Below are 42302 nucleotides of genomic sequence, written 5' to 3' on the forward strand. Positions count from 1 at the left end.
AGCGTTCAGTATATTTATTTCTCACCCGAGTGCCTCGAAGGTTGGAGTAAAGTGTCCAACTTTCGGGGGGCAGTTCACTACGCGGGTGCCTCATTTGCTCGTGCCTCGCAGATTCGTTACCACGCGCTACAAGAATATGCCTTTTCTTTTCGGTAAACGCTCTCCTCTACCTTGTTCCGCTAGCCAATTATCAAAAAGCCGATTAGCCTGCTAACTCAACCAGTAAGGGATTGAGATGCAAGAGACGACAACGCGGCAGCGAGTGGCGGGCGGGCTGGTGCTGCTGGGGCTTTTAGCGCAGATAGTCGGCTTTACCGGCGTGCTACCAACAACGCAGGCGGTGAGCTATTTGCTGTGGGCGGCGGTAGCACTGCTGTGGCGTGGTATTCCAAAGCGCTCGCGTATTCAGGCGGGTGTGTTGTTTGTGCTCGGCGTGCTAATGCTGGTAGTGGCGCGGGTGGTATATGGCGCTGAGGTGAATTGGCCAGCCATGCTGCAGGGCAACGTGTTTGTGGCCACAATGCTAGTGGGCGTTAGCTTTATTTCATTGATCGGCACCCAGGGCAACAAGCGAGCGCCGGGTAAGCGGGTTACCGGTGCTGATGGTGTGTTGCGTACTTGGTTAGGGGTGCATTTTCTCGGCACCATTTTGAATCTTTCGACGATATTGATGGTGGGCGACCGCTTGGCTAGGCGCGCACCATTAACCGCACCCCAGCTTTTAGCGCTTAATCGTGGTTTGAGTAGTGCCGCGCTTTGGTCTCCCTTCTTTGCTTCCATGGCGGTGGTCATTGCCTTGGCGCCCGAGGTGCAGTATGGCCAGGTCGCTCTGGTCGGGTTTCCACTGGCGATGCTCTCGGGGGTGTTGACCACTCTGGAGCTGCGGCGTCGGTTTGATTTATCCGAGGTGGACGGCTTTTCGCTTTCACCGCGCAGCTTGTTAATGCCTACCAGTATGGCGGCGCTAGTGATGCTGTTTCATTTCTGGCTCACACCAACGCTGACGATTGTTAGCATCATTACCTTTCTAATTCCAGGGGTGGCACTACTTAGCAACCTGCGTGAAGGCCCGCGCTACATGTTGCGGCGCATTCGTCAGCATACCGTTACACGGCTGCCCAGTATGCGTGGGGAAATATCGCTGTTTTTAGCCGCAGGGTTATTAACACTAGGGCTTTCTACCCTGGTCGCGGCAGCGGCAGGAGACGAGTGGACGCTGTTTGCCCGCTTTGGCATGTGGCAGGCCATGGTGAGCTTTGCAGCCATTACCCTGAGTGCGCTCGTAGGGCTGCACCCGATTATTGGTGTTTCCGTACTGGCGTCTATTTTAAACCTTCAAGGCGGCGAGCAGACGCTGTTTGCCTTTGTGGCGGTTAGCGCCTGGGCGGTAGGTACAAGCGTGGGGCCGCTTTCCGGTATCAACCTTTCACTGCAGGGGCGCTACGGGGTCAGTGGCTACCGGATGATGAAAGATAATTTACCATACGCAGCTATGATGAGCCTGCTCACGCTGGGAGCGATCGCAGGCCTGAGCATATGGGTTAATTAAATGTTGAGTGCGTTAGCAACTCAGGTCTCGACGATTTTACTGGGGAAGCGGTAAAAGTAACGATGGCCACACTGGTGGCATGGCTCTAGTCGCGAAACGCTTTCCAGCATCACTTGCGCATCGCAGTGCACGCAGGCCATTAAGCCAGGGGCGGCCATTTCGCCTTCGCAGTAGTCGGCACGCGCGGCTTCTAAGTCGTCTTCAAAGCGCTCGCGGTCAACCACGCTGCGGTCTGCAATGGAAAGCAGTGACTCCATCACTCGCCGGGAGAGCCCGTCAATATCGATTCCCAACCAGCTTGCTACCTGTTTACCGGTATCGGCCATGTAGTAGCGCATATCTTTTAGGTCACGCTCTACCCAGGCACGCAGCAACGCAAGCTCGTCTTTGGTGTACTCTTCAAGCTCCGCTTCGAACTCAACGGCTTCGTCTAAATCCTTTTGTAGGTTTTCCCAGGTAAGTTCGTTGGCCCCGTCCTGCATGCGTTCTAGCAGGCGTTCGTAGCCTTCGCGCAAACGGTGATCGTTATGTTGTTCCATGGTCCCTCTCCTTTTGTCGACCCAGGGTGCGGCCTATCATCGGCTAACCGTTCAAGGATACACCTGCATAGGATACAATCGACGCTACTTATCTGACAGTGGTCATCTATTATTCACTTTGCGCCCTTTTTGGGCGAATTACCCCAAGGCATTGAAAACACCGATGGACGCACATTACAGCCCCCGTGAGATCGAACGTGATGCCCAGCAGTACTGGGACAAACACCAGTGCTTTAAAGCAGTAGAAGACGCCAACCGCGAAAAGTTCTACTGCCTATCCATGTTCCCCTACCCCAGCGGCAAGCTGCACATGGGTCACGTGCGTAACTACACTATCGGCGACGTTGTGTCCCGTTTCCAGCGTATGCAGGGTAAAAATGTTATGCAGCCCATGGGTTGGGATGCATTCGGTATGCCTGCGGAAAATGCCGCTATTCAAAACCAGGTGCCACCTGCCAAGTGGACCTATCAAAATATCGACTACATGCGCAACCAGTTGAAGGCACTTGGTTTTGCCTATGACTGGAGCCGTGAATTCGCTACCTGTGATACCAGCTATTACCGCTGGGAGCAGTGGTTCTTCACCAAGCTGGTAGAAAAAGGCCTGGTGTACAAAAAGATGTCCACGGTTAACTGGGATCCGGTTGATCAAACGGTACTAGCGAATGAGCAGGTTATCGATGGTTGCGGCTGGCGTTCTGGCGCGCCTGTCGAGCGTAAAGAGATCCCGCTGTGGTTTTTGAAAATCACTGATTACGCCGATGAGTTGCTGGCGGATCTTGAAAATGTCGAGTGGCCCGAGCAGGTCAAAACCATGCAGCGCAACTGGATTGGTAAATCCCGTGGCGTTGAGATGACCTTTGAAATTCAGGCAGCGGATGGCAGTGCCTGCGACCCACTGGCTGTGTATACCACTCGCCCTGATACGCTATTCGGCGTGACCTACGTGGCCGTAGCTGCCGGGCACCCGCTGGCCAAGCAAGCCGCTGCGCAGAACAGCGAGCTGGCAGCGTTCTGTGAAGAGTGTGGCAAAGGTGGTACCTCAGAAGCCGAAATGGCCACCAAAGAGAAGCTGGGCATGCCCACTGGGCATAAAGCCATTCATCCGCTAACTGGCGATGAAGTACCGGTGTTTGTGGCCAACTTCGTACTGATGGAGTTCGGTACCGGCGCGGTGATGGCAGTACCTGCCCATGACCAGCGCGACTGGGAATTTGCGACGAAGTATGGCGTAGAGCTAAAGCCTGTCGTCGCTGATGAAAACGGCAATGCGCCGGATATTTCTGAAGGCGCTTTTGTAGAGCACGGCACGCTGATCAACTCAGGCGAATTTGATGGCTTGGAGTTCCAGGCAGCGTTTGATGCCATTGCCGCCAAGCTTACCGAACTTGGCCGTGGCAACGTCAAAACCAATTACCGCTTACGTGATTGGGGTATCGCCCGCCAGCGTTACTGGGGCGCGCCAATTCCGGTTAAGTACGGCCCTGAAGGCCAAACGGTTCCTCTCTCTGATGATGAACTGCCGGTGGCGCTACCTATGGAAGTCACCGTGGACGCCTCTGGCTCGCCACTGAAGAAAATGCCTGAGTTCTCTGAGTTGGGCGATGGCTGGGTGCGTGAAACCGACACCTTCGACACCTTTATGGAGTCTTCCTGGTACTTCGCTCGCTTCTGCTGTGCAGATAACCACGAAGCCATGCTCGATGAACGTGCCAACTATTGGCTGCCGGTTGATCTCTACATCGGCGGTATTGAGCACGCTATCCTGCACCTGCTCTACGCCCGTTTCTTCCACAAGCTGCTGCGTGATTTTGGCATGGTGGATTCCGACGAACCGTTCCAGCAGTTGCTTACCCAAGGTATGGTGATTGCAGAAACCTTCTACCGCTTTAAAGAGAACGGTGGCAAAGAGTGGTTTAACCCCGCCGATGTGGAAGTAAAGCGCGATGAGAAAGGTCGCCCGCTTAGCGCCATTCTAATGAGCGACGGTCAGCCGGTTGAGATGGGTGGCATCGAGAAGATGTCCAAGTCGAAAAACAACGGCGTTGACCCACAGTCGATGATCGATAAATTTGGTGCCGACACCGTGCGCCTGTTTATGATGTTTGCCGCACCGCCAGAGCAGTCATTGGAGTGGTCAGATTCCGGCGTTGAGGGCGCGCACCGCTTCCTGAAACGGATCTGGCGTCAGGTGACTGAGCATCTTGATGCAGGCACACCGGGTAAGTTAGCCATCGATGCACTAAATGATGAGCAAAAGGCGCTACGCCGTAAAACCCACGAAACCATCAAGAAAGCCAGCGATGATATCGGCCGCCGCACTACCTTTAATACCGCTATCGCCGCGGTAATGGAGCTCTCTAACGCGGTTAGCAAGTTTGACGATACTACTGAGCTTGGCTTAGCAATTACGCGTGAAGCGTTGGAAGCGTGTGTACTGCTATTGGCCCCCATTACTCCACACCTGTGCCATAGCCTGTGGCAGCAGTTAGGCCATGATCAGCCCGCTATTGAAGCACAGTGGCCAAAGGTAGATGAAGCTGCCCTCACCCGGGACAGCATTGAGCTAGTGGTCCAGGTTAACGGCAAGCTGCGTGCCCGCCTGGAAGCCCCAGCCAACGCCGACAAAGCCGCCATCGAGACGCTGGCAATGGAAAGTGAAAACGTCCAACGCCATTTAGAGGGCAAAACGGTACGCAAAGTGATCGTGGTGCCCGGCAAGCTGGTTAACATTGTGGTGAGCGGATGAAGCCAAACCAATACGTTACACGCCGTCGTTTCCTCGCTACCAGCATCGCCGCTTCTGCGGCGGTGCTGCTCAGCGGCTGTGGGTTTCGCCTTCGCGGCACTGAAGCAATGCCACAGCTGCCCACGCTTTCCATTGAAGGCAACGACAATAGCGCCCTCGCCCAGCAACTGCGTACTCGCTTAAAGCAACTGGGCACCGAGGTGGTCAGCGGTGCGACCTGGCGGGTCACGCTGGGGACACCTTCACTACAAGAGCGCCACATTGGCAGCGGCGGCCGTGCCAGCCGCGAGCATGAGCTAACCCTCAGCACAACGCTTTCGGTACAGCAGCGGGAAACCAATGCCTATGCCCTTAATAATGCGACGCTCAGCACTAGTACACAGATTCGCGTAAGTGATGATGACCTTCTCAACCGTGAAGCACTGTTCCAAGAGGCGGAGCAGACGCTAACACGGCAGCTTGCGCAGCGTATTATTGAGCGTCTGACCAACCTTGAGGCGATGCAGTGAAGGTATTTGCCGACCAGCTACCCGCCGCATTAGCCAAGAAGCTGCCGAAGGCGGTGATTGTTGCCGGTGATGAACCTCTGCAGCACCGTGATGCCTGCGATGCCGTGCGCCTAGCCGCCCGGCAAGCAGGCGTTGAAGAACGGGAAGTATTGGACGTTGAACCCAACTTCGCCTGGGGCCGGCTGCTGGAAACCGCTAGCAACCTGTCCCTGTTTGCCACCAATAAACTGCTAGAACTACGTTTAGGCAACCACAAGCTAGGCCAGGAAGGCAGTAAAGCACTCGCACAGTACGCTGAAATGATGGACGGTAGTGACGACCTTCTGTTAGTCAGCATGGGTAAGCTGGATGCCAAGCAGCAAAAAAGTGCCTGGTTTAAAGCGCTGGATAAGCATGGCTTGTTTGTGCCGGTATGGCCTGTGGATGTATCACGCTTAGGGTATTGGCTGCGCGACCGGGCAGCACTGCATGGGTTGCAGATTGACCTGGATGCGGCACGCCTGCTTGGCGAACGTACTGAAGGGAACCTGCTGGCCGCCGATCAGGAGCTGCAGAAGCTTGCGCTTATCCACCCTTCCAACACACGCCTTAACGTCGAAAGCATTGCCCAGGGCGTTGAAGATAGTACACGCTTTGATGTGTTTAACTTGGCAGATGCTTGTTTAAAAGGTGAACCCAGCCGCGCTTCGCGCATTGTCAACGGCCTCAAAAGTGAAGGTGTTGAAGCGCCTATAGTGTTATGGGCACTAGGCCGCGAATTACGCACCCTGCTCTCGTTACACCAGCATCTAGACCAGGGCCAGAGCTTCGAGCACGCCTGCAAAACTCAAAAGCCAATGATTTTTGATAAGCGGCGTCCTGCCTATCAAAAAGCTACTAGCCGCTTATCTATGAAGCGGTTACACAAGCTGCTGTTAATGGCGCAGCGGTTAGACCTTGCCGTTAAAGGCGCCTCCCACGTGCCTCTTTGGCCCGGCATTCACGACCTTGCAATTACCATGGCAGGTGCCAAAGGTATTCTTGCAGAAACACCCTGGACCTATCGCATTAGTGCAAATAATTAGCACTTTGCTTTTTCGCCTTAAATCCCGCGTATTTTATTTCTATACTATTGATTCAAGCGATAAAATCGCTTTCTCCCCGACTAGTCTAAGGATCAAGACAATGAAAACGTTGCGTGCTTACCTATCTACTCTGTTAATTGCCGCCCTAGTTATCACCAGCCTGCCCGTAGCAGCTGCGCCGATTGCGCCGCAATCTATGGACCTAGTGACCACTCAGTCTGCTTTGGCAGGTGACCGTGCAGGTGCTGACCGTGAACGTATTAATAACGTTTTGGCACGCGCTGATGTACAGGAACAGCTGCTCAAGCAGGGTGTTGATCTGAACGAAGTTGAAGCTCGCGTTGCAGCACTGAGCGATGCTGAAGCGCAGCAAATGGCTGACCAGTTAGAGCAGTTGCCTGCAGGCGCGGGTGTGATCGGCGTGCTGTTTGCGGTATTTGTCATTCTGCTGATTACCGACATCCTCGGCTTGACCGACGTTTATCCGTTTACCCGTTAAGATGTCTAGCATGCAGAGACTATTTAAAAACGCCCGCTTCGCGGGCGTTTTACTACTTGCCTTGTTACTTTCAGCCTGTGCCCGCAGCCCTGTGTTACTGGAAACCACTAAGGCCAGCTTGACACCTCAAACAGAATTGAGCCAAGTACCGTTTTATGCGCAGACCGAGTATCAGTGTGGCCCGGCAACGCTGGCTATGGTGCTAAATCACCAGGGTGTCGATACCAGTGTTGAGCAACTGATTCCGCAGGTTTTTTTACCCGGCAGAGACGGTAGCGTACAGCCTGAAATGTTAGCCACCGTGCGCCGCTATAAGCAGCTTGCGATCCCCATTCGCGGCACCATGGATGCACTTCTAAGCCATCTGGAAGCAGGTGACCCTGTCGTGGTGATGCAAAACCTCGCGCTGCCCGCCTTTCCCATGTGGCACTATGCGGTAGCTATTGGCTTTGACTTGCCTAATGAAACACTCATTCTGCGCAGCGGTGAAATTGAGCGGCATACGATGTCTTTTAGCCGATTTGATGCCACCTGGGCGCGCACCGGGCGCTGGGGCTTTGTAGTTAGTGAGCCAGGCACCCTGCCCGATGGTGTAACAGCGCGGAACGCTTTGGAAGCCATTAGCGCCTATGAAGAAATACACGGGCCGCAGGCAGCACTCTCAAGCTGGCAAATACTGGTAGAACGCCACCCATCAAATGCCATGGCACAGTTTGCACTTGGCAATGCACTTTATGCAGAGGGAGAAGCTGACGGTGCTAAGCAGGCGTTTAAGCAAGCCACTGTACTTGAACCCAGCATGGGAGCTGCCTGGCTTAACTTAGCCATCATGCAACTGCAGCAACAGAACAGTGACGAGGCCCGAGAGGCGCTCATCCAAGCCGCCGCGTTAGAAGGCGAGTGGCAACTCCGTGCGCAGCAGTTGCTGGATGAAATCTAGAAGGTGTGTGTCAGTATGGGAGCGGAAGCATAAAGCTCCCATACTGAATCACGCTAAAAAACTCGGTTTAAACCATTTTGCGCTGCCACCCGATACGCTTCTGCCATGGTGGGATAATTGAAAGTGGTGTTAACGAAATACTTTAGTGTATTCGCCTCCCCTTCCTGCTGCATTATTGCTTGGCCGATATGCAAGATCTCCGAAGCCTGGTCGCCAAAGCAGTGAATACCAAGAATCTCCAGCGTATCCTGATGGAAAAGAATTTTAAGCATGCCCACCGTATCGCCAGTAATTTGCGCTCGGGCGGTATCTTTGAAGAAGGCTTTGCCCACTTCATAAGGGATTTTCGCTTCGGTTAGCTCGCGCTCGTTAGGTCCAAAGGAGCTGATTTCCGGAATGGTATAAATACCGGTGGGCACATCACTGACAAAGCGATACTCTTTTTCTAACAGCTCGTTACAAGAGTTTAGCCCCTGATCGTAAGCAGCGCTGGCAAGGCTTGGCCAACCAATCACATCCCCGGCCGCGTATATCGTTGGTATGGCGGTACGGTAGTGCTCATCCACACTCAACTGGCCACGGCTATTCGCTTCAAGGCCGATATTTTCCAGCCCTAGGCTGTCAGTGTTGCCCGTGCGACCATTGGCCCATAAGAAGGCATCGGCACGGATTTTCTTACCCGACTGTAAATGTACCACCACGCCCGATTCATCACCTTCGACACTTGCGTACTCTTCATTGTGGCGAATCAGCACGCCATGCTTGCGCAAATGGTACGACAGCGCATCACTAATCTCGTCATCCAGGAAAGAAAGCAGACTATCCCGGTTGTTAATGAGGTCAACTTTAACGCCCAATCCCGAGAAAATTGATGCATATTCGCAGCCAATAACCCCAGCGCCAAAAATCACCAGCGTACGGGGAGTATGAGAGAGGCTTAAAATCGTGTCTGAGCAGTAAATGCGCGGATGGCGGAAATTAATATCCGCCGGACGATAGGGTCTTGAGCCAGTAGCGATAACAATTTTTTTGGCTACAAGCTCTTCCATCCCTTCCTGGCGGTCGCGAACCAATACCGTATGATCATCTTTGAAGCGCGCTACGCCATGGAACAGGTCGATACGGTTGCGCGCGTAAAACGTGGTACGCATTTCAACCTGCTTGTCGATTGTACTGCGTGAACGCTCCATAACTTTTGGAAACGAAAACCAGCGTGGCTCACCGATATCGCGAAACATACGGTTAGTGTTAAACGCCATGATCTGCTTCACCTGATGGCGTAACGCCTTGGAGGGAATCGTACCCCAGTGCGTACAGTTGCCCCCTACCTGTGCCTGCTTTTCAACAATCGCTACGCGCATGCCGTGTTTAGCAGCATTTATGGCAGCGCTTTCCCCTGCTGGGCCGGTACCGATAACAACAATATCGTAATTATGAACCGCCATACGCTTTCAATCTCCTTGTACCTTTTACATCAAGATATTTCATCGACGCATACATAAACGCCCGCTGAATAAGCGAGCGTTTGGCGTAGCGGACGTCATGATGAAGCATTAACGGCGCGTGGCATCGTAACCTAGATCAGCACCACGGCTTTCATCACTACGGCGACGCTCACTGCCGCGCTTGCGATTCTCTTCCTCGCACACTTCATCTTTGCCACCGCAAATATCGCAACCCTCTTTAAGCCCCAATTGGTTTAAGCCACCACAGGAGCCTGCAATGGGCTTACGGCCCATCAACACACCCACTGCCATGGCCGTCATCACTAGCGCCATAAAGCCAAATACCAGTAGCCAAATTGCCATGCTAATCTCCCCACATTGCGTTAACTGCTCACCTGCCGACAACGGTCATGCCGGTAAGTGCCCTAGATTTGACGCCCATTGTACCCCAGCCATTCCAAAATGATCAGACAACGCGGTGTTTTTCAGTCATTCACATACAAACGGGGCTGACCTAATGGCCAGCCCCGTAAGCAGTTCAGGTAACCGAAATATTAACCGCCGAAATCGTCCAGCAGGATATTTTCCGGTTCAACGCCCATATCAAGCAGTAGCTTAATAACAGAGGCGTTCATCATGGGCGGCCCACACATGTAGTACTCACAATCTTCAGGTGCAGGGTGATCCTTCAGATAGTTTTCGTACAGAACATTGTGGATAAAGCCGGTCGGGCCTTCCCAGTTATCTTCTGGCTGCGGGTCAGAAAGGGCTAAGTGCCACTTAAAGTTCGGGAACTCTTCTGCCAGCTGGTCGTACTCTTCGTTATAGAAGGTTTCACGCCAGGAGCGCGCACCGTACCAGAAAGTAATTTTACGATCTGACTTCAAGCGTTTGAGCTGATCGAAAATGTGGCTACGCATAGGTGCCATACCCGCACCACCACCGACAAAAATCATTTCCGCATCAGTGTCTTTGGCAAAGAACTCACCAAATGGCCCCATAACGGTCACTTTGTCGCCCGGCTTCAAATTGAAGACGTAGGTCGACATAAGGCCCGGCGGGTGGCTTGTACCCGGAGGCGGCGTCGCGATACGAATGTTGAACTTGAGGAGGCCTTTTTCATCCGGGTAGTTCGCCATTGAGTAAGCGCGGATAACTTCCTCGTTATTCTTATGGGAAATTTTGAACATATCAAACTTTTCCCAATCGCCACGGTACTCTTCTTCAATATCAAAGTCAGAGAACTTGATATCGTAGGGCGGAGCTACCAGCTGTACATAGCCACCAGCACGGAAGGCAACTTCTTCACCTTCGGGCAGTTTCAAGTTCAGCTCTTTGATAAAGGTAGCAACGTTGGGGTTTGCAGTAACGACTGTTTCCCACTTCTTAACGCCAAATACCTCTTCTGGTACTTCTACTTTCATGTCCTGCTTAACAGGTACCTGACAAGAGAGGCGCCAGCCATCTTTCTTTTCACGCATGGTGAAGTGCGATTCTTCGGTAGGCAGGATAGAACCGCCACCCTCTTCTACCCGGCACTTACACTGGGCACAAGAGCCGCCACCGCCGCAAGCGGAAGAAAGAAAAATACCGTTGGCAGCTAGCGTGTTTAAAAGCTTGCCACCAGCCTGAGTCGTCAAGGTGTGCTCGGGGTCGCCGTTGACTTCGATAGTCACGTCCCCGCTACTCACTAGCTTGCTACGCGCTGCCAGGATGATCCCCGTTAAACTAATAACGATGATCGTGAACATGACAACACCGAGCAAGATGACAGATGTATCAACCATGTCGGTTTCCTATTGCTGAGGGGTTTCTGTATCTCGGCAGCCTAAGCTGCCGAGAAAACCGGCTCCGATTAAAGCTGAATGCCTGAGAATGACATAAAGCCCAAAGACATTAAGCCAACGGTAATGAACGTGATACCAAGACCCTGCAGGCCGCCAGGTACGTCACTGTACTTCAGCTTCTCACGGATACCAGCCAGGGCAGTAATTGCCAGCGCCCAGCCCACACCGGAGCCAAATCCATAAATCACAGATTCACCGAAGTTGTAGTTACGCTCAACCATGAACAGTACGCCACCCAAGATGGCGCAGTTTACAGTGATCAGCGGCAGGAACACGCCCAGTGCGTTGTACAGCGCGGGTACGTATTTATCCAGGAACATCTCAAGGATCTGTACCAGTGCTGCAATAACACCGATGTAGCTCAGCAGGCCAAGGAACGAGAGGTCGATATTTTCGGCCCCACTAATTCCAGTCCAGGTCAGCGCGCCTTCAGCAAGAAGGAGGTTGAACACCAGATTGTTAACGGGTACTGCGATTGTCAGTACCACGATAACGGCAATGCCTAGACCAAAGGCAGCGGAAACTTTCTTAGAGACTGCAAGGAAAGTACACATCCCCAAGAAGAATGCCAGGGCCAAGTTCTCAACAAAGACCGAAGCAACGAAAAGGCTTAGATAGTGTTCCATGTTACACAGCCTCCTTCGGCTTGGTGTTGTGCTTCATCTTGAACTCGTTGTCTTCTACCTGCTCGGGGTTGAACGAGCGGATAGCCCAGATCAACAAACCGATGATAAAGAAGGCAGAAGGTGGTAGCAGCAGCAAACCGTTCGGCACGTACCAACCACCATTTTGCACAGTCGGCAAGACAGTGAAGCCAAACACACTACCGGCACCTAACAGCTCACGGAAGAAGCCTACGACCATTAGTACGAAGCCGTAACCAAGCCCGTTACCGATACCGTCAAGGAACGATATGCCCGGTGAGTTGGACATGGCGAAACCTTCAGCACGGCCCATTACAATACAGTTAGTGATGATCAGACCAACAAAGACCGACAGCTGCTTAGACATTTCATAAGCGTAGGCTTTGAGAATCTGGTCAACCACGATAACCAGCGATGCAATGATCGTCATCTGAACAATGATACGGATCGAAGAGGGAATATGGTTCCGGATCAACGATACGAACAGGTTCGAAAATGCCGTAACAAAGACTACCGCCAGCGTCATAACGAGCGAAACGCTCATGCTGGTGGTAACCGCCAGTGCAGAACAAATGCCCAATATTTGCAACGCAATTGGGTTGTTCTTAAAGATCGGCGCCGTTAAAGCGCCTTTAGCATTTATATCTGCCATGATCAGGCTCCTTCCGCTTCGAGTTCGACGTCAGCTTCCTGGGCGTCTTCCTGGTCAACGCCGCTGCGGAATCTGGCGAGGTACTCACCGAAGCCTTCTGGGCTCAGCCAGAACTGCAGCATATTGTTGACGCCGTTAGCCGTCAGGGTAGCTCCGGAAAGACCATCGACTTCATGTACGCCGCTACCGCTACCTTTAACAACACGGATAGCAGGGTTCAGGTCGCCCTCTTCATCGAAGATTTCTTTGCCTTCCCACTGGGACTGCCAACGCGGATTATTTACCTCGGCACCCAAGCCAGGCGTTTCACTGTGGTCGTAGTAGGTAATACTAACGATAGTGTTACCGTCACCCTCAACCGACAGGAAGCCCATCATGCGGCCCCAAAGACCTTGACCACGGATAGGTAAAACAATCTGCTCGGGGTCTTCAGGATCGCCAACTAAGTAAACAGCAGCGTAGTTTTCAACCCTGGAAAGCCCTGCGATGTCACGGGGGCCAGATAGCGTACGACCTGTAGCAGGGTCACGCGCTGCTTCAAAACCATCAAACGTGTCAGCATCAAACTGGTCGGTGTAATCACCGGTTTCCAGCTCTACTACGCGAGCCGTAATCTGCTCGCGGAATGCTTGCTCTATATCCATACCTGGCTCGTATAGACGCGCCACGTTAAGGATATTGGTTTTACGGTCCAGTTCCTGATTTAGCTGCTGCATGGGGCGTAGCGCTACTGCCGCCGTCGAAACGATGACAGAGCACACAATGCACAGCGAAAACGCTACGATCAGGATTTTTTTGATCGAATTGTTACCTTGTGCCATTAGGCAGTCTCCTCGGCCGGTACGCCAGTACGCTTGATGCGGCGCTTAATATTGGCCTGGACGAAGAAGTGGTCAATCAGCGGTGCAAACAAGTTGGCGAACAGAATGGCCAGCATGATGCCTTCGGGGAATGCCGGGTTAACCACGCGGATCAACACTGTCATTACACCGATCAGCGCACCGAACACCAGACGCCCTTGGTTAGTCATGGAAGCAGACACTGGGTCTGTCGCCATAAACACCATACCAAACGCGAAACCACCGATCACCAAATGCCAGTACCACGGCATCTCGAACATCGGGTTGGTGTCAGAGCCGATTAGATTGAACAGTGTGCTGGTCACCACCATACCCAGGAATACACCCAGCATGATGCGCCACGAGGCTATACGGGTCCACAGTAGTACTGCACCACCGATAAAGATAGCCAACGTTGACACTTCACCCACCGAGCCTGGAACAAAGCCTAAGAAGGCATCCCACCAGGTGAAGGTGTTGGTCAATGCTGCCATGCCGTCTTGGAAGGCCAGGGAAAGCGCAGTGGCTCCTGTGTAACCATCGGCAGCTACCCATACCGCATCACCGGAGATTTGCGCCGGATAAGCAAAGTAGAGGAAGGCACGACCGGTTAGCGCGGGGTTCAGGAAGTTCTTGCCTGTACCACCGAAGATCTCTTTACCGATCACCACACCGAAGGTGATACCCAGGGCGACCTGCCATAGCGGGATAGTCGCCGGCAGGATCAGCGCAAACAGCACAGAAGTTACGAAGAAGCCTTCGTTTACTTCGTGGCCACGCTTAATTGCGAATAGTACTTCCCAGAAACCACCTACCGCGAACGTAACGAGGTAGATCGGTAAGAAGTACGTAGCACCAAGTACGAAGTTGGCCCACAGGCTACCCGGATCATGCCCAGACGCCAAGGTCATCATGATTGCTTCGCGCCAGCCCGCCATAGACGCATAACCCGCGTCTATGGCTGTGTTAGCTTGCCAACCTGCGCTCCACATACCAAAGAACATCGCCGGGAAAGTACACATCCAGACGGTGATCATAATGCGCTTAAGGTCGATACCATCGCGCACGTGAGCGGTCGTTTTAGCTACGCTGGGCGGTGAGTAGAAAACCGTATCTATCGCTTCATAAAGCGGATAGAACTTTTCATACTTACCGCCTTTGTGGAAGTGCGGCTCGAGACTATCGAGCGTTTGTCGAATACCCATCATCAGGCCTCTTTCTCGATCATGGTGAGATTGTCACGCAGGATGGGGCCGTACTCGTATTTGCCGGGGCAAACATACGTGCAAAGCGCCAAGTCCTCTTCGTCTAACTCAAGACACCCAAGTTGCATGGCAACCTCAATGTCGCCCACGATCAGCGAACGCAGCAGCTGTGTTGGCATTACATCCAAAGGCATAATGGTCTCATACGCGCCCACCGGCACCATGGCACGCTCGGAGCCATTGGTGGAGGTCGTTGGGGCATAATTGCTTAAGCCTTTAAACTTTGACAAATAAATGCCAAGTACAGAGTGACGGTTCGCACCAGGAGACAGCCATCCCATAAAGGTGCGCTTGTTGCCTTCTTCCAGCATGCTCACCTGATTATGGAAACGCCCCAGATAAGTCAGTTTGCCCTCAGTAGCAAAGCCTGAGAACACAGAACCTGAAATCACACGGGTGTCATCCGGCTTGACAACCTCACCCGCAAAGAGTTCATCGGTGCTAGCGCCCACACGGGTGCGTAGCAAACGAGGATTCTCAGCACGTGGGCCGCCTACCGCGACTACGCGACTCATATCGAGCCGACCTTCCACAAACAACTTACCGAACGCGATAACGTCCTGATAGCCGATGTGCCACACTTTCTTATGCAGTGCGACAGGTGAAAGGTAGTGAATATGCGTACCTACCAGGCCAGCAGGGTGCGGGCCTGCAAAGCTTTCGACCTTAACACCACTTACATCACCGCCAGGGATGGAAGCGTTAGCGCCCGTACACAGAAAAACGTTGCCCTCGGTCAGGCGGGTTAGCACCTTGAGGCCGTCTTCAAATGCTTGAGCATTCTCATTAATGATTAAGGCGGGATCGGCACTCAGTGGATGAGTATCCACTGCAGTGACAAAGATATCGACAGGCGTGCTGTCAATTGCTGGCGTACGTGAGAAAGGACGGGTGCGCAATGCAGTCCAGAGTCCTGACTCAACCAGCTGGTCAACAACTGCCTGACGATCTAACTGTCCTAAAGCTCCACGATCATGGGAAGCAAATGTCACTGCTTCTTCATTTTCATCGACTTTAATAACAACAGACAGCAGACGTCGTTTTTCGCCACGGTTAATTGCCACTACTTCACCGCCGGCGGGCGCCGTAAAGCGCACCCCCTCAATTTTCTTGTCGGTGAAAAGCAATTGGCCTAGTTTGACCTTATCCCCTTCCTGAACTTCCATCGTTGGCTTCATGCCAACGTAGTCGGTGCCCAGGATTGCCACGTGGCGCACACGCCGCGCATCTTCAATACGCTGCTCGGGCGCTCCCGTGATGGGGAGATCCAGGCCTTTTTTGACTTCGATCATAGTCTCGCCCAGTTGATGGATCGGATATACGAAGGTAAGGGGTTCGAATGCTTATTTTCTGCTCAGTGAATTCTTGTTTTCTGTTCAGATTGTTACCAGTCCGGCTCAAGCAAGCTTGAACCACCCCGAAAAATCTTCCGTATTATAAAGATAAGCGCGGCCAATGACCACATCCCTGAAGGGCTCCAAAGGTGCTATATGCTTTTAGACCATTTGTTTTTGGTACAAAAAAACGCCACCCGAAGGTGGCGTTGATGACAGGTCTCATTTAGCGAGCTGAAAAAACGTACTCTAGCGTCGGCTCGATATAAACCACTCTCAGTTTACTTGGTGCGGCAGTTTCAAAAACTGCACATTCGACATCTGCTGAAGAATGCGAATTACCTGGCAGCTATAACCAAACTCGTTGTCATACCAAACGTACACAACAGCATGATTACCGTTAGCAATCGTCGCTTTTGCATCTACGATGCCCGCATGACGGTTACCAACGAAATCAGAGGACACCACCTCTGCCGAGTCCACAAAATCGATCTGTTTCTGGTAAGCAGAATCAATCGACATACGACGCAGGTAGTCATTTAACGCGACGGCGTCGGTACCTTTCTCCAGCGTCAGGTTCAATATCGCCATAGAAACATTAGGTATAGGAACGCGGATAGCATTACCCGTCAACTTGCCTTCAAGCTCAGGCAGAGCTTTAGAAGCCGCTTTGGCAGCGCCCGTTTCAGTCAACACCATGTTCAGCGCAGCGCTACGGCCACGGCGATCGCCCTTATGGTAGTTGTCGATCAGGTTCTGGTCATTGGTGTAAGCATGAACTGTTTCAACATGCCCAGTCACTACACCGTACTCATCGTTCAGCACTTTAAGTACTGGCACAATGGCGTTGGTCGTACACGATGCAGCCGAAACAATGCGGTCGTCATCGCCAATGGCATCATTATTGATACCGTATACAATATTTTTAATATCACCTTTACCCGGTGCAGTTAGCAGCGCTTTAGCTGCACCCTTACACTCCAGGTGCTGACCAAGGCCAGCTTCATCACGCCAAATACCTGTATTATCAACCACTACGGCGTTATTGATACCATAAGCGGTGTAGTCGATCTCACTAGGTGAATCGGCATAGATCACCTGAACCACGTTGCCATTGACGATGAGCGCACTCGCCTCAGCATCTACCGAGATAGTGCCATCGAAAGGCCCGTGAACAGAGTCGCGGCGCAGTAGGCTGGCACGCTTTTCAAGATCTTTAGCCACATCACCACGGCCACGCACAACGATTGCGCGCAAACGTAACAAATTACCGCCGCCAGCCTTCTCAACCAGCACGCGCGCTAACAAACGGCCTATACGCCCAAAGCCATATAGCACAACATCCTGTGGCTCGCCCGTGCTTGCACCTGGCTTATAGCCATCAACAATCTCAGCAAGCTCCTTGCGCAGGAATGCATCAAGATCGCCATTTCCCTGATGTTTAAAGCTAACAGCAAGCTTACCTACATCTACGTGAGCGGGGCCTAGATTCAGCTCGCTCATCGCCTTAACAATGGGGAACGTATCTTCGACCGACAGCTCAGTACCTTCAACTTTACGTACAAAGCGATGGTCTTTAAGAATACGGATAACCGACCGTTTGATCAGCGAACGTCCGAACATGGTGGCAACAACGTTGTTCTGACGGTAGAGCTGACCGACAAGCGGAATCATCTGCTCAGCCAGGGCTTCGTTGCTTTGCCAATCCTGAAAAACGTTTTCGAGAGCTTGCTGACTCACGTGCGGCCTCATTGGGTAGTGAAAACAGGGTCATAGATAGAATTCAACGTGCATTATCCGGGGCTTAGGGAGTCATCGCAATGAAAGGATAGTCGCACAACATGTAGGGGTATTACAGAAACCGGTGTTTGACTACAAGCAACAAATAGTATGTAGAAGCAAATTGTGCCTTCCACAAAGCCACCTAATCACTCTTATTCTCCCAGGCCTCTAACTAAAAGTACTGATCGTGTATGATCCAAATTCCGTTTACAGCGCAAACCGATACCGTAACTATGCCTTCTTTCTCTCTGCTCGAACCACCCCAGCCTCAAGGGACTCGCGACACGCTCTTTCTAACAGCGCCGCCGGGCAGTGCGACTGCCCTAGCTCTCGCTCAAGTAGCGTCCACCGCCCCCCTGCTGGTAATTACACCAAATACGGCCAGTGCGCAGCGCCTGGAACAAGACCTGTCGTTTTACAGCAGCGTTCCTGTGCTCCCCTTCCCTGACTGGGAAACACTGCCGTATGACAGCTTTTCGCCCCACCAGGACATCATCTCTGCTCGCCTGCGTACCCTGCGCCAACTGCAAGACGGGGTCCGCGGAATTGTTTTGGTACCTATTAATACATTGATGCAGCGCCTTCCACCGGTTGAGTATATCGCCGGCCGAGTGATGACCCTGCAAACAGGTGCCAAGCTCAATCGTGAGACGTTCAGAGAGTCGCTCTCCCGTGCAGGCTACCGTGCGGTTGAGACGGTGTATGAGCCCGGCGAATACGCTATGCGCGGCGCGATTATTGATCTTTTTGCCATGGGCATGGATGAGCCTATTCGGATCGACCTATTCGACGACGAAATAGACACACTGCGCCACTTTGATCCCGGCAACCAGCGCTCTACCGATAAAGTAGATGTCATCGAGCTACTGCCTGCCCATGAATACTCGCTAAGCCGCAGTGCAATTGCCTGCTTTAGAGAGCAGTTTGAAACCCTGTTTGACGTTGATCCCCGCCAGTGCCCCTTCTACAACGATGCCCTAAAGGCAATTCCTTCGCCTGGCCTAGAGCACTATCTACCGCTTTTCTTCGATGAAACCGCGTCTCTTTTTGAACACCTAACCGACGATACCCGTATCGCTTTACTGCCTGGGGTATTCCAAGCTGCGGAGCAGCACTGGCAAGCCATCGAGTCACGCTACGTTAATCTAGGGGTTGATCCCACACGCCCGTTAATTCCCCCTCATCGCGCCTTCTTTCCTGTCAGCGAGGTGTTTTCAGCGATCAAGGCTCGCCCGCGCTTAGAGTTAACGCACGACGAGGAACACCGCCACGCACTAACCCCCGACGCACAGGAACTACCAACGCTGGCGATTAATGCGCGGGCCAAGCAACCACTCAGCGCGTTATCAGCTTTTCTAGACACCCAAACCGATACCCGCACTCTTTTTACAGCAGAATCCAGAGGGCGCCGAGAAGCGCTTGAAGAAATTCTCGCACCTCTCAGCTTGAAGCTTCCCCACGTTGATAGCTTTCACGCGTTTCTCGACAGCCCACACCACTTAGCCATTACCGAAAGCCAGGTAAGCAGTGGCTTATGGCTAACCCAACCCAATGTAGCGGTCATTAGTGAAACCGAATTATTTGGCGATGTGGTTCGCCAGAGCCGCCGCCGAGAAAAAGCAACCGATGACAATGAACTGGCAGTTCGGCATTTATCAGAGCTAAAGGCTGGTGCACCGGTAGTGCATCAAGCCCATGGCGTTGGCCGATACTTAGGGCTCGAAACCTTAGAGGCAGGAGGACAGGCCAATGAGTTTCTGGCGCTATCCTACGCTGATGGCGCAAAGCTCTACGTACCAGTCGACAGCCTGCACCTGATCTCACGCTACAGCGGCGCCGACGATGAAATGGCGCCACTCAATAAGCTGGGTTCAGACCAGTGGGAGAAAGCACGGCGTAAAGCCGCTGAGAAAATTCGTGATACCGCCGCCGAGCTATTAGATGTATATGCCCGGCGCGAAGCCCAACAAGGCGTGGTCTACGATGCTCCCGGCGAAGATTACACACGCTTTGCGGCGAGTTTCCCGTTTGAGGAAACACCCGACCAGCAAGCGGCGATCGAAGCGGTTATTAGCGATATGACCTCTCCTCAACCCATGGATCGCGTTGTATGCGGCGACGTAGGGTTTGGTAAAACCGAAGTCGCTATGCGAGCAGCGTTTCTCGCCGTCCAGTCTGGTCGCCAAGTGGTTGTATTGGTTCCAACCACCCTACTGGCTCGCCAACACTTTGAGAATTTCCGTGATCGCTTTGCCGACACCGCTGTCAATATCAGCTTAATTTCGCGCTTTACCGCTGGTAAAGAGATGACCCAAACGCTGGAGAGCATCAAAGAGGGCCGCACCGATATTGTCATCGGCACTCATAAGCTGCTTTCAAAAAGCGTTGAACTCCCAAAGATAGGGCTTCTAATCATTGATGAAGAGCACCGTTTTGGTGTCGCTCAAAAAGAGAAGCTAAAAACGCTGCGTGCTGAAATCGATATTCTGACACTAACAGCAACACCAATCCCCCGTACTTTGAATATGGCGATGAGCGGCATCCGGGATCTTTCAATCATTGCGACCCCGCCCGCCCGCCGCCTATCCGTCAAAACGTTTGTTCAGCAGCACAACAGTAGCATTATTAAAGAAGCGCTTTTGCGTGAGATTTTACGCGGCGGCCAAGTTTACTTCTTGCACAACGAAGTCAAAACCATTGAAAACACTGCCGAACAAATCCGCGAGCTAATACCTGAAGCCAGGGTTGCAGTAGCCCACGGTCAATTGCCCGAACGCAGTCTTGAAAGGGTAATGTCAGACTTCTACCATCGGCGCTTCAATGTCTTGGTGTGCTCAACCATTATCGAAACCGGCATTGATGTGCCCACCGCCAATACCATTTTGATTGAGCGCGCAGATAAATTTGGCCTGGCGCAGCTACACCAATTACGTGGGCGCGTAGGACGAAGCCACCACCAAGCCTATGCCTACCTGTTAACACCACCCCCCAAGGCCATGACCCGCGATGCCGTTAAACGGCTGGAGGCTATTAGTGCATCTGACGACTTAGGCGCTGGCTTCACTCTGGCCAGCCACGATATGGAAATCCGCGGCGCTGGCGAGCTACTTGGCGACGAACAGAGCGGCCAGATGGAAACCATTGGCTATACGCTCTACATGGAAATGCTCGACCGTGCAGTGAAAGCGATTCGTGCAGGCAAAACACCCAACATTGATGCACCCTTCAATAACGGCGTAGAAATTAGCCTTAACTTACCAGCACTGATACCTGCTGATTACATCCATGACGTGCAGCAGCGACTGGTCATGTATAAGCGCATTGCAAACACTCAGAGCGAAGCTGAGCTTAAAGAGCTTCAGGTTGAGCTGATTGACCGCTTTGGCCTACTTCCGGCTCCGCTGAAAAATTTAATTCGCCAAACCAAGTTGCGCCAACGCGCCGAAGCTCTTGGCGTTGCGCGAATCGAGGCCGGTGACAACAAAGGTCGCATACTGTTTAACAGCACCACCCAAGTAGACCCCTTTACCCTGGTGACACTGATTCAAAAGTCACCACAGCACTATCGTTTAGACGGCTCAGACACTTTACGGTTTGAATTTACAATGGAAACAATCGAACAGCGTTTTGAAAAGGTTGAAACTCTGTTAACTACACTGAATCAAAAAGTAGCGGCGGCGTGAACCTTGGGGCAAACTTGTACTTAAGCAGCACAAATCAAGCATTGCGCCTGGCTATTTTAAGGCGCAGCCGCACTCTGCTACCCATGTTGCCTTAACCCTACTGCCGACACGATTAGGAAAAACCATGAACACTCGCCATTTTCTCAACCTTTGGGGGCCAACCAGCTTAGCAGTCCTGCTGGCAGCCAGTCTTTCCAGCCCAGTTTATGCAGACCCTTCCAACACCCAGGAGCAGGCCAGCAACGAACAGACCATGCTTGATGAAGTTGCCGTGGCTAGCGCAGAGCAAGCAGCACATCGTGAGCTCCCCCGCGGCCATTTTAACTTACCTGAAACAGGCGACATCATTGGTGAGTACTACACGATAACGGTGGAGGATCCTGAGGAAACACTGATTGATATCGCTCGTCGCCACAATATCGGCTTCGAAGAAATTCGCATGGCTAACCCAGATGTAAGTTTATGGGTACCCGGCGAAGGCACGGAAGTAGTGATTCCTGCTCAATACATCCTACCACCTGCCCCTCGCGAGGGCGTGGTCATCAACCTTTCTGAATTGCGTCTTTACTATTATCCAGCCAACAACCCAGGCATTGTTGAAACCTATCCGGTTAGCGTTGGCCGCGATGGTTTTGCTACCCCCGTGGGCATTACGCGCACGACGATTAAAGTTAAAGACCCCGCTTGGGCACCGCCAGCCTCTATGCGCCGTGAAGCAGCAGCGCGCGGAGAACCCGCTCCGGCAATCGTCCCCCCCGGCCCAAACAACCCTCTTGGTCGTCACGCCATCCTACTGGCGATGCCTAGCTACCTGATTCACGGTACAAATCGTCCAGATGGCGTGGGTATGCGCGCCAGCCGCGGCTGCATTCGCATGTACCCAGAAGATATCGAATCCCTCTATGACCGACTGCCAAGCGGCACGCAAGTAAACCTTATGGATGCGCCATTTAAAGCAGGCTGGGGAGCTGACGGCACACTGTTTGTTCAGTCTTACCCTCAACTGGAAGAGAACACCGAAGGCGCTACACCACTCCACGACGCCTTAGCGCGCCTGAGTGACCTAGTGGAAGATCAGGTTACTGTGGATGAGGAACAAATCAAACGTGCGATTGAAGAGCCCAATGGCCGCTTTATAGCGCTATATGGACCCCAAGCCCAAGAAACAGCACCGATAGAAGCACCGGTTCAGCTTGAAGGCTTACTTGAAGAAGTAGAGATAAGCACCGCCGTGCATCTGGAGGGAGAGGCATAACACTCCTCTCGACAAACACAAATCGGTAGCCACAAATCGATAGCCACAAAAAAACCCCGCCGAAGCGGGGTTTTTTACATCCACAGCAACCTCTGAGCCTAAAAACTGCTCAGTGGCCCAAGCAGAATTACTTCTGCATAGAACGCTGGAACATACGGTTCATTTCTTCACGGTTCTGCTCAGACATCTGCAGGGCAGCTTGCGCGTCGCGCTGAGCTTGGTTAGCAGTGTTCAGAGCTTGTGAAGCCATGCTGCGAGCTTCTGCAGCGTCAGCTTGTGCAGATTCAGCAGTCATGCGAACTTCTTCCAGAGCACTGGTAGAAGCACAACCAGCCAGGATTGCCAGAGAAGCGGCAGCGGCAGTCATCTTCAGAGCAGTTTTAAGAGTCATAGTGTTCTCCTTGAGTCTTCCTTGGGTACAACGTTTAGGGTATGACAAACAGTAAGGCTAAAGTGTTAGCTTAAATTTGTCTACCTGCGATGCAGGTTCTTTACAGCGACTTGTACCATGGAGAACCTCCAGGGCACGCAAGTCAAACGCTGTTTTATAATAGACAACAGCATATGTCTATAGCCGCGTGCTTAAAACCTCGAACTTCCTTCAACAACATAAGCCTAGCGGATCACCACTCGAGTGCCAACACTTACTAATGCTGCTACACGCTCGATCTCTTCATTGGTTACAGCCACGCACCCTTGGGTCCAGTGGTAGTTACCATGAATGTCAGGGTCCCCCCTGCCAATGCCATGAATACCAATCGCACCACCGAGCGCCGTGGTCTGTGGTGGATAGCCATGGCGCCGATAGTAATCAAAGTAAGCTTCATAATCAGCTTGAGAATAAATGCCTTTCTCAAGCGCCATGCGAGCATGAGGTGGCGTAGGATAATCTATACCGATGAAAATATGCCACTGGCTTTGGTAATTAAATCGATTAATCCGAAACTCACCCAACGGCGTGACGTTATCACCACGTACACGCTGTGTTTTGGCACCAGCTCTGCCCAATGAAATTGGCGCTATACGGTCGATTAACGTATTGCCACGAAAAACACTCAGCGAGGCCTCTTTGTCATCCACCAGCACCCACAGCTCATTGCTATGGCGCGGGATATGGGCGCGTGAAAGGAGTGTCTCAACGAGATCTGTTGGCTGGTAATCATTTACAGGGCTGATAGTCGTTGCGTTGGCCACCACTGGCCAACCTAGAGCTAACGCCAAAAAGCGGCGGCGGTTCAAAGGCATATTGTCGCTCTCAATTCAGGCCAGTTATCGGGCCAAATAAGGCATTTATGAGAGCTTTTATACCTTATTCTCGCTACACCTGTCAGCGATTTCTCCACACAAAAACCGTTTTTTCAGACTCAACCATTCAGGCAAACTTTATTTCAACGAGATCAGACATCCTCAAACTCATGTAGACTACTTACCAACTTACGTACTTCTGCATCGTGCCCTTCGGCCAGCGAGGTAAAAAACGCTTCCTCAGGCTCAATTTTAGCCCGCGACGCACGATGCTGATAAAGTGCCTGTAATTTTCGGTGGGACGCTTCAGCGGTTGCCATTATTTCATCAATTGAGCGTGCGATATGACGCTCAGCAAGCGCTTCTAATTGCGGCGGCTCGGGAAAACCACCCGATTCATCAAACCATGTTTCTAACACCTCACGATGACTACTGCCATCATTCAAGAGTGCCTCAAGGCCTGACTTCATTGTTAATTCGCTGGAAGCTAAATAGGTCAACACCATAGCAAGACGCTGATTATCGGCCTGCTCTGCGGCGCTGCTGTACTGGCCCGCCATGCGCCCATGGTAGCCCGCAGCCCACTCGATTAGATCCTTGACTTGGTTGTAGCGCATCCTTGTTCTCCTCCCGTGTCATTTCATCATCGAAGAATTGAAGCTATCGATTTTGAACACTTCCCCCTAGAGTTTAATGGCTTTGAATAGTTCCGCTGAATAGTTCCTCTGAATAGCTCCGTTACCTAATCACCACTCTTGACTGGTTTCACGAAGAGCCGCTATTTCCTGCTTAGCCGCCGCCAAGTGGGTCAGCAACTGCTCAGTCAATGGGGCCTGGCTACCTATTGCGATCATTGAGGGGTTAACCATACGGCGCTTGGCAGCCCCCTCACTGCTATGTAGCCGCTCAAGCTGAGCGACTAACCAGTACAGCCAACTCTCCGGCTGATGCATTAGATCACGCAAGCGCTGAAGCTCGGCAACGGCCGGGCCATCACTGGCAAGCAATTGCTGCCAGTAATGCGACTCAAGCCGTGCATGCTCGGAAACTTCTTTGAGCATAGAGTTTAACGCCAACTCAAAGAGCGCCAAGGCGCTCTCTTCTATAGCCATCTGCCGCGCAGGAGTATGCTCATCACCCCCTAGCGGCAAGCCGACCAGCAACTCAGCTTGATAAAGCAACTGGTTAGTACGGGCACGTGGACTCACTTACGCTTATCCTCCACATGCCATTTACCGGCATCAAAGGTTGCTTTCCAGCCAGTAGCTTTGCCATCTTCGTCGGTCATCACATACTGCTCTTTGTTCTTACGCGAGTAACGAATTTGCGCGGGACGTCCATCTGGGTCTTCACTAGGCGCATCGAGAATAAAGTGATACTTCTCAGGCAGCTCTTTGGCGTGCGATTTTAATTCTTTTACCAATGGCGGGCGCGTTTCCCGGTTTTTAGGAAACTTACTGGCTGCCAAGAACAAACCACTGGCGCCATCGCGTAGCACGTAATGGTCATCCACCTTCTGGCAGGCAAGTTCCGGCATGGGGATAGGATCCATTTTAGGCGGTGCTACTTCACCACTTTTCAATAGTTTCCGAGTATTTTTACACTCGCTATTGGTGCAGCCAAAGTATTTTCCAAAACGACCAGACTTGAGTTGCATCTCCGAGCCACACTTGTCGCACTCAATGACCGGCCCATCGTAGCCTTTGATCTTGAACTTACCGAATTCAATATCGTACCCATCGCAATCGGGGCTATTACCACAAATATGCAGTTTGCGGGTTTCATCAATCAGGTAGTTATCCATCGCAGTGCCACACTTTGAACAACGGCGTTTGGCCCGCAATGCATCGGTTTCAGCCTCTTCGCCCGCATCTTCGGCGACCGCTTCTTCACCAGGAATTAGATCAATAGTGGTTTTGCAGCGCTCTTTAGGGGGCAAGTTGTAGCCACTACAGCCAAGAAACACCCCAGTAGATGCCGTACGAATCTGCATTTTTCGACCGCAGCTGGGGCAGTCGATATCAGTGGGCACCGGCTGGTTAGGACGCATACCGTCTTCACTTTCAGCCTTGCTTAGCTCGACACGAAACTCTTCGTAAAAAGCATCCAACAGCGCTTGCCAGTTGCGCTCGCCTTCGGCCACTTCATCCAGGCTATCTTCCATGCGCGCTGTGAAAGAGTAGTCCATAAGATCAGGAAAGGACTCTTTTAGACGCTCAGTAACGATGTCTCCCAACTTTTCAGCATAAAAGCGGCGATTTTCTAACTTCACATAACCACGGTCCTGGATCGTGGAGATAATTGACGCGTAGGTAGATGGTCGGCCAATACCTTGTTTTTCTAACTCTTTTACCAAACTTGCCTCCGTGTAGCGCGGAGCAGGCTTGGTAAAGTGTTGCTGTGGATCAAGTTTTTCCAACCCCATCGGTGTGCCTTTTGGCAGGTCGGGTAGGCTTTGATCTTCGTTTTTTCCGGATGGCTTCATCACTCGAGTGTAACCATCAAACTTCAGCACGCGCCCTTTGGCACGCAGGTCGTAACCATCCACTTCGACACTTAACGTGCTGGACAGGTACTCAGCAGGTGTCATTTGGCAAGCCACAAACTGACGCCAAATAAGTTCGTAAAGCCGTTCAGCGTCACGCTCCATACCCGACAGATCAGTCGCTTTACGCTCAACGCTGGATGGCCGGATCGCCTCATGGGCCTCCTGGGCACTCTCCTTACTGCTAAAACGGTTCGGCGCCTCTGGTAAGTAGCGCGCACCATATTCGTCACCAATAAACGACCGCACGCTCTCCACTGCATCTTTTGAAAGATTCGTGGAGTCAGTACGCATGTAGGTGATATAGCCCGCTTCATAGAGACGCTGGGCCATGGTCATGGTCTTCTTAACGGAAAAGCCTAACCGACCGCTCGCTGCCTGCTGAAGCGTCGAGGTAATGAACGGTGCCGTTGGCTTCGAACTGGTTGGCTTGTCTTCCCGCGAGGTGATTTCAAGCTTAGCCTTGCGCAGCGCTGCGATACGATCAAGGGTGTCTTTTTCTGACGTTGGACGGAATGCTTTGCCATCCTGTCGCGCCAGCGCAAAGCGAACCAGTTCGCCATCTGGGGAAACCAAATCGGCGTGCACATCCCAGAACTCTTCAGGGATAAACGCACGAATTTCTCGTTCGCGCTCAACAATTAGGCGAACAGCCACCGACTGAACACGCCCAGCAGAAAGCCCGCGGGCAACTTTAGCCCACAGCAACGGCGAAAGCATAAAGCCCACTACACGGTCTAAAAAGCGCCTAGCCTGCTGTGCTTCGACACGGGGAATATTGAGCGTCCCTGGGTCTTTGAAAGCATCTTGAATTGCATTTTTAGTGATTTCATTAAAAACCACGCGCTTATAGCGGCTATTATCTCCACCAATGGTTTCGCGTAGGTGCCAAGCGATGGCTTCTCCTTCGCGGTCCAAATCCGTTGCGAGATAAACAGCATCGGCCTTCTCTGCCAGCTTTTTAAGCTCAGCAACAACCTTCTCTTTCCCTGGCAATACTTCGTAGCGAGCTTTCCACCCATTGTCTGGGTCAATACCCATGCGGCGTATCAACTGGTCCTGGGCTTTGCGCTGTTTGTACTCCGCTTTCTCTTCCACAGACATTTTACGCGTTGCCGCGGCCTGGCGCGCGCGCTCCTGGGGATCGGAGGCTGCCTTACCTGAGCCGCTGGTCGGCAGGTCACGTATGTGACCCACGCTCGACTTCACGATGAAATCGTTGCCGAGGTACTTATTTATCGTCTTCGCTTTCGCTGGCGATTCGACGATGACCAGTGACTTGCCCATAGTGCTCCACTTTCCTATTGCTTAGGCTTGTCTAGCCCATGCTCTGAATACGGTGTCACAACAATCTTAGATTTGCGACCGCGTGAAAAATGCGCCTACCCTACCCCAGCACTTCGTTAAGCGCTAGTAGCAACCCAGCAGCAGGGAGCCATATTAATTATGAGAGAAGCCGCAGCGCACCCGGCTCTTTTTCATCTCAAAGTAGCTAGACACTAGACTGCCTCTACGCGGACGGCAACCTAAATGCACTTTAAACAAACAAAGCGCCCCTGCTTGAAAGCAGGGGCGCATGAACCGCCAAACCCTTGTTTTAACGCTTACGCGGTGTATTACGGCGCCCAGCAGGACCAGGCTTCGGCTTCTCTGCCTCCGTTTGCTCAGCACTCGCAACCGGCTGCGCTTTATCAGCTGGATCAGCTGGATCAGCTGGATCAGCTGGATCAGCTGGATCAGCTGGTTTTTCAGTTACTTTTTTAGGAGCTGTTTCTTTAGGAGCCTCTTTGGTGGCTGCCTCAGCAGTCTTTTCTACTGCTGGAGGGGGCACAGCAGGTTTAGGCTCAGCCGGGCGCGCTTGATCAAATAGCGCCTTCACTTGGCTAAAACGCTCTGCAACATGCTCTGAAAGCTCACCACTGGCCGCCAACACATGCTCCATATGCTCCACGTGACTATCAATATCCTTATTGCTCTGCCCTTTAAGCAGTACTGGTAAGGTATTGAGCGCCTGCTCCCGATCCATTTTCAAAATAAAGAACTGCTCACGAACCAAATGCTTGAACTCACTCAGTGTGGCACCTGGCTCAAGCTCGGCACGGGAAGCACGCAACCGCTTAAAGTTACGCTCATCCGTCGCCGTTGCACCACCTAGTACGTAAATAATCGCACGTATCAGAGCCTCATGAATGCCCCCATGGGCGATTTTTTCACGTAGCTCGTTCTTACGGTTCTCAATAAAGCGCCTGTGCTCGGGCTCTGCACCAGGGCGACGACGGTGCACATGGGCATCTCCGTGCAGGCCGACCGCCGCTTGCAGCAGGGGTTGACCATAGATATCCATGAAGAGCCTTTCAGTCGTTCTATCGCGAAGATCACGCCATGCATTGAGACCTGCGCTGATTTGATCAGAGCACATGGTTTCAAGGGACTTAAACAAATTATCCTGGCCAACCTGATGGCGGTTTTGGCGAACATTTTCCGCCATTACAGGCAGTGGGACCGTTAATGGATTGCGGTCAGAAAGCAGCTTATAGCCTAAACGAATGGGGTGCATGCGCCGGATCCAGCGAGCAGCTTCAGGCGTCATTGCCGCCTGAATCCAGGGCTGTACAAAGAGGCGATAAAAACCAAGGTTTATCTCTGAAATACGCGCAACGGTTGCAAAGCGGCGGTCATCTTCAGGCTTATGCATTATGTCGCGGTCTAACTCTTCAAAGTTCCGCGATGTAAACTCGAGTAAATAATCTCGCTCAATCAGCTCGGCATCATCGCGCTCACTGGCATGGGATACTGTTGTTTCATAAAGCCCCGGTGGCATTACATCGATGTAGTCCATGTTAGCCGTAAATTCCGAGTGTTCTTTACGCGAAACACTACCAGAAACGAAAATCCCAAGATGCCCCGTTGTGTCATGGAGGCAATACACAATGGTTTGACCATTGGCGATAATATCTTCTTCACCTTCGTACAAGTCACGAATCCAACCAAGTGCTTGCGGCGGCGGAGTAATATCATCACCACGTGAACAAAAGACCACAACAGGAGAGCGCACGTTACGCAGGTCGATACGGCGCCCATCCCGGGTAACTAACTGCGCGGTGGAAAGGCGGTTACCCACAAAAAGGTTGTCCACGATGTACTGAATTTCTTCACCACCGAGCACAACATGGCCGCCCCACCAGCGCTCAAACTCTAAATACCGTTTCGTTTCAGTGTCGATATTGGCATACAAGTGATGCTGTTTTTTCCAGTAGGTGTTAGCAGGATTAAGGCGCTCAAAGTTTTGCACCAACCAAGCACCGTCAAATAGGCCGTCACCAATATCGCTGGTTAGCGCAGTAATCCAGCTTCCACCTGTCATACCTCCGGTGTAGCGCATTGGCGCCTTGCCATGCTCGCCGGCCCAATAAGAGAGCGGTGCGCCGGCAATAAGAATGGGACCAAATACGTCTGGCTCTAAAGCAGCGGCCATCATAATCTGCCAACCTGCTTGGCAGTTGCCCACCACCATAGGCTTTTCGGCCGTTTCAGGATGCAGGGCAATCACATGGCGCAAAAAGGCAATTTCTGCTTCGACGACATCTTCAACCGTTTGGCCTTGCTCAGGAAAAGGTAAAAAGCCAATAAAATAACAGGGATGACCAGCCTTTAAGGCCACGCCCAACTCGCTATCCGGCTTAAAGCCTCCAATACCTGGGCCGTGCCCCGCCCGGGGGTCCACCACCACAAAAGGGCGCTTTTTAGGGTCAACGTTCGTATTGGCAGGAGGCAGAACACGTAGCAACTCGTAGTTCGTCGGATGAGGCAAGGTCCGCCCATCGACTAATACCTCTGTATCAAAACCAAGCACATTCGGCTTGGTTTGCTCCATATGTTCAAGATACTGGTTACCACGCTCACGCATCACATCCCAGTAGAGGATGTTGCGCTCAAGACTGTCGCGCCAGTAAGCCATGGCGGCACGTCCAAACCCGAAAGGGTCCACGATACCGGCTATGGCTTCTCCACCAGGTAGCACGGCGGAATCGCCGGGGGACCCCGACCAAGCATTTTCAAGTAGTTGGCTAGGCAGTAATGGATTAGCGAGAAAGTTCATAGATCCTCCCATTAGATTGATGCGGGCATCAATCTCGAAGCAGTGATGCTGCAATGCAATATAGTTTAGGCTACTCTTTGCCCAACGTCGATGCTTGCATAATTTAATCACCCACTAGAGCGTTAAAGACGTCCTTACAGATCAGTGATAACATCCTCGCTCTGGCGCTAATTCGATTTGACGCTATGTTTTCGAAGCCACTATCCTTGTTGTAGTATTTTCAGTACCTTTGCCACAGAATTTACTGTGACTGCACTTACTGCAAACAGTACTTACCGTAACAGCACTTACCGTGGCAGCACCTACTATCCGGCAATGCTAGCGCAGCACTCACTACTACCGGAGGAGGTTATCGAGAGGTTGTTATGTCATCTCCTTCGTTACTAAACCGCCTAACCTTTCGCCAGCTCCAGGTGTTTCAGGAAGTGCACCGCCAACGCTCTTACTCTCGTGCAGCTGAGCAGCTGGGCCTAACGCAACCAGCCGTTAGCGCTCAAATCCGCCAGCTTGAGCAAGCCCTGGGCCAACCACTTTTCAAGTATGCCGGTAAAACGTTGCATGTATTGCCAGCAGCAGACACGATGGCACTCTCTACCCGGGAGATTATTGGGCAGCTTTCGCGGTTGCAGATGAATCTCTCAGACATAAACGGCAAAATTAGCGGCGAACTGAATATTGCGGCTGTCTCATCCGCCCAATATGTTGTGCCCTATTTGCTAGCCCGTTTTCGCGCCCACTACCCTGATGTTCGAATGCGCCTAAAAGTGTGCAACCGCAGCCAAGCACTTGAAAGGCTCGCAGAACAGAAAGACGATGTGGTAATCATGGCGATGGTTCCTGATGACGATGATCTTGTGGTCATGCCGATCTTAGAGAATGAATTGATTGCCGTAGTATGGCCAAATCATCCTCTATTGAGCACCACTGCACCCACTCTTACCGATTTTGCCCGCCACTACGTATTAATGCGTGAACCCGGCTCAGGGGTACGTAATGCTTTTGAGCAGCTAGCAGCCGACCAAGAGGTAGGCCTGCCGCACCGTATTGAATTAGGCACTAACGAAGCGATTAAACAGGGTGTTATGGCGCACTTGGGGGTTGCTGTGCTGCCGCGCTTAGCAGTACAACTAGAGCTTGAGCAGGGGCTGCTAGCCTCGCTGCCACTCCCCCACTTCCCTCTTCGCCGCGCATGGTGCGCCGTCCACCGACGCGACCATTTCCCAACGCCGGTTGCAGAGCTGTTTATCCGTTTCACCCGCGAGCATTTAGACGAGTATCGCCGCTATTTTCAAACACCTTCAAGTCCATTACCCAGCCACGGGGTTTCTTGCCTTCCAATGTTGCCCGTTTAAAGCAACGTCCGAGGCCGCCCAAAGTGTCTTGTTCTCTATGAGATATGTTACATTACCCTACTACCTACGTATGATTTAGCACGTATGATTTAGCGTACTCAGGGCTTGGTCAGTTCTAGCGCAGGAACGATGCTTGCCTGCCGCACAGTAGAGAGGCTCTTTTCTATGAGCAATAACCCTTCACAGCGTGTGCCCAGCGGTGAAAAATTCCGCAATGAACACGGCATGACGGTGATCAAGGACGGCATGAAGCAGCGTAAAACGCAGCAGGATGCCCCTTCTCTTGAGCGCAAGCCTAAGTGGCTGCGCGCTCAAATCCCTGGTGGCGAAAGGTTTGAAGCGGTTAAGAAAAATGTCGCTACCCACCGCCTTAGCACAGTGTGTGCCGAATCGCACTGCCCCAACATGGGCGAATGCTGGAGCAACGGTACTGCCACTATTATGTTAATGGGGTCCGTGTGTACTCGCGCGTGTCGCTTTTGTGCAGTAGATACGGGCAACCCTCAAGGCTGGCTTGATAAAGAAGAGCCGGAAAACACGGCAAAATCTGTTGAGCTGATGGGGCTTCGCTATATCGTACTCACCTCTGTAGATCGTGACGACTTAGACGATGGCGGCGCAACGCATTACGCTAACTGTGTACGCGCTATTAAAACGCGCACCCCAGAGGTCGTCGTTGAAGCACTAACGCCGGATTTTGACGGCGAAAAAGAAGCCATTGAGCGTGTGGTAGATTCAGGTCTGGAGGTGTTCGCCCAGAATGTTGAAACCGTCGAACGCTTAACCAAAAAGGTGCGCGACCCCCGTGCTGGCTATCGCAAGACACTGGATGTATTAGCTCATGCCAAGCAGTATCGCCCAGATATTATTACTAAAACCAGCTTGATGCTGGGGCTGGGCGAGACCGACGAAGAGATCTTACAAACCTTTGATGACTTGCGTGAAATTGGTGTCGATATCGTAACCCTTGGTCAGTACCTACGACCGACGAAAAACCACCTCGCGGTTGAGCGCTGGGTAACGCCTGAGGAGTTTGAACGCTATCGCGTGATAGGTCTTGAGAAAGGCTTTATGGAAGTGCCCTCAGGGCCACTAGTGCGCTCTAGCTACCGTGCAGATCGTGTCTTCGAGAAAAACAATCTTGGGCTTGCCTCTCCCGCTGCCGTTCCGGGACAAGAAACTGACGCTAGCCGCATACCTGTACTAAATGTAGGCTAATAAGCAAGCACCGCTGTAAGTGAGAAATGATTTCTCACTTACAGCGGGTAAGCCACAATGTCTTGTTTCCATACTCTTTTGTTTCTATCAAACAAACAAACAAACAAACAAACAAACAAACAAACAAACAACTGCGCTTTACCCCCCTGCTTTACCACTACTAATTTACCACTACTAACTCACGCCTTAATTCTGCCGCTAGCGCTTGCGCAAGCTGCTCTCCAACACGATGATCTGGCTTGATCGAGGCTAAGTCAGCCAAACGCGTTACCTGCATACCAGCGTAGCCACAGGGGTTGATACGCCCAAATGGCGATAGATCAGCATCCACATTGAGGGCAACGCCATGATAACTAGCCCCGCGCCTAATACGCAGCCCTAGCGAGGCGATTTTTGCCTCGCCTAACGGAGTATCTACATACACACCAGGCGCATCCGGCCTCGCTCGAGCACTAATCTCGTAACTGTTAAGTACCGCGATGACCGAGTTTTCAAGTGCAGTGACCAAATCACGCACACCTATTTTCCCACGTCGAACATCTAACAGCGGGTAGAGTACAACTTGTCCTGGGCCATGGTAAGTTACTTGCCCACCGCGGTCAGTCTGCACGACAGGAATATCGCCCGGCATTAATAGATGCTCAGGCTTACCTGCTTGTCCTTGAGTAAAAACAGGCTCGTGCTCGACCAACCAAAACTGATCAGACGTTGCAGCATCTCGGCTATCAGTAAGCGCACGCATTGATTCCCACACTGGCAAATACGCGCAGCGCCCAAGATGGTGCAGCTCAATGGGTGCTTGGTCGCTCATGGTTATAACACCATGTGCACACGACCAGTGGCTTTTAAGTCGTCAAACAGCTGACTAAGCTGCTGCTCACCCGTTGCTTTGATAGTAACTCGCACGGACTGAAAACGCCCATTACGACTATCTACTACGCTAATAGTGCTCTCATCAAAGCCAGGGGCATGCTTGTTAATTACTTGACAGACACAAGCGGCAAAATCGTCAGCCGCATCGCCCACTACCTTCAGTGAATAGTCACAAGGAAAAGTGATTTTTGGTGGTGGGCTTGGGCTTGTAGCTGGCTGACGCAAATCACGCAGCCCTTTTTTTGCGTCCTTTTTCATAGCTCGCCTTTGATTACCAAATGAGAGAGTGGAAAGCTAAGCATCAAACGCATCGCTTCCCCTCCAGACATCTAAATATTGAGCTTCTAGCTCTTGAAATTAGCTCTTGAAATTAGCTCTTAAAATTAGCTGGTGAAGTTACTGAACAAGCCGCTGAAGAAACGTCTAACCTGATCAAAAAACCGTTTAAACAGGCCACCTTCTTCCACACCCTCAAGAGCCACTAGCTGTCGCTCGCCGACCATCTCTTCACCCAGGTACACTTCTAGCTTACCTACGCCATCCCCTACAGCAATCGGCGCTTGCAGGTCAGCATCAAGATTAAGGCGGGCACGCAACTCTTCATTGCGATTACGCGGCAGCGTCATAAATACTTCTGAATCAACCCCTACACGCAGCTCGTTCGTCTCGCCACCCCATACCCGAGGCGTTGCCAGCACTGCGCCACGCTCATAAAGCTTCATCGTTTCAAAAAAGCGAAAACCGTAGCTAAGCAGTTTTTGAGTCTCTTGAGCACGCGCTTCCTCTGAACTGGTTCCCATCACAACAGATATTAGGCGCATATCATCACGCTTGGCAGAGGCCACTAGCCCGTAACCAGCTTCTGTTGTCCAACCGGTTTTCAAGCCATCAACAGTTGGGTCACGCCAGAGCAGTCGATTACGGTTCGGTTGATCAATACCACCAAAGGAGAAGGTACGCTGGGAATAGATCGCGTAGTGTTCGGGATAGTCATTAATTATGTACTGTGAAAGCAGCGCCATATCGTGGGCACTTGAGTAGTGATTGTCGCCAGGTAACCCTGTAGCATTTTGGAAGTTGGTATTGTGCATCCCCAGGCGCGAGGCGTGTTGATTCATTAAGTCTGCAAAGGGCGCCTCGCCTCCAGCCAAGTGCTCAGCCATCGCCACACTAGCGTCATTACCTGAAACGATGACGATGCCATGTAATAGGTTGTCAACAGAGACCCGGTCCCCAACCTCGATAAACATCTTAGAGCCACCGGTACGCCATGCCCTCTCGCTGATATTAACCATATCCGTCAGATTAATAGTGCCTCTGTCTAGCTCGCGCTCGACGAGATAAGCAGTCATCAGCTTAGTCAGGCTTGCCGGCGGCAAACGCTCGTCTGAGTTATGCTCAGCAAGAATTCGGCCGCTGTGAGCATCCATCAATATCCACGAGCTAGCGGCCAACTGGGGCGCCGATGGAATAATTGTCTGAGGCTGTGGCTGTGGCTGAGGCGTTGGCTGTGCCAGGGCAGGAAGCGCCACAACGGTCATTGCCGCAATCAAGCAGAACTGTGCTGAACGACGAAAAGACATCAATATATTCATTACTAACTTCTCACTTACATAGTAAATGACGCTGTTAGGGGGGCGCCATTAAGGATAAATAAAGGGGGTAATTTATTTCACCACAAACACTTGAGGGAAACCTGCATGACGCAGTTCCTCCCGAGCCCGTGTCTCTTGGGTAGGCATGACTGGCCCAACTTGCACGCGGTGAACGTCTGCATCACTCATTACCCGCACTGAATGCGCCAGTTCACCCTGCAAGCGCCTCTGAAGTTGTTCAGCCCCTTCAGCACTGCCTAGTGCGGCAATTTGCAGGTAAACCGCGCCTCCAGCCTCGCGTTCAGCTATTGTTTGCGAACCCGGCGCTGACGCCACCTGACGCTGTGTAGTAGTAGAAGTAGTAGACGACTGCGCTACCGTAGAGGGTGTCGAACCAGCCGCGCTAGAACTGCCACTTTTCCCGCGATCAGCAAGCCATTGGGCAGGGTCAATCGCCTCAACGCGAACAGGCCCAGTGCCGTTATCTAAAATTCCTAAACGCGCCGCGGCTGCATAAGAAAGATCTATTTCGCGGTCACTATGAAATGGCCCTCGATCATTAACACGCACAATAACAGATTGCCCTGTATTTAAACTGGTCACTCGAGCAAAGGTAGGTAGCGGCAAAGAACGGTGGGCGGCCGACATTTTGTACATGTCATAGATTTCACCGTTAGAGGTGGCATAGCCATGAAACTTTTCGCCATACCAAGAGGCGGTACCCTGCCTAGCATAGCCCGTAGCATCAGGCAGCACCTTGTACGTCTCTCCCCACACTTCGTAGGTTGAACGGTTACCCGCCCGCGATGGCGGCTCAATGCGCGGCTCAGCATCCGGCACAGTGGTCACATCAGGTGGCTCAAGCGGATAAGCATCCCCCGACATGGCATAGCGTTCACCACTATTGGCTGAACTGCTGCTTGCAGGAGCGCTGCTTGACGCTGGAGCACTAGGCTGACGGTCTAAATCGACACTGGCACGCTGGGTTTCTTGACTAGCGCATCCGCTCAGCAAAGTTGCTATCGCTACCGCCCCAGCTACGCCTAACCCACGGGCATCTGTCAGCAATGTTTTCATCCCTGGTCCTCAACCTGCTGCTCGATGGCTTCCGACAATTCCGCTACCGCCATCGCATACAGGTGGCTATGGTTGTAGCGGGTAATCACGTAGAAATTATACTCACCCAGTCGGTAACTTATGCTCTCGTCGGAGAGCTCAAGCATCAACGGCACTACCGGCAGCGTTGGTTCAAGGGGCTGCTCTGGCATAATGCCAGCATCTATAACATCTGCAACAGTAACCACGGGCGGACGTGTTTGATTAAAGGTGATTGACTCCGGCACGGTGTCAGGCCCACTCGCTTCATGATAAATGGAGCCATCTCGCTGCCAGCCATGCTCGGCAAAGTAATTAGCGACGCTGCCAATGGCATCGACGGGATTTTCCCACAAGTCCCGAATGCCATCACCATCGAAATCAACAGCATACGCTTGATAGCTCGTGGGAATAAACTGAGGGTACCCCATAGCACCTGCATATGAGCCATAGAGGTCTGTAGGTTCAACCCCTTGCTCATGGGCTATTTTCAAAAAAGCGGCTAGCTCACCGCGGAAAAAGTTTCCGCGCACTGGGTGATGAAAAGCCAGGGTCGCCAGAGAATCAAGCACTCTGTGCCGACCTTTATGGCGTCCATAATATGTTTCCACACCTATAATAGCGGTGATCACCTCGCGAGGTACTCCATATACCTCTTCAGCACGGGCAAGCGTATCCGCATGCTCATGAATGAAAGCAGCCCCCTCTTCAATACGCTGCTCTGTCATAAAAATATTGCGATACTCGTGCCACTGTAAGCGACGCTCAGCCGCTCCCTCCATGGCATCTAGCACTCCCTGGCTATAGGTGGCCTGGAGAAATGTGTCGGTCAGCCACGCTTCTGGCAAGCCTTCAGCCACTAGCTCATCAACCAGCTGTTGAGTGCGCTCATGGTACTGTGGATCAAAGTGCGCTTGCTCCTCAGCCCACACGGCAGGGATTGAGCATGCCATTAGGGCAGCCATCAAATAACTACCTGCTTTGCTTTGGGCCCTATTCATTAACTAACCACTCCTGTGAAAATAAAATGCTTCGACCATTAGCGCGGCAATAAGCGGCGATGCGCATGAATCGACATGAGAATACCGAACCCAGCCAACAAGGTCACGCTTGAGGTACCACCGTAACTTACTAACGGCAAAGGCACTCCCACCACAGGCAGAATGCCACTCACCATGCCGACATTAACAAAGACGTAAATAAAAAATGTGAGAATAATACTGCCAGCCACCAGCCGCCCAAATGTATCCTGGGAGGATGTGGCCAGCCAAAGCCCGCGCCCTACAATCATGACATAGAGCGCCAGCAGCATTAGCATCCCTACAAGACCAAACTCTTCACCTAACACAGCAATAATGAAATCCGTATGGCGCTCAGGCAAGAATTCAAGCTGGGACTGAGTGCCGTCAAGCCAGCCCTTGCCCCATAGCCCACCACTGCCAATCGCCGTGGTGGACTGGATAATATTCCAACCTGCACCTAGCGGGTCGCTTTCCGGATCAAGGAAGGTTAATACCCTCTGCCGTTGGTAATTGTGCATGTTCATCCATAGCACCGGCAGGCCAGCTGCCATTAAAGCACCAACAAAACCAATAAGCTTCCAGGAAAGGCCCGCCAACAACACTACGATGACTGCCGCACTAGCCACTAGCAACGAAGTGCCAAGATCGGGCTGAATGGCAGTAAGCACGACAGGGAGGCCAATAATTATCCCACACACAGCAATGTCTCGCAGGCGCGGAGGCAACTGACAACGATTGAGATATGCAGCGACCATTAGCGGCACCGCAAGCTTCATCATCTCAGAGGGTTGAAAACGGATAACACCAGGAATTTCAAGCCACCGCTTAGCCCCCATGCCTATATCTCCCGCGATTTCCACCGCAATGAGCATGGCAAGTCCCACTGCGTAGGCAATGGGTGCCCAACGTAGAAAAGTAGATGGGGAGAACTGGGCAATGACCACCATCACGACCAAAGCAACACCAAAGCGAACGGCTTGTGCAATGACCGCTTCAATGCGCTGTCCAGAGGCGCTATACAGCACGAACAGGCCCGCCACCATCAACACCAGCAGCAGACCTATTAACCATGGGTCGAGGTGTATTCTCTCCCAGATACTCTTGCGTCGAGCTATGCCACTATTCGGTGGTCTTACGGGGTAGCGTCGAAAAGAGCGGGAAAGCAACTGCCATGGAACCATCAGTTCCCCTCCACGCCAGTGGTGTCTTCATTCAGCACTTCTTTCAGCTCTTCTACATCAGGTGCGTTATCGTTAAGCAGCCAAGCGTCTGTCATCGCCCGCGCCAGATGCGCCGCATGGGTACTTCCCCCACCGGCGTTTTCTACAATTACCGAGACGGCAATCTGAGGATTATCTAGCGGTGCAAAGGCCATAAAAAGTGCATGATCGCGCAAGCGCTCTTCAAGCTCTGCGGCGTTGTAACGCTGATCTTGCCCTAGCGAAAACACCTGAGCAGTGCCCGACTTCCCCCCCATTCGATACTCAAGCCCCACACCTGTACGACGAGCAGTGCCTTCATGACCAGTAAGCACTTTTTCCATACCGCTAAAAATGCGCGCCCACCAACCTTCGTTATCAAGCTGGATATCAGGCAAGGTATCCGGCAGGTCACGCGGCACGAGCTCATCGCCAATTTCTAAAGCAAGGCGTGGCTTCACCCAATGACCCCGATTTGCCAACGCCGCTGTTGCACTGGCCAACTGGAGTGGTGTCACTTGCCAATAGCCTTGCCCAATGCCCACAGAAAGCGTTTCGCCTGGATACCAAGGCTGATTAAAGCGTGCCCGCTTCCACTCCCGCGATGGCATTAATGCAGTGCTTTCGCCTTGGACATCGTGAGCAACTCTTTGCCCAAAACCAAAGTTACTCATCTGCTCATGCAACTTATCAATCCCCAAATCGTGAGCCAGTGAGTAGTAATAGGTGTTATTGGATACCGCAATTGATCGCTCCATATCAACCCTACCATGCCCCCAGCGCAGCCAATTACGATATCGACGAGAATCATTAGGCAGCTGATAAAAACCAGGGTCATGAATAGTACTATCGGGTGTAATGGCGCCCTCTACCAGCCCTGCTAAGGCCAGGAAAGGTTTAATTGTCGAGCCAGGGGGATAGTGCCCGCGAATAGCACGATTAAATAAAGGCAAATCGATATTTTCTTGAAGCGCTCTATAAGAGGCAACATCAATACCGGTGACAAACTGATTGCTGTCAAAACCAGGGGTAGAGACCATTGCCAGAATTTCACCTGTGTCCGGAACAATGGCCACGATAGAACCCCGCCTGCCATCCATCAGTTCATAGGCCAACATTTGAAGCGACTTATCCAACGTTAAGGTTAGGTTATCGCCTGGCACGGGATCAGTGCGCCCAAGCTCCCTTAATACCCGCCCGCGCGCATTAGTTTCAACTTTACGCAACCCTGCTTGGCCATGCAGACGGTCCTCATAAAAACGCTCAACACCTGTTTTACCGATAAAGTGCGTGCCTGCGTAACGACCAGTATCCAATGTCTGCATTTCTTCAGCATTAATACGCCCCACATACCCCAGGGCATGGGCCATCACTTCTGCATCTGGATAGTAGCGCAACAGCTGAGCTTCAACTTCAACTCCTGGCAAGCGATGTCTATTAACCGCAAGGCGGGCAATTTGGTTTTCGCTCAAATCACTCATTAGCAGAGCGGGTTGAAAAGGACGCTGGCGCTGCCGTGAGCGAACATTGAACGCATCAATATCCTCCTCAGGCAACTCTAAAAGCTCGACCAGAAGCGCCAGCGTGTCATCCAAATTATCAACACGCTCACGTACTAGGGTCAGGTTATAGGTAGGGCGATTTTCAGCAAGCAGTGCGCCATTACGGTCATAAATCAGCCCCCGGTTGGGCGGAAGCGGCTCGACACGCACGCGGTTTTTTTCTGAACGGGTACTATAGAGATCATGCTGAGTAATCTGTAAATAGGCTAAACGACCAGTCAGCAAGCTGGTGAGTACAATCACAACTAAAACGGCAAGCAGCGCTCTGACACGAAAAATACGCAGCTCTTGCTCGGAATTTTTTAGCGTGTCAAGGCGCTGTGGCATGGCAACAGGTGACTCTCAAATCTGACAAATGACGTAACAATAGCCATAGATTCAGGCTTAACGTTGACACGCCTAACGATGATAAGGATGACCAACTAGCAAGGTCCAGGCTCGGTATAGCTGCTCAGCCAGCATGATTCGCACTAGCGGGTGAGGTAATGTAAGAGGGGATAACGACCACGCTTTATCGGCTAATGCTGAAAGCGATGGTTCTAAACCATCAGGCCCGCCAACCAGGAGTACGATATCTCGCCCCTCCATCCGCCATGACGCAGCTTCTTCCGCTAACTGCTCGGTGCTCCATGGCTTACCTTTGACCTCTAACGCCACGATGTACTCATCACCGCGCAGCTTGTCACGGATACGCTGTGCTTCTTGAGCACGCGCTTTTGCTACGTCCGCGTTTTTACCTCGCTGACCCAGCGGGATCTCTTCAACTTCAAGATTAAAGTCCCGTGGCAGCCGTTTACGGTAGGTTTCAATGCCCTCTTCAACCCATCCAGGCATTTTTGTTCCCACCGCTAACAGCCGAATCCTCATGACATATTGACCCGCTCTTCTAGGCGCTTCAACGAGTCACCAATAGCACCCCCATCGTTAGGCAGGTCTGCCCAGAGGCGTTCAAGATCATACAGTGCGCGGGCATCAGGTAGCATGATATGAACGACGATGTCGCCCAAATCAACCAATACCCAATCAGCGTTATCGCCACCCTCTACACCACGGGGCTTAAGGCCAGATGCTTTGGCTTTATCCACTACATTTTGCGCAAGGGCAGAAACGTGGCGAGTGGAAGTACCGCTAGCAATGATCATGAGATCAGTAACTTCGGTTAGCTTTGAAACGTCTAGCTGGGTAATATCACGTGCTTTTAGCTCTTCTAGCGCGTCAATCGCTAGGCTTTTAAGTGTATCGATGTGCATAACTCCTAAAGACAACCCCATATGGTAATCAACCCGACAATAAATACGTTCATGAACGTATAAAGAACGACCAAGTGCCAATTGGCCGCTTAGCCGGCCATTGTAACGGCTTCTTTGATGACTGCCAGCGCTATTCGCAGGTTTGGTAAAAGCCTTGCTGCAAAATAGTCTTTTCCACCGCTTCCGGCAGCAGGTAACGAACACTCTCACCTGCTTTTAAGCGCGCTCTTACGTAGGTAGCTGAAATAGACATCATGGAGGGCAGCGTGAGCGTAAGCACTCCCCCGTTTGGGCTTTCCATAAGCGCTGCTACACTATCGACTTCACGATTGCCTACCAGTTCCTTTAATGGCTGCGGCCAAGGCATCTGGTAACCTGGCCGATCAATGATCACTAGGTGCGCCAGGGCAAATATGTCCCTCACCTTATGCCACTTTGGGAGCTTTAAAAAAGCATCAAATCCTATCACCATGGCTAGCGGAACATCCTGACCATATTCGCTGCGTAACTCTGCCAATGTTTCCACGCTATAAGAAGGCCCGCTACGGCGTAGCTCACGGTCGTCGGCGATAATGCCTGGCGTATCTGCGATACCAAGCTTAAGCAGCTCAAAACGCTGAGCCGGAGAAACCTGGGGGGCTTGGCGAAGCGG

The 42302-nt window shown here is 52.1% G+C and carries 36 protein-coding genes; 10 read left to right on the top strand and 26 right to left on the bottom strand.

Features of this window, described 5'->3' with window-relative positions:
• Window positions 1-235: 235 nt before the first annotated feature.
• A complete protein-coding gene (locus CPA45_RS20735; protein WP_096654903.1) occupies window positions 236-1549 on the top strand; it encodes a hypothetical protein in 1314 nt (437 codons plus the stop codon).
• 20 nt (window positions 1550-1569) lie between these two features.
• On the opposite strand, the gene CPA45_RS20740 is transcribed toward CPA45_RS20735, so the two are convergent.
• Window positions 1570-2088 (bottom strand): zinc ribbon-containing protein, encoded by a 519-nt coding sequence (locus CPA45_RS20740; RefSeq protein ID WP_096654905.1) that lies wholly within the window; start codon window positions 2086-2088, stop codon window positions 1570-1572.
• Between the two features lie 163 nt (window positions 2089-2251).
• Here CPA45_RS20740 and leuS point away from each other — a divergent pair, with 163 nt between their 5' ends.
• The 5 genes from leuS (at window position 2252) to CPA45_RS20765 (ending at window position 7849) form a co-directional block, all read left to right on the top strand.
• Complete coding sequence (gene leuS / locus CPA45_RS20745; RefSeq protein ID WP_096654907.1) at window positions 2252-4837, top strand: leucine--tRNA ligase; 2586 nt, start codon at window positions 2252-2254, stop codon at window positions 4835-4837.
• A complete protein-coding gene (locus CPA45_RS20750; RefSeq protein ID WP_096654909.1) occupies window positions 4834-5346 on the top strand; it encodes an LPS-assembly lipoprotein LptE in 513 nt (170 codons plus the stop codon). The genes leuS and CPA45_RS20750 overlap by 4 nt, the downstream gene beginning before the upstream one ends.
• Complete coding sequence (gene holA, locus CPA45_RS20755; protein ID WP_096654911.1) at window positions 5343-6410, top strand: DNA polymerase III subunit delta; 1068 nt, start codon at window positions 5343-5345, stop codon at window positions 6408-6410. The genes CPA45_RS20750 and holA overlap by 4 nt, the downstream gene beginning before the upstream one ends.
• A 100-nt stretch (window positions 6411-6510) precedes the next feature.
• On the top strand, window positions 6511-6909 hold the full coding sequence (locus tag CPA45_RS20760; RefSeq protein WP_096654913.1) for a PA2779 family protein: 399 nt from the start codon (window positions 6511-6513) through the stop codon (window positions 6907-6909).
• A 10-nt stretch (window positions 6910-6919) separates the two neighbouring features.
• Window positions 6920-7849, top strand: a complete 930-nt coding sequence (locus tag CPA45_RS20765) for a PA2778 family cysteine peptidase (RefSeq protein ID WP_096654915.1) — start codon at window positions 6920-6922, stop codon at window positions 7847-7849.
• 53 nt (window positions 7850-7902) lie between these two features.
• Here the strand turns inward: CPA45_RS20765 and sthA are convergent, their stop codons facing one another.
• From sthA to CPA45_RS20810, 9 genes are all read right to left on the bottom strand, one after another.
• Window positions 7903-9294: a Si-specific NAD(P)(+) transhydrogenase gene (sthA, locus tag CPA45_RS20770; protein WP_096654917.1), complete on the bottom strand. Its 1392-nt coding sequence runs from the start codon at window positions 9292-9294 to the stop codon at window positions 7903-7905.
• Between the two features lie 108 nt (window positions 9295-9402).
• On the bottom strand, window positions 9403-9657 hold the full coding sequence (nqrM, locus tag CPA45_RS20775; RefSeq protein ID WP_078087831.1) for a (Na+)-NQR maturation NqrM: 255 nt from the start codon (window positions 9655-9657) through the stop codon (window positions 9403-9405).
• Window positions 9658-9848: 191 nt separating this feature from the next.
• The gene (gene nqrF / locus CPA45_RS20780) at window positions 9849-11081 is read right to left on the bottom strand and encodes an NADH:ubiquinone reductase (Na(+)-transporting) subunit F (protein ID WP_096654919.1); all 1233 of its coding nucleotides are present in this window, start codon (window positions 11079-11081) and stop codon (window positions 9849-9851) included.
• A gap of 68 nt (window positions 11082-11149) precedes the next feature.
• On the bottom strand, window positions 11150-11767 hold the full coding sequence (gene nqrE, locus CPA45_RS20785) for an NADH:ubiquinone reductase (Na(+)-transporting) subunit E (protein WP_078087833.1): 618 nt from the start codon (window positions 11765-11767) through the stop codon (window positions 11150-11152).
• Between the two features lies 1 nt (window position 11768).
• On the bottom strand, window positions 11769-12437 hold the full coding sequence (locus CPA45_RS20790; protein ID WP_078087834.1) for an NADH:ubiquinone reductase (Na(+)-transporting) subunit D: 669 nt from the start codon (window positions 12435-12437) through the stop codon (window positions 11769-11771).
• A 2-nt stretch (window positions 12438-12439) separates the two neighbouring features.
• Entirely contained in the window at window positions 12440-13258 is an 819-nt protein-coding gene (locus CPA45_RS20795; RefSeq protein WP_096654921.1) for a Na(+)-translocating NADH-quinone reductase subunit C, read from the bottom strand.
• Complete coding sequence (locus CPA45_RS20800; protein ID WP_096654923.1) at window positions 13258-14484, bottom strand: NADH:ubiquinone reductase (Na(+)-transporting) subunit B; 1227 nt, start codon at window positions 14482-14484, stop codon at window positions 13258-13260. The genes CPA45_RS20795 and CPA45_RS20800 overlap by 1 nt, the downstream gene beginning before the upstream one ends.
• Window positions 14484-15833 carry a Na(+)-translocating NADH-quinone reductase subunit A gene (locus CPA45_RS20805; protein WP_096654925.1) on the bottom strand — a complete coding sequence of 450 codons (1350 nt, stop codon included), beginning with the start codon at window positions 15831-15833 and terminating at the stop codon, window positions 14484-14486. Before CPA45_RS20805 ends, CPA45_RS20800 begins: the two co-directional genes overlap by 1 nt.
• Before the next feature lie 318 nt (window positions 15834-16151).
• Window positions 16152-17615 (bottom strand): glyceraldehyde-3-phosphate dehydrogenase, encoded by a 1464-nt coding sequence (locus CPA45_RS20810; protein WP_096654927.1) that lies wholly within the window; start codon window positions 17613-17615, stop codon window positions 16152-16154.
• 275 nt (window positions 17616-17890) lie between these two features.
• On the opposite strand from CPA45_RS20810, the gene mfd reads away from it, so the two are divergent.
• The gene (gene mfd, locus CPA45_RS20815; RefSeq protein ID WP_096654963.1) at window positions 17891-21340 is read left to right on the top strand and encodes a transcription-repair coupling factor; all 3450 of its coding nucleotides are present in this window, start codon (window positions 17891-17893) and stop codon (window positions 21338-21340) included.
• A 124-nt stretch (window positions 21341-21464) separates the two neighbouring features.
• The gene (locus tag CPA45_RS20820; protein WP_096654929.1) at window positions 21465-22595 is read left to right on the top strand and encodes a L,D-transpeptidase family protein; all 1131 of its coding nucleotides are present in this window, start codon (window positions 21465-21467) and stop codon (window positions 22593-22595) included.
• Window positions 22596-22722: 127 nt separating this feature from the next.
• On the opposite strand, the gene CPA45_RS20825 is transcribed toward CPA45_RS20820, so the two are convergent.
• The 6 genes from CPA45_RS20825 to CPA45_RS20850 form a co-directional block, all read right to left on the bottom strand.
• Window positions 22723-22986 (bottom strand): Lpp/OprI family alanine-zipper lipoprotein, encoded by a 264-nt coding sequence (locus CPA45_RS20825; RefSeq protein ID WP_016914087.1) that lies wholly within the window; start codon window positions 22984-22986, stop codon window positions 22723-22725.
• 224 nt (window positions 22987-23210) lie between these two features.
• Entirely contained in the window at window positions 23211-23840 is a 630-nt protein-coding gene (locus CPA45_RS20830; protein ID WP_096654931.1) for a L,D-transpeptidase family protein, read from the bottom strand.
• Between the two features lie 152 nt (window positions 23841-23992).
• Window positions 23993-24457, bottom strand: coding sequence for a hypothetical protein (locus CPA45_RS20835; RefSeq protein ID WP_096654933.1), 465 nt, complete (start codon window positions 24455-24457; stop codon window positions 23993-23995).
• A gap of 129 nt (window positions 24458-24586) precedes the next feature.
• A complete protein-coding gene (locus tag CPA45_RS20840) occupies window positions 24587-25048 on the bottom strand; it encodes a DUF6586 family protein (protein ID WP_096654935.1) in 462 nt (153 codons plus the stop codon).
• Complete coding sequence (gene topA, locus CPA45_RS20845) at window positions 25045-27672, bottom strand: type I DNA topoisomerase (RefSeq protein WP_096654937.1); 2628 nt, start codon at window positions 27670-27672, stop codon at window positions 25045-25047. The genes CPA45_RS20840 and topA overlap by 4 nt, the downstream gene beginning before the upstream one ends.
• A gap of 310 nt (window positions 27673-27982) precedes the next feature.
• Entirely contained in the window at window positions 27983-30484 is a 2502-nt protein-coding gene (locus tag CPA45_RS20850) for a DUF3141 domain-containing protein (RefSeq protein WP_096654939.1), read from the bottom strand.
• 365 nt (window positions 30485-30849) lie between these two features.
• On the opposite strand from CPA45_RS20850, the gene CPA45_RS20855 reads away from it, so the two are divergent.
• Window positions 30850-31836 (top strand): LysR family transcriptional regulator, encoded by a 987-nt coding sequence (locus CPA45_RS20855; RefSeq protein ID WP_096654941.1) that lies wholly within the window; start codon window positions 30850-30852, stop codon window positions 31834-31836.
• Window positions 31837-32001: 165 nt separating this feature from the next.
• Window positions 32002-33054 carry a lipoyl synthase gene (gene lipA / locus CPA45_RS20860; RefSeq protein ID WP_096654943.1) on the top strand — a complete coding sequence of 351 codons (1053 nt, stop codon included), beginning with the start codon at window positions 32002-32004 and terminating at the stop codon, window positions 33052-33054.
• 160 nt (window positions 33055-33214) lie between these two features.
• Here the strand turns inward: lipA and lipB are convergent, their stop codons facing one another.
• The 10 genes from lipB to CPA45_RS20910 form a co-directional block, all read right to left on the bottom strand.
• Window positions 33215-33865 carry a lipoyl(octanoyl) transferase LipB gene (gene lipB, locus CPA45_RS20865; protein WP_096654945.1) on the bottom strand — a complete coding sequence of 217 codons (651 nt, stop codon included), beginning with the start codon at window positions 33863-33865 and terminating at the stop codon, window positions 33215-33217.
• A gap of 2 nt (window positions 33866-33867) precedes the next feature.
• Window positions 33868-34185, bottom strand: a complete 318-nt coding sequence (locus CPA45_RS20870) for an HP0495 family protein (protein WP_078087848.1) — start codon at window positions 34183-34185, stop codon at window positions 33868-33870.
• A 125-nt stretch (window positions 34186-34310) separates the two neighbouring features.
• Entirely contained in the window at window positions 34311-35522 is a 1212-nt protein-coding gene (locus tag CPA45_RS20875) for a D-alanyl-D-alanine carboxypeptidase family protein (protein WP_096654947.1), read from the bottom strand.
• 72 nt (window positions 35523-35594) lie between these two features.
• Window positions 35595-36599: a septal ring lytic transglycosylase RlpA family protein gene (locus CPA45_RS20880; protein WP_096654949.1), complete on the bottom strand. Its 1005-nt coding sequence runs from the start codon at window positions 36597-36599 to the stop codon at window positions 35595-35597.
• Window positions 36596-37618: a lytic murein transglycosylase B gene (gene mltB, locus CPA45_RS20885; RefSeq protein WP_096654951.1), complete on the bottom strand. Its 1023-nt coding sequence runs from the start codon at window positions 37616-37618 to the stop codon at window positions 36596-36598. Before mltB ends, CPA45_RS20880 begins: the two co-directional genes overlap by 4 nt.
• 38 nt (window positions 37619-37656) lie before the next feature.
• On the bottom strand, window positions 37657-38820 hold the full coding sequence (rodA, locus tag CPA45_RS20890) for a rod shape-determining protein RodA (protein ID WP_096654953.1): 1164 nt from the start codon (window positions 38818-38820) through the stop codon (window positions 37657-37659).
• Window positions 38820-40727, bottom strand: coding sequence for a penicillin-binding protein 2 (mrdA, locus tag CPA45_RS20895; RefSeq protein ID WP_096654955.1), 1908 nt, complete (start codon window positions 40725-40727; stop codon window positions 38820-38822). The genes rodA and mrdA overlap by 1 nt, the downstream gene beginning before the upstream one ends.
• Before the next feature lie 72 nt (window positions 40728-40799).
• Window positions 40800-41267, bottom strand: a complete 468-nt coding sequence (gene rlmH / locus CPA45_RS20900) for a 23S rRNA (pseudouridine(1915)-N(3))-methyltransferase RlmH (protein WP_096654957.1) — start codon at window positions 41265-41267, stop codon at window positions 40800-40802.
• Window positions 41264-41650: a ribosome silencing factor gene (rsfS, locus tag CPA45_RS20905; protein WP_096654959.1), complete on the bottom strand. Its 387-nt coding sequence runs from the start codon at window positions 41648-41650 to the stop codon at window positions 41264-41266. Before rsfS ends, rlmH begins: the two co-directional genes overlap by 4 nt.
• Before the next feature lie 130 nt (window positions 41651-41780).
• Window positions 41781-42302, bottom strand: a 522-nt coding sequence (locus CPA45_RS20910) for a nicotinate-nicotinamide nucleotide adenylyltransferase (RefSeq protein ID WP_096654961.1), incomplete at its 5' end; no start/stop codon positions are given.

It is taken from the genome of Vreelandella nigrificans, assembly GCF_002374315.1.
GTDB lineage: Bacteria > Pseudomonadota > Gammaproteobacteria > Pseudomonadales > Halomonadaceae > Vreelandella > Vreelandella nigrificans.

Bases quoted from the DNA above. Each gene is read 5' to 3' on its own strand.
- CPA45_RS20735 (WP_096654903.1), top strand. From the start codon at position 236: ATGCAAGAGACGACAACGCGGCAGCGAGTGGCGGGCGGGCTGGTGCTG.
- CPA45_RS20740 (WP_096654905.1), bottom strand. From the start codon at position 2,088: ATGGAACAACATAACGATCACCGTTTGCGCGAAGGCTACGAACGCCTG.
- leuS (WP_096654907.1), top strand. From the start codon at position 2,252: ATGGACGCACATTACAGCCCCCGTGAGATCGAACGTGATGCCCAGCAG.
- CPA45_RS20750 (WP_096654909.1), top strand. From the start codon at position 4,834: ATGAAGCCAAACCAATACGTTACACGCCGTCGTTTCCTCGCTACCAGC.
- CPA45_RS20760 (WP_096654913.1), top strand. From the start codon at position 6,511: ATGAAAACGTTGCGTGCTTACCTATCTACTCTGTTAATTGCCGCCCTA.
- CPA45_RS20765 (WP_096654915.1), top strand. From the start codon at position 6,920: ATGCAGAGACTATTTAAAAACGCCCGCTTCGCGGGCGTTTTACTACTT.
- sthA (WP_096654917.1), bottom strand. From the start codon at position 9,294: ATGGCGGTTCATAATTACGATATTGTTGTTATCGGTACCGGCCCAGCA.
- nqrM (WP_078087831.1), bottom strand. From the start codon at position 9,657: ATGGCAATTTGGCTACTGGTATTTGGCTTTATGGCGCTAGTGATGACG.
- nqrF (WP_096654919.1), bottom strand. From the start codon at position 11,081: ATGGTTGATACATCTGTCATCTTGCTCGGTGTTGTCATGTTCACGATC.
- nqrE (WP_078087833.1), bottom strand. From the start codon at position 11,767: ATGGAACACTATCTAAGCCTTTTCGTTGCTTCGGTCTTTGTTGAGAAC.
- CPA45_RS20790 (WP_078087834.1), bottom strand. From the start codon at position 12,437: ATGGCAGATATAAATGCTAAAGGCGCTTTAACGGCGCCGATCTTTAAG.
- CPA45_RS20795 (WP_096654921.1), bottom strand. From the start codon at position 13,258: ATGGCACAAGGTAACAATTCGATCAAAAAAATCCTGATCGTAGCGTTT.
- CPA45_RS20800 (WP_096654923.1), bottom strand. From the start codon at position 14,484: ATGATGGGTATTCGACAAACGCTCGATAGTCTCGAGCCGCACTTCCAC.
- CPA45_RS20805 (WP_096654925.1), bottom strand. From the start codon at position 15,833: ATGATCGAAGTCAAAAAAGGCCTGGATCTCCCCATCACGGGAGCGCCC.
- mfd (WP_096654963.1), top strand. From the start codon at position 17,891: ATGCCTTCTTTCTCTCTGCTCGAACCACCCCAGCCTCAAGGGACTCGC.
- CPA45_RS20820 (WP_096654929.1), top strand. From the start codon at position 21,465: ATGAACACTCGCCATTTTCTCAACCTTTGGGGGCCAACCAGCTTAGCA.
- CPA45_RS20825 (WP_016914087.1), bottom strand. From the start codon at position 22,986: ATGACTCTTAAAACTGCTCTGAAGATGACTGCCGCTGCCGCTTCTCTG.
- CPA45_RS20830 (WP_096654931.1), bottom strand. From the start codon at position 23,840: ATGCCTTTGAACCGCCGCCGCTTTTTGGCGTTAGCTCTAGGTTGGCCA.
- CPA45_RS20835 (WP_096654933.1), bottom strand. From the start codon at position 24,457: ATGCGCTACAACCAAGTCAAGGATCTAATCGAGTGGGCTGCGGGCTAC.
- topA (WP_096654937.1), bottom strand. From the start codon at position 27,672: ATGGGCAAGTCACTGGTCATCGTCGAATCGCCAGCGAAAGCGAAGACG.
- CPA45_RS20850 (WP_096654939.1), bottom strand. From the start codon at position 30,484: ATGAACTTTCTCGCTAATCCATTACTGCCTAGCCAACTACTTGAAAAT.
- CPA45_RS20855 (WP_096654941.1), top strand. From the start codon at position 30,850: ATGTCATCTCCTTCGTTACTAAACCGCCTAACCTTTCGCCAGCTCCAG.
- lipA (WP_096654943.1), top strand. From the start codon at position 32,002: ATGAGCAATAACCCTTCACAGCGTGTGCCCAGCGGTGAAAAATTCCGC.
- lipB (WP_096654945.1), bottom strand. From the start codon at position 33,865: ATGAGCGACCAAGCACCCATTGAGCTGCACCATCTTGGGCGCTGCGCG.
- CPA45_RS20870 (WP_078087848.1), bottom strand. From the start codon at position 34,185: ATGAAAAAGGACGCAAAAAAAGGGCTGCGTGATTTGCGTCAGCCAGCT.
- CPA45_RS20875 (WP_096654947.1), bottom strand. From the start codon at position 35,522: ATGAATATATTGATGTCTTTTCGTCGTTCAGCACAGTTCTGCTTGATT.
- CPA45_RS20880 (WP_096654949.1), bottom strand. From the start codon at position 36,599: ATGAAAACATTGCTGACAGATGCCCGTGGGTTAGGCGTAGCTGGGGCG.
- mltB (WP_096654951.1), bottom strand. From the start codon at position 37,618: ATGAATAGGGCCCAAAGCAAAGCAGGTAGTTATTTGATGGCTGCCCTA.
- rodA (WP_096654953.1), bottom strand. From the start codon at position 38,820: ATGGTTCCATGGCAGTTGCTTTCCCGCTCTTTTCGACGCTACCCCGTA.
- mrdA (WP_096654955.1), bottom strand. From the start codon at position 40,727: ATGCCACAGCGCCTTGACACGCTAAAAAATTCCGAGCAAGAGCTGCGT.
- rlmH (WP_096654957.1), bottom strand. From the start codon at position 41,267: ATGAGGATTCGGCTGTTAGCGGTGGGAACAAAAATGCCTGGATGGGTT.
- rsfS (WP_096654959.1), bottom strand. From the start codon at position 41,650: ATGCACATCGATACACTTAAAAGCCTAGCGATTGACGCGCTAGAAGAG.